Source organism: Myceligenerans salitolerans (assembly GCF_017349295.1).
GTDB lineage: Bacteria > Actinomycetota > Actinomycetes > Actinomycetales > Cellulomonadaceae > Myceligenerans > Myceligenerans salitolerans.
In genome coordinates, this window is sequence record NZ_JAFMPK010000047.1 from 172083 (window position 1) to 229753 (window position 57671).

A 57671-nucleotide genomic window follows, 5' to 3' on the forward strand; every position below is an offset into this window, starting at 1 on the left:
GCGTTGATCGCCCACCGCACGTGGGGCAGGAAGAACGTGAGCCCGAACGCGAGTCCGTGCAGCGCATTCCACCAGGCGTGGTCCTCCCGCAGCGCCCACCACAGGAGCGCGACGGCGACGAACGCGCCGGGCCACCAGCCGAGGTCGGGGAACGCGGCCCACAGAGCGATCCCGCCGGTCACGGCGAGGAACAGGCTCAGCAGCCTCTGCGGGGAACGACGGTGCACTGCAGCAGCTTAGTCGCTGAGGATCACGGGCCCGTCACGACCTCGCCCGTCACGACCTCGCCCGTCACGACCTCGCCCGACGCGACCGGTCCCCGGGGAGACCGCGACGACCCAGGGCGCGACACAGCGGAGCCCGCGGGGCGGCACCGGCGGCTCAGGACAGCACGTCGTGGATGACGACACCGTCGCGCAGGGTGTGCAGGCATTCGGGTGCCGGGGCGTCGTCGGTCAGGGCCGGCAGGAGCGGCTGGCCGGCGCGCGCCTCCTGGCTCCAGGACGACAGGGGGCTCAGCCGTGTGGAGCCCGTCTGCACGGTGAGCTCGTCGGCCCGCCACACGGCCAGGTGCGCGGGCGCGCCGACACGCAGCTCCCCGGCGCCGGTGTGGTCGAGCCCGGCCAGGCGCCACCCGCCGCGCGTGTGCGCACGGAACGCGGCGCGCGCGGACATGCGCTGGTCGGGATCCTCGTGCGCGGTGGCGGCCCGCACCCCGGCCCACGGGTCGACGGGGGTGACGGGCGTGTCCGAACCGAACGCGAGCGGGATGCCGGCGCCGACCAGGTCCGCGAACGGCTGGAGGGTCGCGGCGCGGACCGGGCCGAGGCGGCCGGCGTACATGCCCGTGGTGCCGCCCCACCGTGCGTCGAACGCGGGCTGCATCGACAGGGACACACCGTGCAGCAGGAGCGAGGACAGGGCCTGGGCGTCGACGAACAGGGCGTGCTCGATGCGGTGCCGTCCGGCGCGCAGCCGGCCCGGGCCGTCGATCTGCGCGGCGACGTGGAAGCCGAGGAGGACCTCGTCCATGGCGCGGTCGCCGATGACGTGGAAGCCCGCCTGTCGGCCGGTCGCGGTCACGGCCGTGAGATGGTTCGCGATCTCCTCGGCGGACAGGTACAGGTTGCCGTGCCACGCGGACCCGTCGGGACCGGCGGCGAGGTCGGTGTACGGGGAGCGCAGCGCGGCGGTCCGGGACCCGATGGAGCCGTCCACGGTCAGATCGCCGGCGATACCGGCGAGGAACGGCAGCTCGGCGATCAGTTCGGCGGCGTCCTCGGCGGTCTCGCACAGCTCGCCGCGGTAGGCGACCACGTGCGGCAGCCCGGACGCGGGGTCCGCGGTGGCGGCCATGATGGCGGCCAGCCCGTCCCGGGTGTCCAGGTGCGGGGCGCTCATCTCGTGCACGGACACGACACCGCGCCGCGCCCACTCGGCCAGCGCCGCGCGGTGGGTCCGCTCACGCCGCTCGGGCGACATGCGGCGCGACACGTCCCGCACGTCGTGGTGCGCCTCGGCGGTCAGCACCCCGTCCGGCGCCCAGCCGGGCAGCCGGTCGATGCCCGCCGCGCCGGCCAGGGAACTCGACACGACCGCGGAATGACCGTCGACACGCCCGGCGTAGACGGGCCGGCCACCGGCGACGTCGTCGAGCTCGGCGCGGGTGAAGGGACGACGTTCGGGCCACGTCTGCTCGTCCCACCCGAACGCCAGAAGGCACTCGGCGCCACCGGGATCGGACGCGTCCAGCCGGCGTGCCCCGTCGGCGAGAGCGGCCAGCGCGTCGGCGAGGGACCGCACCCCGGCGGCCTCCGACAGGTCGACGGCGCCGGCGGCCAGCCCCGTCTCCAGAACGTGCACGTGCGCGTCGACGAAACCGGGCGTGACCAGAGCCCCGTCGAGCTCGACGACGCGGTCCGCACGGGCGGCGAGGCCGTCGGCGGTGTCGTTCGCGCCGAGCCAGGCCACGACACCGTCGTCGACGAGGATCGCCTCGGCGAACGGGTCGGCGGCCGAGTGCACGACACCACCGCGGTACAGGATGGATGTCACGACATGAACCTTATGCGATCCGGCCCGTCATCAACCTGTTCACAGACTCGAGTACGCGACCACGCCCCGCAGGACCGCGTCGTGGGCACGGCGCGCGGTGCGGCGCAGCCTCTCGGACGGCGCGGCGCCGGCGAGCTGGTCGAGCACGTCCAGCACCTGCTTGCACCAGCGCACGAAGTCGCCCGCGGCCAGCTCGTGACCCGAGTCGAGGGCCACGCTCAGCGGCTTGCCGCTGGCCCACCGGTGCACGGGCGCCACGATGCCCAGGTCCAGCCTGCCGGTCGCCTCGATGCCGTGCGCCTCCTCCAGGTCGTCGACCTCCGACCACACCCGCTGCGTCTCGTCCAGCGCCCGGGCCAGCGCACCACGCGGCCCCCCGGGCACGAACGGCTCGCTCTCGGCGTCCCGCCGGCCCTGGTACACCACGGCGGACACCACGGCGGCCAGACCCGCCGGGTCCAGCCCGTCCCAGGCCCCCCGGCGCAGGCATTCGGCCAGCAGCAGGTCGTTCTCGGCGTACAGGCGACGCAGCCACCGCCCCGAGTCGGTCACCCGCAGCCCGGCGGCACGGTCGGGCCCCTCCGCCGTCTCGGCCACGTACCCCAGCTCGGCGAGCACATCCAGCGTCCGGTCGAAGACCCGCGCGATACCACCGGTACGACCCTCCACACGACGCACGAGCTGATCGTGCTCCGCCTTGAGCCGGCGCCACCGCTCCGCCCAGCGAGCATGGTCCTCGCGCTCGGGGCAGCCATGACACGGATGCGCCTTCACCGCCGCCCGCAGCCGCCCCAGCTCCGCGTCCGACGCGGCGTCACCACGCCCCGCCACCGTGCCGCGGCGACCCGAACCCTCTCCGGCGCCGCGCGCGTCCGCCTCACCGACCGCCGCCCGCAACCGCAGCGCCAGCTCACGACGCACCTCCGCCTTCCGCGTGTTCGCACCCTTGGGAATCTTCACGCGGGCCACCGTCCGCACCCCGCCGGGCAGATCCGCGAGCGTGAGCCGCTTGACCTGCCGCTCCTGCGTCAGCACCGTCGGGCGAGGACCGTCGAACCCGCCCGGCTCCCCCGGATCCAGCACCAGGACGTACCCGCGCCGCCGACCCGTCGGCAACTGCACGACGTCCCCGCGGCCCAGCTTCTCCAGCTCCGCCACGACCTCCGCCCGCCGCGCACTCGTCGCCGCACGCGACAACTCCTTCTCCCGGGCCGAGATATCCGCCCGCAGCTGCGCGTACTGCGCGAAGTCCCCCCGGTCGCACGTCATCGCCTGCGCGTAACCCTCCAGCGCCTCCGCGTGCGCCCGCGCCTGCTTCGCCAGCCCCACCACGCCCCGGTCGGCCTGGAACTGCGCGAAACTCGTCTCCAGCACCTCCCGCGCCCGATCCCGCCCCACCTGCGCCACGAGATTCACCGCCATGTTGTACGTCGGCCGGAACGAGGACCGCAACGGATACAGGCGACGCGACGCCAACCCCGCCAGCGCCTGCGGATCCAACCCGTGGTGGTCGACCACGATCGCATGCCCGTCCGTGTCGATCCCCCGCCGGCCCGCACGCCCCGTCAACTGCGTGAACTCACCCGGCGTGATCGGCTGATGCCCCGTCCCGTCCCACTTGACCAGCTTCTCCAGCACCACGCTCCGCGCCGGCATGTTGATCCCCAACGCCAGCGTCTCCGTCGCGAACACCACCTTCACCAACCCGGCCGCGAACAACTCCTCGACCGTCTCCTTGAACACCGGCAACAACCCCGCATGATGCGCCGCCACACCCCGCGCCAGCGCCTGCGACCACGACCAGTACCCCAGCACCTCCAGATCCTCCGGCGGGATCGCCGCAGTACGACGCTCCACCACCTCCCGGATCCGCGCCTCCTCCGCCGCCGTCGTCAGCCGCAATCCCGCCCGCAGGCACTGATCCACCGCACCCTCACACCCCGCACGCGAGAACACGAACCAGATCGCCGGCAGCATCCCGTCCGCGTCCAGCGCGTCCACCACCGCGAACCGCGGAGGCGTACGCCGCCGCGGCACCCCACCGGTCACCCCACCGGCCGAACTGTCATCACCCACCTTCCGGCCACCACGCCCCCGGTAGCCACGATCACCACGCCCCCGGTACCCCCGTCCCCGGCCACGCCCCGGCCCGTGATCACCCGGCCGGTTACCCCGGAACGCCGCCGCCAGCTCCGGGTTGATCGGCGGATTCTTCCCCGGGTCGAACGGATCCACGTGGCCCGCGTACAGGTCCAGCATCCGCGGCCGGCCCCGCGGCTCCGGCGAACTGAGCTCCACGTGCTGCCACAGCGGCACCGGACGGCGCTCGCTGACGACCACGGCCGTGTCCCCGCGCACCATCTCCAGCCAGTCGCCGAACTCCTCCGCGTTCGACACCGTCGCCGACAGCGACACCAGCTGCACGTCGTCGGGCAGATGGATGATCACCTCTTCCCACACGGGACCCCGGAACCGGTCGGCCAGGTAGTGCACCTCGTCCATCACCACGTACGCCAGCCCGTCCAGCGCGGCCGACCCGGCATACAGCATGTTGCGCAGCACCTCGGTGGTCATCACGACCACTGGCGCGTCACCGTTGATCGTCGTGTCACCCGTGAGCAGGCCGACGTTCTCCGCACCGTGCCGCGCCGCGAGATCGGAGTACTTCTGGTTGCTCAGCGCCTTGATCGGCGTCGTGTAGAACGCCTTGCGCCCACCCGCCAACGCCAGATGCACCGCGAACTCCCCCACCACCGTCTTGCCCGCACCGGTGGGCGCGGCCACCAGCACACCTCGACCCGCTTCCAGCGCCTCGCACGCGGCGATCTGGAAGTCGTCGAACCGGAAGTCGAGGCGCTCGCGGAAGACGTCGAGCTGGGGGATGTCCTGCGAGTCCGCGCCCCGGCGCCGGGATGCTGCGTAGCGCTCGGCGGGACTGAGCTCGTCGGCACGGCGTGTCATGAGGCACAGACTACGTGTCGTGTCCGACAGCGTGCCGGGCCGTTCGTGCGGGCGTTCCGACGAGCTCAGCTCACAGTTCCGCGAGCTTCCTGGCCTGGCGCCGGTCGTGCAGCCACGCGATGCCGAGCGCCACGAAGTAGAGCAGGCAGATGGGCAGTGCGACGAGGATCATGGTCCAGGGGTCGGGGGTCGGGGTCATGACGGCCGCGAACGTGAACGCGACGAGCACGGCCCAGCGCCAGCCCTTGGCCATGGAAGCCGCGGGGAGCACACCGGTGAGGTTCAGGCCGGTGAGCACGACCGGGGACAGGAACGCGAGCCCGAACGCGATGAGGAGCCGCATCACCAGGGACAGGTACTCCTGGGCGTTGGTGAACCCGGTGGCCTCCTCGGGGAGGAAGCCGGACAGGATCTGGATGGCGTGCGGGAACACGAACCAGGCCATGAGGGCGCCGCCGAGGAACAGGGGGATCGCGGCGCCGACGAACACGTAGGCGTACCGCTTCTCCTTCGTCGTCAGTCCGGGGGTGATGAACGCCCACAGCTGGTACAGCCACCAGGGGCAGGTCAGGAACACGGCGAGGAACAGCGCCGACTTGATCTTCAGGTCGAGTGCCGCCATCGGGCCCGCGAAGTTCAGCGTCATCTCGTTGCCGCGCATCTCCTCGGCGGCGACGAGCGGCTGTTGCAGCGCCTGCAGCAGCGGGTCGTACAGCAGCCAGCCCGCCACGGCACCGACCACGAGGCCGAGCGCGACCAGGACGATGCGCTTGCGCAGCTCCTTGAGGTGGTCGATCAGGGGCATGCGGCCGTCGGCCGCACGCCTGCTTCGTGCCATGCGTCAGGCCTTGGGGGCGTCGTCGCCCCGGGAAACACCACCGTAGCCGTCGCGTGTCATGCCCGGGATCGGGTCGTCACCCTTGCGTGCGGTGTCGTTCCTCGCGGTGTCGTTCCGGCGGGCGTCGTCGTCCCGCGTGTCGTCGTCGCCGTCGGAGCGCAGCTCGTTGATCTCGCGCTTGAAGATCTTCATCGACTGGCCGACGCTCTTGGCCAGGCCCGGAAGCCGGGTCGACCCGAACAGCAGCAGGATGACGGCGATCAGGACGATCCAGTGCCACGGCTGTAGGGCACCCATGGTGACTCCTTGTTCGTAGACGGTGCCGGACGCACGCCGGCACCGAACGGACTGACAGGTCGATCCTACGCACGAACGGGTGCGGAGCGGTAACCCCCGCAGGACCGGGCCCGGTCCTGCGGGGGTTACGGTCAGTGGTCACCGACGGCCCCGCCGGAAGGGGCGGTCCCGGTGACGGCGAAGTCGCCGGCGGGTACCTCCCGCCATCCGAGCCGGTCGGCGATGTGCTCACTCGGCCCGGCTCCCATGCCCCGGACCCGCAGACCCAGCGCCGCCCCCGCCAGATGAGCCGCTTCGAGGACTGCTCCGAACTCCGCCGTGACGAGACCCGACGCGAAGCCCTCGATCGGGTAGTTCGCGGCCACCACGTCGAGCTCCGCGACAAGAGAGACCACAATCCTCGGAGCACGTGCCCACCCCATGCGCGCGGCCGCCCCACGAGCGCACCACCGCGCCCACGGCCCGTCCCCGAGCGTCCGGACGGCGTGGGCGTCCGGGTCGTACTCGTAGACACCGTCGGGCAGGCCCGACACGCCGGTGCAGCACGCCAGCGGCCGGAGGCTGTACAGCGCACCCCCGCTCGGATAGGCGCGTGCCGTCGGTGAACAGCTCCGGCAGAACAGTGCGCAGAGCAGCCCGCCCAGGGCGTCACGCCCGAGGGGCAGCGCGGCCTCCTCCTCCCGAGCAGAACGTCGCGACCTGAGCGCCTCCAGGACTCCGAGCCGCGCCGAGTCGCAGTGCCCCAGCTCGTCGTGGTGCCCCGGGGGCCCGGTCCGCACCTGCTCGTCGCTCGTCACCGCGGCTCGCCGTGCGGCCGGGGGGCGCCTCGGTGCGGCGGGCACCCGCATGGGTGTCCGCGTGACATGGTGCGCGGCCCGTGCCGCGGTCGCCGCATCGGTGCGTGCCGGCAGCTCCGGCACGCGCACACCGCAGAACTCGGCCACCACGGCCAGCGTCGCGCGGGCGTCGCCGTCGCCGTCCAGGAGACGGGCGTACATGCCGGCCGGGCAGCGGATCTCCCACCCGGACACGAGGTCGACCATCGCGACGTCCTCGCCCCGGAGCAGCGCGGCGGTGGTCCCCGGGGCGAAGTGCTCGTGCGCCTCGTGCAGCGCGCGCGGAACTCCGGGCGTGACCCGTACCCGCGCCCGGTCGAACCTCAGCTCCGCGGTGCACCATCCCTGACGGACCAACGACCGGACGATGCTCGCCTCGCGGGAGGGTCTCGCCGGGTCGAGCACGTGCCCGGCCGCGAGCAGGCCGAGGACGACCGTGCGTGGCACTCCCACACCCTGGCTGAACGGTCCCGCGGACATGCGCGCGAGCCCCGCGGCCGTCTCCCGGATCTCGACGCCCGCTCCCGGCCGTGCCGTGACGTGAACCGTCCCTAGGAGTTCCACTGCCGCTCCCAGCAGGATTCCGGCCGCCCGCCCAGGCCCCGCTCGATCAGGTTGAACGCGACGTAGGCCGCACCGATACGGTCCGTGTACCCGACGCCCGTCTGGGACAGCAGCTGGTAGGCCACGTTGATCTCGAAGCGGAACTGCACCCAGGCGGCACTCCTGCGCCGTTCGGAGATCCACTCCTCGTCGAGCACCGTGGCACGGTGGATCTCGGCCGTGTCGCGCCACACGCCCGCTGACGCGGCCGGCCCGCCCAGGCCGGTGAACTCCCCCGCGGACAGTCCTCCCAGCCGTCGCATCAGGTCACGGTGCAGCACCAGAAGCTCCCCGACCACCCCGGCCCCGGCGTCCTCGTCCGCCTCCCCCACCGCCGTCCGGCGTCCGAACTCCTCCTCCCGGGCCGCCAGCACCCGCAGCATCTCGGCTCGGCGGGGGCCGGCCATGGTGAGGTATCCGGCGACGTGCGAGAGGAACGAGTCGTGGGCCCGGGCCGAGACGGGCAGGCGGTCGCTCATGAAACGGCGCAGGAACCTCACCGGGAAGACGAGCCGGTCACCCGGCCGCGTCCGACCCAGCACCCGCGCCAGACTGTCGCGCGAGTCCAGCGACCACTGCACGTAGACGCCGCGCACCCGAGGGCTCAGGCGGTCCAGGAAGGGGTCGTACGAGGCGGCGACGTGCACGGAGCCACGATCCGGACATCGGGTCTCCAGGTCCCTCGGCGCTCGTTCCCGGGCGGGAACACGGCGCACGGCGCCGGACGACGGCGCCACCCGCGCGGAGACGGACTCGATGTCCTGCCGGGACCACACCGACGAGAACAGGACCACCAGGTGCCATGCCGAGGAACCGTAGGCGATCCGGTAGTAGGACCGCCCGGCGCCCGGCCCGGCCGGCTCGAGCCGCGCCAGTGCGTCGTGGGCGCCGGCCCGGTCCACGTCGTGCACATGGACCGACCACGTGCTCAGCTGTGTCATGCCCCGCCCCTTCACGCGATCGGATGCGGGACCAGGGCCCGCTCACGCACGACCGTGTCGTCCCACTCGAAACCGTTCGTGACCGTCCAGCGCCGGATCTCCTCCAGGAAGGCGGTGACGCGGCGGTTCCGCCCGCCGAACGAGGGCGGCACCGTTCCCGGCACCAGGACCTTCGCGCATCGAAGGCCGACCGCCCGGTGCGTGCTGTTGGTGAGGTCGACGGCCAGCACCGTCCGCCCGGCACGCCGCTGCGCCTCGGTGAGCAGCCGGAACCGGTCGGCGCTCGCAGCCGGGGTCGCCCCCGGCACCGACCTGCCGGGTGGCGCGTCGAACCAGAAGTCCCACAACCGCCACAGGCCGGGGTTCCAGAAGTGGGTCTTGCCGTGGTCGGCGACGTCGACGACGTCGACCACCGGGTCGGCGTCGCGCCACCTGTCGCCGTCCCCGGCGGCGATCATTCCCGCACGGACTCCCACGAACTCGGAGATGGCCTTCCTCAGCGCTCCGGCGACGCCCCAGCCGGCGGCACCTCCCAGGTTCGGCCGGCGCCCGAGCCCGTCCCGGCCGACGACGAGCACGCAGTCGAGATGCGGCGTGTCACCGGGCACACGCATCGCCACCACGTCGTCCGCGTCCAGGTCGTGGCACAGCGCCCGCCAGTGCGACCACTCGTCCCGGGACAGCCATCGGGCCGGGTCGAGCCGTTCCGGCGCACGGCCGCTGTACCAGCTCTTGAGGACGGCGTCGCGCTCGTACACCTCGGCCAGGCCGCGATGCATCGCGTCCTCCAGGTCGAGCCCGACGGACATCCCGTTCGAGCTTTCCACGAACAGCCTGCCCTGCCCGGTGTCGGCCCTCGGGTCCCCGTAGTAGACGAGCGAGGCGGGGACGTGGACCGACCGGCCCGTGCCGATCTCCGTGGCCTCGGCCACCCAGACGCGGGTCCCGGCCGTGGGCGCGACGCACGCGGTACCGTCCGGTTCCCCGTAGCTGTCGTACACGCCGAACGCCCGCGGGTCGGCCATGCGTTCGTCGCCGACGTCCAGGTGCGTCAGGCTGTCGTTCCGCGCCGGATGAACGCACGAGATGCGCTCCAGCACCTCCAGCGCGGCCGTGCCGGCCGCGGCCCAGCCCTCGTGGCCGACGCCGGCGCCGTTCATCCCGTCGTCACGTCCACCGCTCAAGGTGGCGACGCACCGGTAGCCCGGCCCCCAGCGCTCGCCCTCGATCGTGGACACCAGCCCGACGTTCTCCGAGACGACGACGCGCAGCAGCGACCTGACGTAGTCCTCGCGCAGGGGTCCCGCGGCGGGGGCCAGGAGGCGGGGAGAGCCGTCGTCGTGCTTCGCGCAGCGTTCGCAGGTCGAGAGCGGAAGCGCGTACTCCACCGCGAGATCCGCCCGGCCCGCGCGGGCGCGGACGATCAGGCCGCGCGCGAGAGCCGTCGCGACGCGCTCCGCGAGTCGCGGCAGCAGAGTCCGCGCGGTCCCGTGGAGCACGTCGCACGCGGGCACGCACGTGTGTCCCGCGCTGCGCTCGCCGTCGCGTCCGCGCACGCGCCGCCGTTCGTAGCACTCCGGGCAGCAGCTCGCGGGTCCTTCGCCGAGGAACCCGATCGCGACGCTGTCACCCTCGCAGACGAACCCCATCTGTCCCCGGAGGCCTTCGGGGACCCCGTCCGTGCGAATCCTGTCCGTCATGGTCCTTGCCCTTCGATGTCGCGGCCGGCCGGGGAGGGTCGCCGATCGCGGGCGGATCGCGCGAGCCTCCACAGCCGTCGTTCCTGCTCGGGCACGATGCCCAACCGGTTGATCGACGTGTGGACCAGGTGGGGCCCGCAGCGCCGGGGTGTGTCCTGCCCGATCTCCCGCACCAGGCTCACGAGGTCCTCCGCGAGCCGCGGGCCGATACGGCGGCCCCATCGCCGCACGGAGATCGCGGTCGCGACGTCGGCCGCGATCCGGCCGGCGGCATCGGCCTGCAGCGGGTTCCAGTCACGGCCCAGGCGCGGTGGAGCCGCCGCCTCCGCGGCGGGCCGCCCGTCGGCACCGGGAGCCCGTCCGACCTCGAGGAGGGCGGTGACGAGGTGGAGCGCCGCCGCGAACCGCCAGCCGTCCGGCGCGTCCCGGCGGGTGCGCAGTTCGCGCGCGATCATCGCGCTCTGGCGGCAGAAGTACGCCTCGCACCGGTCCAAGACCTCACCGGTCCCGTACTTGTCCGTCTCGGCCGTGTACTCGGCCGGCTCGCACGTGTTGGGCCGCCTCAGCGTCTTGATCTCGCTCTCGGGCACGCCTTCCGCCTCGCCGAGCGGGCGGGTCCGCCGCGCGTACGCGTCGGGCGAGGGCCACGGCGATGCGGGTGCCGAGCGCAGGACGTCCCGGAGGGCGCGTTCCACCGACCGGAGCGCTTCGGCGCCGGGCGCTCGGTGGTCGCGGCCTCGGAGCCGGAGCCGTACGTGGGGTCCGCCGTTCCAGTGCCGGATGAAGAAGAATTCCACCTCGGGGTGCCGTTCGAGGGCTTCGCCCGACGCGGTGACCACCGCGTCGAGCTCCGTCGTGAAGACGTGCCGGCAGACCCAGCCCCGGGCGCTCACAGGTCCACCACGTACTCGAGCGCGGGAGCGCCGGGGTCTGCGGGAAGGGCCTCCTGGAACAGGAGGTCGTCGTGCACGCCCCGCAGCCATCGTTCGAACACCACCAGGCTCAGCGGGACGTCGAGGTCCCAGTACTGCGGTTTGGACGTCCCCGCCAGCCACGTTCCCGTCGTGCTGCGGGGGATCAGGCGCACGAACGACCGCGCCGGGATCTCGTGCCGCCGCAGGAACCGGATCATCCGTGCCGCGTACGCCGACCACTGCTCGGTACGGTCGCGGCGTGGTACGGCGGCGCCGTCCACGACCACGCCACGCCGCTCGACGACGACGTGGCCCGCGACGACGCGCGGTACCAGCACCGACTCGGCGTCGCCGGGGCGGAAGTAGCGGCCCACGAGGTCCGCGATCCACGGCCGCGGCGCGGGCACGGTGTCCGAGACGAGCAGCATGAAGCGTTCGATCGCGGGCAGGTGCATCACGTGGATCGCCGAACCGGGTACGACGCGGACGGTCCGTGCGCTGGAGAGCTGGAACAGTTCGAGGCGGCCCGACGGGCCGCGGCGGATGCTCAGGTCACCGAGCGTGATCGAGGTGCCCTCCCGTTCGGGGAACGGGTTCGCGCCCGGTGTGGAGACGAGATGCCCGGCCAGCTGGTCGTGTCCGGCCACGCTCGCGAGATAGCGCGAGTTCAGTTCCGCGACGATGGTGCCGGCGTCCTGCCCGGCGCCACCGGTGGAGCCGGCCGAGCCGAGGGCGAGGGGCTGGAGCGTCCTGCCGGTGCGATGTGCGTGCCGTGCGGAGAGTCGCCCGTGGCCGGGGTAGAGGCCGTTGATCACGACCGTTGCGGACGGCCGGTCGACCTGGACGTAGGCCTCGGCTCCGGCCCGGCCGGCGGGTTCGGTCGGCAGGCGGTCCAGGTCGAGCACGATCTCGTGCGCCGTGCGGGAGAGCGTCGGTGTGTTCACGGGTCCGAGGCTGCGCAGGACGCTGTTGGGCAGCCAGGGCGCCGTGAGCGGCCCGGGGCCGAGGGCGTCGCGCACGGGGTCGTCGCCGCCGGCCGGCCGGCGCGCCTGGCTCAGCACCTCCTGCCATCCGGCCAGGAGCGGCCGGCCGCAGATCCGCTCGGCCAGGCCGGTCCGGGTCAGGACACGGTCGAGGTGCCTTCCGGGCCAGTACTCGCGGCCGGCGTCCAGGATCTTCCGGAGCTGCCCTGCCGCGGTGCGCAGGACGTGCAGGTCGCGGGGGTCCACGGCCGAGGTACCGAACGCGTAGTGATGGCCCTTCGGGCCGGTCTCGCCGGGATCGATCCGGGGGCGCAGCTCGGTGCCGCCCGTGCGTCGTCCGGTGGCGGCCGGCTCGGAGGGGGGCGTGCGTACCGGCAACGACAGGTCGATGCCCTCGGCGGACGCGGCCTCGTCGATCGGGACGAACGCCTCTCGGGACCCCTGCGGGCCGAGCACGGCACGGATGACGTCTCGTTCCCGGCCGGCGACCACGACGATCTCCAGCAGCCCGGCACGCAGGAGCGACCGGGTTTCCTCGTGCGGGAGGTGCCGTCGCCGGCGCGCCCACGGTTCGGCGCGGTGGGCGGCACAGTCGTCGAGGCAGTGTCGCGACGTGTCCCCCAGGGCGGCGGTCCTGAGCCGGTAGCCCTTCGGATCCAGGTAGAGCACGCGGCCGTCGACGACGGTGATGGTGCTGTTGGGTGTCAGGATCACCGTCTCGGGGTGCTGTTCCATCAGCATCTCGGCGTTCCGGACGGCGAGGTTCGTGGCGAGCCATTCCGCACCGTGCTGCACGGGCGGCTCGAACCGGTGGAGGAGCTTGTCACCACGCTCGGCCGGGTGGTGCTCGTGCAGCGCCTCGGTGACCATGAGGAGCGAGATCGGACTGGTCTTGCGCGACGCCCTCATCGCGTAGTTGTAGAGAGCCGACAGCTTCTTGTCGATCGTCTCGCCGGCCCGGGGCGTCCGGATCGGCCGGCGGCGCAGCTCGCGGACGTAGTCCGGCGCGGTCGACGCCAGCGAGAACTGCAGGACGGCCGATTCGTCCAGCAGGTCCACCAGGTGCCGGGCGTCGGCGCCCAGGGCCGCGACGATCTCGGTCTCGATCGTGCGGAGCGCCTGTTCGAAGTCGTCGTGCGCGGTGCCGATCTCACGTGCCAGGGCCGCCAGGTCCGACGGCGTGCCGGGTGAGGACGCGAGGTCCCTGATCCAGCGCAGCCGGCGCCGTCGCAGCGCACGGCGCAGCTTCAGGGCGGACCGTGCGGCGTCGTCGTTTCCGGCGACGCGCCGCTCGAGGATCGTGTCGATCCGCCTGACCGACCGCTCCAGTGCGTCCGTCGCCTCCCGGACGCCCGACAGGGACCCGCCGAACCTCGGCGGGGACAGCGCGGCCCTTCTGGCCGCGAGCAGATCTGGCATGTCATCGCTCCCGATGGTGTGCGCACGTGGCGGGCAGGCGGGCCCACCCTCCCGGCGAGCAGGTCTTCGCTGGCGGGCCCGCCCTTCCTCTACCAGCCGGTCGGGCCGCCGCCGGTGGGCTCGTAGCACGCACCGCTGCCACAGCCGCAGATGTTGCTGCTGGAGGTCACGTAGGTGGTGGCGACGGTTGATGCGCCGCCCTCGGCCACCTCGAACTCCATGCTGAGAGGCTCGAGTGCGAACGCGGCGTCGATCGCGTTGCCGCTCTCGAAGGCGTCGACCGCGTCGCCTTTCTGGAAGCTGTCGGACATTTCAGGTTCACCTCCACTCTTGTCGCGTCGGCAACCCGTGGCCGGTCGGCCACGTCGTCTCGCGTGGGCACGGTGTGCTCACCGGGACGAGTGCGGAGGGAGCCCGGGGTCCTGACGGGTTCCGGGCGACCTCCGCAGTGGTTGCGGGAGCAACATTCGCAGGAGCGGTGTGAGGGTTTCTTGGGTGGACCTTGAGCTCAGCGGGGCGGGCGGGGTGCGGGGGCCGTCCTCACGGCGTCGCGCGAAGCCTGGCCTGTGTGGTCGTCACCCGGTCCGTGCGGTGCTGTGCACGGTAGAGCGCGAGGGCTGCCTTCCAGGCGGTGCGGGCGCTGTCGTGGTCGCCGAGAGCCGCATGGGCCTCGGCCAGGCCGCTGAGGGTGTTCGCCTCCTCGTACGTGTCCTTCATCGCCTGGTGCACCCGGAGTGCCTCGCGGTAGTGGTCGACGGCGGCGGCGTGGTCGCCGGCACGGGTGGCGACGTAGCCGAGGCTGTCCAGACTGGCCGCCTCGCCGGCCGTGTATCCCAGGGCACGCGAGGAGTCCAGGGCCGCCTGGCAGTGGTGGCGCGCCGTCGCGTACTGCCCGAACCGGGCCAGGCACCAGCCGAGGTTGTTCAGGGCCGCCGCTTCCCATTGCCGTTCCCCGGCGCTCCGGAAGAGTTCCAGTGCCCGCTGCGCGTGCTGCAGGGTCGCGTCCTCGTCCTGTGCGAGGAGCGAGGCGAGGGTGAGGACCTCGTGCGAGTGCGCCAGGTTGACGTGGTCGCCCGTCGCCTCGAAGTGGTGGACGGCGGCGGCGAGGTGGTCGAGCGGCTCCTGGCCGGGGCGCCCGGCCAGCAGCAGCGCGTAGGCCAGCCGGCGGCGCATCAGCGCGGTCAGCGTGCCGGCGTCGGCGTCCCGCATCCTGGTCGCGGCGTCGAGCCCGGCGCGGCCGAGCCCGAGGAAGTCGTCGACGTGGCCGCAGCGCCGGAAGTACAGGTGGCCGTCCCAGCACAGCCGCCAGACTTCTCTGTGCAGTCCCCTGTCGGCGGCGAGGCGTACGGCGGCGGGGATCCAGGCTCGTTCGGTGGTGAACCACTCGAGCGCCGCGGCCTCGTCGGTCAGCGCAAGGGCATGCGGCTGGTGCCCGGGTGTGCCGGCCTCGGCGACCGACGAGGGCACCTCGTACGGTCCGAGGAGGCGATGGGCGACGGCGGAGGTCTGGACGTAGAAGCCGATGAGGTCGCGCAGGGCGTCGTGGCGCTCTGGGGCGGGGATCTCCGCCTGGGCACGCTCCCGTGCGTGCAGGCGCACCAGGTCGTGCAGTTCGTGCCTGCCGGGTGCGGGCTGGTGGACGAGGTGCGCCGATTCCAGTCGGCGCAGGAGCGCGCAGGTGCGGGCCACGGTGAGGCCGGCGAGGGCGGCTGTCGCCGGTAGGCCGATGTCCTGGCCGGGCGCGAGGCTGAGCAGCCCGAGCAGCCGTGCCGCGGCCGCGGGCAGTGCCTGGTGCGAGGCGTCCAGCACGCTGCGCAGTGAGGTGTCCAGCTCGCCGGTGTCCAGGGCGTCGAGTCTGGTCTCTCCCTCCAGGAGCCTGGACGCGATCGTGGACAGGGGCAGGTGCGGGCTACCGGCTGCTCCTGCCGCGGCGATGGCCAGCGCCAGGGGCAGCCGGCCGCAACCGGTGACGATGGCTTCGACCGCGTGCGGCTCTGCCGCGGTCCGGTCCTCCCCGAGGCGGGCGGCGAGCAGTTGGCGTGCGTCGGCCGAGGTGAGCGGGCCCAGGGTGAGGGACTGGGCTCCTTCGGTGGCCACGAGCCCGCTGAGCCGGTCGCGGCTGGTGATCAGTACGACGCAGGAGGAGTCCCCGGGCATGAGGGGGCGTACCTGCTCGGCGTCGCGCGCGTTGTCCAGCAGGAGGAGCATCCGTTTGCCGGCGAGGAGGCTGCGGTACAGGCCGGCCTGCGCCTCGGCGCTGGTGGGGATGGCCTTGGCGTCCATCCCGAGGGCGATGAGGAAGTCGTGGACGACGGTCCGCGGGCTCGCGGCCGGCGTGCTCGGAGAGAATCCGTGCAGGTTGACGTAGAGCTGGCCGTCGGGGAACCGGGCGAGGTTGTCGTGTGCCCATCGCAGGGCGAGAGAGGTCTTGCCGACGCCGCCGAGCCCGCAGACCACGGCGACCGACGCGGTGTCGGGGGCGTGCAGGGTGTCGAGCACGGCACGCTCGTTCTCGCGTCCCGTGAGGTGTCGGGGCCGGGCCGGGAGCTGGCTCGGCAACGGCAGCGTCGGGCTCTGCGGCGGGTCCGGCCGTGGGTGGGTCGTGCCGGGTTCCGGGGAGGGCGCCTCCAGGCCCGGGTCGGCGTCGAGGATCCTGAGGTGGAGGTCTTTCAGCTCCGGTCCGGGGTCGGTGCCCATCTCCTCGGACAGCGTCCTGCGGGTGCGGTCGTACTGCTCCAGTGCCTGAGCGGTGCGTCCCTCGCGGTACAGGGTGAGCATGAGCTGGGCGACGACCCGCTCGTCGAGCGGGTGCAGCCGGGCGAGCGAGATCAGCTCGCCGAGGCGTTCGGCCTGCCTTCCCTGTCGTAGCAGCAGGTCGTTGCGGTCCAGCTGGGCACGGAGCCGGTCGAGGTGCCAGCTGTGCCTGACCTCGTCGACCCAGGGGCTGTCCAGCCCGCCGAGGGCGTCGGCCCGCCACAGGTCGATTCCTTCCTGCAACAGGGTGAGCGCCACCTCCTCGCGGGCCGCGGCGCGTGCCAGGCCGGCCAGTTCGCGGAACCGGTGGAGGTCCACCTGCGCCGCGTCGCGGCCGAGGGTGAGCACGTAGCCGCCCGCACGCCGGTCGACCTGCGCGTCGTCACCGGCGGCGGACAGCGCCGTGCGCAGCCGGGAGACGTAGCTGTACAGCGACGACCGGGCGCCGGGCGGCGGGTCCTGGCCCCACACCCGGGTGATGAGCTGCTCGACCGGGACCGGACGGCCGGCGTCGGCCAGCAGCGCCGCGAAGACGGTCTGCTGCCGTGCGTGCCCGAGATCGACGTCCTGACCGTCGATCCGTGCCTCGACGTCCCCGAGCACGCGGATCTCGATCATCACCACCACCCCCTGGTCCGGGACGACAACGGAAACGGCCGGGCACATGCGGTGACCTGGCACGACGGCGCCGTGCTGCGGCGGCGACCCCAGGCGTGCGAGAGTACCGTGCGCGGCGGGACGGGGGGAACTCGCGGGCCCGGCGGCGCGATGCCCGGCGGGCGTCAGTCGTTGAAGCGGGTCCAGCGTTCCCAGGTGCGTTCGTGGCGCAGCCGGCGGGCCGCCCTGCGGGCGGCGCGGGCCTCCCGCAGGGCGGTCAGGCGCGCGTAGTGGGTGGTGAGGTCGTCGGCGAACATGCTGGGCCGACGTGGTGCGGGAGGCTGCCCGGGTGCGGCGTTCAGGGCGGCGTCGAGCCGGATCATCGCGGGGCCGTGCCGGTCCTCGGCACGTTCCAGCTCGGCCATCAGGGCACGAAAGGTGCGCCAGAGCCACCGTCCGAGCAGGATCGCGCCCACGACGGTCGCGATCACGAGCACGGCCCACAGCGTCACCCAGAACCAGACGGACATGACGAGAACCCTATGCTCTGTCACCGTCCGGCGCCGGGTCCGGTGCCGCACGATGTGGGTCGCTCGGTCCGGCGGGCACGTAGCCGGCGTGCTCGTAGGCGGCCAGGGCGTCGCGGGCGGCGGCGCGCACGTCCGCGGCGAGCTCCGCGGGCCGCACCGACCGCACGTGGGAGGGCATCTCCAGCAGGATGCGGCGCAGCCAGTCGGGATTGGTGACGTGGAGGGTGACCTCGAAGTCCCCGCCGGGCAGGTTGGTGACGGTCTCGACGGGCACCTCCTCGGCGAACCAGCGGGCCGAGGACGCCAGCACCAGCGTCGCCAGCGGCGCCTCCGCCGCCGACACGCCCGACAGGTCGACCTCGCCGACGTCGGGATGCTCCGCCACGGACGCCTCCAGGACGGTGGCGGCGAGGATGCGGTCCACGCGGAAGGTGCGCGGCCCGCCCGCGCGGTAGCACCAGGACGCCAGGTAGGAGTGGTCTCCGGCCGTGTGCAGACGTACCGGGTCGATCTCCCGTTCACTCGTGGCGTCCGCCCCGGACACGTACCGGATCCGCAGCCGGCGCCCGGCGCGCAGCGCCGCGGTCAGCGTGGCCACCACCTGCGGGTCACCCCCCGCGGCGAGCCGCACGTCCAGCGCGTCCGCCGCCTCCCCGGTCGCGTCGGTGAGCTTCCTCAGCGCCGACTCCACCAGCTCCGACTGCGCCGGATCCGTGGCCACGGCGTCCAGCTCCCGCATCGCACGCAGCGCCGCGACCAGCGCCACCGCCTCGCTCGGCCCCAGGCGCAGCGGCCGGGTCATGCCCCGCGACTCCGTCAGCCGCACCACGCCCGACTCGATCGACTGCGCGTCGAAGTCGATCAGGTCGTCCGGCCAGTACCCCGGCGTGCCCGACACCCACAACGCGTCCACGTCGGCGTGGATCTGCGCCGGGCTCACCCCGAACCGTGCGGCCAGCTCCGCGACCGGCACCGGACCCGCCCCGTCGAGATAGGCCACCATCCCCAGCAGGCGTACCAGCCGGTCGTCAGCGCGCTCAGCCACGCTCGCCCCCCTCCGCGATCGATGCCCCGTCCTGCTGCGGGCCCACGACGGTCCCGGCGGCCAGCCGCAGCCGGCGCAGCACCTCCTGGCGCAGTTCGGGCGGCTCCAGCACGAGCACGGCGGCACCGTAACCGGCCAGGTGCGCACCCATGCCGTAGATGCTGCGGAACGGCACCTCCACGAGATCACGCGGGTCGTCCCGCGAGAAGGCCCCGGCCGCGCCCGCACCGTCGTCGTCGGCCGCACCCCCGCGGGAGGAAAGGTCCACCGGCCGCAGCGGCTCGTCGACCTGCTTGCCCCGGGTACGCAGCTCCGCCGCACGCTCCGGCCGGATCGCCAGCAACGCCGTCCGCATCGGCACCTCACGTCCCGACCGGCCCAGCATCCGATCCGTGTCCAGCCCCGGCGGCACCTCGAACGCCCCCGCAGGACCCGACAACCGCACCCGCCCCTCGATCCTCGACAACCGGAACACCCGCGGCGCGTCCCGCTCCAGATCATGACACAGCAGATACCAGCCACCACCCCGCGCCGCGATCCGCCACGGCCACACCCTGCGCGGACGCACCTGACCATCCGACGCCGCCCGATACCGGAACGACGCCGCCCTGCGCTGCGACACACCCTCCAGCAGCGGCCCGTACGCCTCACCCACGGCACGCACCCGCGGCGCCAGCCCCGCCAGCACGTCCCCCGCCGACGAACCCCCCACCCCCGCGTCCAGCGGCGCACCCGCCGCACGCAGCTTCACCAGCGCCCGCGCCATGTCCGTACGCAACGCCTTGTCCGCCCAGAACTGCGCCGCCAACGACAGCACCCCCAGCTCCGCCGGCGTCAGATCGATCTGCCCCAGCGCATACGCCTCCGGATCGATCCGATACCCCACCTCGTCCGTGTGACCCCCCAGCCCCACCGTCGACACAGGAATCCCCAACGACCGCAACGTGTCCTTGTCCCGCTCGAACATCCGGAAGAACGCCTCGTCACTCGACGCGTCCCCATAACCCGCCACCGCGGCACGCACCTGGGTACGAGTCATCGCCACGTCGGTGTTCACCAGCGCGATCACAAGATTCAACATGCGCTCAGCAGGATTCAGCGAAGGAGTCACGGTACTCACGGGGGTAGCAGTCGAAGGGGACATCGGGACAACGGTAGCCTCGCATCCGTGATCACGTGGCGAATCGGCACAGTTCTGTCCACAGGCAAACGCTGGCGCGGTGCCACCGAACTCACCATCACCCTGGACAGACCCCTCACCCTCACACCCCACGACCCCGCCACCCCGACCCGACCCGTCCACGAGGTCCGCGCCCTCGCCTACACCCACCTCGTCGGCAACCCCGAACCCGGCGACGCCCTCCTCGTCAACGTCACCGCCCTCGCCCGCGGCCTCGGCACCGGCGGCTACGCCCTCGTCATCGGCCCCGCCAGCCGCCTCGGCGAACCCCTCACCGACCTCCCCGCCGACCCGCCACCCGGACCCGGCCACCTCGTCAAGGCCCGCTACACCCCCCTGCAGACCATGGTCCTCGGCGTCGACGAACAAGAATCACCCCACCACGACCTCCTCCGCGACGCCGACACCCTCCACGACATGCCCGTCGTCGTCGCCGACCTCCACTCCGCCCTCCCCGCCATCATCGCCGGCGCCCGCCACGCCGCCGCCCTCGCCCACCAGCCCCCACCCCGCATCGCCTACATCATGACCGACGGCGGCGCCCTCCCCGCCGCCTTCTCCCGCACCGTCGCCGCCCTCCGCGAAGCCCAATGGCTCGACACCTGCATCACCGCCGGCCAGGCCTACGGCGGCGACCTCGAGTCCGCCACCATCCACACCGGCCTCCTCGCCGCACACCACGTCAGCCACGCCGACCTCGCCGTCGTCGTCCAAGGACCCGGCAACCTCGGCACCGGCACCCGATGGGGATACTCCGGCGTCGCCGCCGGCGAAGCCGTCAACGCCACCGCCACCCTCCACGGCCGACCCGTCGCCTCCCTCCGCGTCTCCGGCGCCGACCCCCGCCCCCGCCACCGCGGCATCTCCCACCACTCCCTCACCGCCTACGCACGCGTGGCGCTCGCGGCCGCCGACATCCCCGTCCCGGTGCCGTCACCGCCGGTGGAGGCGATGCCGGGCTGGGGCGCAGCCCTCACCGAACGGCTCCGCGCCCAGGCCGGCGGCCTCGGCCCCAGCCCCGCCGCCCCGGCCGCCGCCCCGGCCGACGTGCCGGCCACCCCGCACCGGCTGGTGGACGTGACAGCCGACGAGGCCCTGGTCGAGACACTGCGCACCTCCCCGGCCGGGCTGCGCACCATGGGTCGCGGCCTGGACGAGGACCCGGCGTCGTTCGTCACGGCGGCCGTCGCCGGCGTCCACGCCCACTCGCTGATCACCCGCCCGACCGCATGACCCGTCCGGTGACGGCCACCGTGCTCCTGGCCATGGTGGTGCTCGCCGCAGCCGCCACCACCCCGTGGACGGCATCCACACCCGAACTGCCCGCGATCCTCCCGAGCAACCCCGCCCGGTTCCCCAGCGCACCCGCACAGCCGACCACGGCCGCGACCGCGCCGCCCACCGACGTGCTCGACGACACGTCCCGCGACATCCTCGCGATCGTCGCCATCATCCTGCTCGTAGCACTGCTCGCGTGGATCGGCGTCGCACTCGGCCGGCGCCTGCAGGACCGGTACGCGCCCGAGCCCGAAACCCCCCGCACGACCACCACCGGCGAGCCCGCCGTCACCGCCGCCCCCGACGTCGTCACCGCACAACTGAAGGACCGCGTCCAACAGGCGCTCACGGCCGTCGACCAGGCCCGCGCGGTGCCACGCGACGCCGTCGTCGCCGCCTGGGTCGCGCTCGAGGACGCCGCAGCCGCGCACGGCACCACCCGCGACCCCGCCCACACCCCCACCGAGTTCACCACCGCCGTCCTGGCGGCCACCCCGGCACCCGCCGCCGACATCGCCACCCTGCGCGGCCTCTACCAGCGCGCCCGCTTCACCAGCCACCCCGTCACCGACGACGACGTCACCACCGCGCGGCGCGCACTCTCCGGTATCGCCCACGCACTCGACCCGGCAGGCACGCCATGACACGACCCGGCACCATCACCGCCGCCGTGCTCCTCGTGGCGCTCGCCACGGCCGCCGCGTACACGGGCATGCTGCCGTGGACCCACGCCCTGGCGGGCGCGATCGTCCTCACCGTGCTCATCGGGATCTACCGCGGCAGCGACACCACCGTCGAGGACCCGGACTGGCACCACCGCCGCGAGGAGGCCCGCGCCGGAGGCCGGCACGAGGTGTCGGACCTGGGCTGGTCGATGCTCGGCACCGACGGGCGCGTCAAGGAGCAGGTCGCCCGCCGCGTCCGGGACCTCGCCCGCGCACGCCTGCGCCGCGCCGGCCACGACACCACCCGCCTCGGCGTCGACCTGCGTGGGCGACCCACCGTCCGCACACTGGCGACCTGGCTCGACGCCATCGAACGCATCCCCGACACCCCCGAGAGAGGCCCGCACGCATGACCGACCCGAACACCCCGGCCCCCGCCCGCCCCCTGCCCCCGGCGGAGGTCGCCGCCCTCGCCGCACGGGTGCTGGACGAGGTCCGCACGGCCGTGGTCGGCATGAACGAGACCCTGCCCATCGCACTGGCCACCGTCCTCGCCGGCGGGCACGTCCTGTTCGAGGACGTGCCCGGACTCGGCAAGACCCTCGCCGCCCGCTCCCTCGCCGGAGCGCTCGGCCTCGACTTCGCCCGCCTCCAGTGCACCCCCGACCTGCTGCCCAGCGACATCACCGGCTCCTCGGTCTTCGACCCCGCCACCCGCACCTTCGAGTTCCGGCCCGGACCCGTCTTCACCGGCCTGCTGCTCGCCGACGAGATCAACCGCACCGCGCCCAAGACCCAGTCCGCCCTCCTGGAGGCCATGGCCGAACGCCAGGTCTCCGTCGAAGGCACCAGCCACCCCCTGCCCTCCCCCTTCCACGTCCTCGCCACCTCCAACCCCGTCGAGTACGAAGGCACCTACCCCCTGCCCGAGGCACAGCTCGACCGGTTCATGGTCCGGCTCGCCATCGGATACCCCGACCCCGGGCAGGAGACCACCATCGTCCGCAACCGGCTCGCCCGCCGCGCCGAAGCCGCCCCCGTCACCCGCGTCACCGACCCCGCCACCGTCCTCGCCATGCAAGCCGGCATCGCGACCGTCGAGGTCGACCCCGACATCGTCCGCTACTGCGTCGACCTCGTCACCGCCACCCGCACCCACCACGCCCTCGAGGTCGGCGCCTCCCCCCGCGGATCGGCCAACCTCGTCCTCGTCGCCCGCGCCCTCGCCGTCATCGAAGGCCGCGACCACGTCCTGCCCGAGGACGTCAAACACGTCGCCGTCCCCGTCCTCGCCCACCGCCTCACCCTCACCCCCGACGCCTGGGCCCAGGCCACCCGACCCGAGAACGTCGTCACCAGCCTCCTGAACACCGTCCCCACCCCCACCACCGTCCGGACCGGACCATGACCACCCCCACCACCGACCGCCCACCCGCCTGGACCCCCACCACCACACGCCACGCCGCAACCGCCACCGGCCTCGTGCTCCTCGCCGCCGCCGTCCTCACCGGCCGACCCGACCTCGCACTCCTCGCCGCCCCCATCCTCCTCACCACCCTCTGGTCCGCCACCCCACCCACCCGCCCCACCACCGCACACCTGCACCAACCCGCCGGCGAGACCCACGCCGGCCAACTCACCGCCACCCTCACCCTCCACCCCGCCCCCACCGCACCCCTCACCCACCTGCGCATCACCGCCCCCGGCCACCGCGACACCCACACCGTGATCGCCACCCCCACCACCCGCGAGATCCCCCTGCGCCTCGCCTCCGTCCGCACCGGACCCCAGGACACCTTCCACATCGCCCTACGCGCCTACGACACCAGCGGCGTCTGGGAACAACCCCCCACCGACCTGCACGGCGCCCGCCGCCTCGTCCTGCCCGCCACCACCCCCCTCGGCCCCGTCCCCCTGCCCCACGCCCTGCGCGGACTCACCGGACCCCACACCTCCCGCCGCCTCGGCGACGGCACCGAACTCCGCGACATCCACCCCTTCCAGCCCGGCGACAACCCCCGCCGCATCGACTGGCGCACCACCGCACGCCGCTCACCCGACCTCACCACCCCCTACACCCGACGCACCCTCGCCACCGCCGAAGCCACCGCCATGCTCGTCCTCGACTCCCGCGACGACGTCGGACCCGACATCCGCACCTGGCGCAACCACGGCACCCGCCGCCCCGACGACCCCACCTCCCTCGACCTCGCCCGCCACGCCGCCGCCTCCATCGCCCGCCAACTCATCGAATCCGGCGACCGCGTCGCCATGGAGGACCTCGGCCGACGACGACGCCCCGTACCCCCCGCCTCCGGCCGCCGCCACCTGCGCCGCCTCACCCACGCCCTCGCCCTCGCCCACCCCCTCGACGACCGCGCCACCAGCCACACCATCCGCCCACCCCAGATCCCCTCCGGCGCCATCGTCTACCTGTTCACCACCCTCCTCGACGACGACACCACCCGACTCGTCCGAGCCTGGCGAACCCTCGCCCACCCCGTCGTCGTCATCGACACCCTCCCCACCCTCCACCCCATCCACCAACCCCACCTCCGCCTCGCCTGGCGCATCACCCGCCTCGAACGCGACCAACGCATCACCGACCTGCACCACACCGGCACCCCCGTCATCCACTGGGCAACCCACACCCACGAACCCCCACCCCGCACCCACCTCCAAGCCCTCGCCCGCCGAACCCACCACCACCCCTCACCCACCCCCCGCACGACACGGACCCCCCGATGAACCCCCTGCGCCGGTTCAACCTCCGCGACCAACCACTCCCCACGATCACCACCACCACCGGACCCACCATCCCGGGCTGGACCTTCCCCCTCGTCCAAACCCTCACCGCCACCACCCTCCTCACCACGACCGCCCCCACCACCTGGCACACCCACCCCCTCTTCCTCACCATCCTCGCCACCCTCACCGCCCTCGTCCTCCTGCGCCCCACCCCCGCCACCGCCGGCCTCCTCCTCACCGCCACCGGCGCACTGCTCTGGACCACAGGCACCGCACCCCTCGACCCCCGCATCCTCTGGCTCGCACCCCTCGCCCACACACTCTGGCGCGCCACCTGGTGGGCCGCCCACGTCCCACCCACCGCCCGCACCGAGATCACCGCACTCCTCACCGGATGGCGACGCACCGCAGCCGCCATCGGCACGACAGAACTCCTGGCGCTCGCCGCCTGGGCCGTCACCACCCTGCCCGGACTCGAGGCGGCGATCCTGCTCGGCGCCCTCGCGCTCGCGGCACTGGCGGTGCTGACGCTGCCCCGCGAACCGTGACGGGCCCGTGGACGCCGAACGGTCCCTGACCCACGGCGGGGACCGCGGGGCAGGGACCGGTGGACCGGGGCCGGGAACCGTCAGGGCACGGGAGTGAAGTCCCTCGCGCCGAGGAACCCCGGGCGGCGCGCCCGGCCGGTGAAGGGCTCGACGGGCTCGTTCTCGACCGAGTTGTACACGAAGTAGAGCGTATTGCTCGGGTAGGGCGAGATGTTGCCGCCCGAGCCGTGCATGCTGTTGCAGTCGAACAGCACGGCGCTGCCCGGCTGCCCCTCCAGCACCTCGATCCCGTGCCGGTCGGCGAGCTGAGCCAGCGCCGCCGGGCTCGGCGTGCCCGAGCCGTGCATGTCCAGCAGCGCCTTCTCCTGCTGGGTGGGCACGATGTCGCCGCACGACACGTACGTCGTGTGGGAACCCGGCATGATCATGAGCGGGCTGTTGAACGAGTGGAACTCGCTGAGCGCGATCGTGAAGCTGACCGCGCGCATGCGGGGCATCCCGTCCTCGGCGTGCCAGGTCTCGAAGTCCGAGTGCCAGTACACGTCACCACCCGTCAGGCCGGGCTTGGAGTTGGCTCCGCTCTGGTGGATGTACACGTCCGTACCGAGGATCTGGCGGGCCCGGTCCACCAGACGCGGGTCGTGTGCGACGGCGCGGAACACGTCACTGGTGCGGTGCACCCCGAAGATGGACCGGACCTCCCCGGACGCGGGTTCCACGATCGTGCTGTCCTGCTCGAGGACGTGCGGGTCGGTGGCCATGCGCTCCAGTTCGACGCCGAGAGCGGTCACCTCCGAGGGAGTCAGGAAGTCGGCGAACGTGAGGTAGCCGTTCTCGGCGAAGCCCTCCAGCTCGTCGCCGTCCAGCGGCCCGTCGTCGGCCGTGCCGTGCACCACGAAGTCTTCCCGTGGCATCAGGAGGAACTCACCCCCCGTCCGCGTCGGATAGACGTCAGCGACGTGCTCGCTCGACTGGGTCATGTGCGTGTTCCTCCTGGACTGGAATGGGACCAGCGGTCACCGTGCTCGCCGGAGCGCGGCACGTCTCAGGCTCCGGGTGCCGGCTCGTCCTCGACGATCAGGGGGTAGACGCCGTTCTCGTCGTGCACCTCGCGGCCGGTCACCGGCGGGTTGAACACACACGCCATGCGCAGGTCCGTCTTCGCGCGAACCGTGTGCTTCTCGTTGCCGTCGAGCAGGTAGCACATGCCGTCGCGGATCGGGTGGACCTCGCCCGTCTCGCGGTTGACGAGCTCGCCCTCACCGCCGACGCAGTACACCGACTCGATGTGGTTGGCGTACCAGAAGTCGCTCTCCGTGCCGGCGTAGAGGATCGTCTCGTGGAAGGAGAAGCCGACGCCCTCCTTGGCCAGGACGATACGGCGGCTGCGCCAGTTGCCGTTCTCCGGGGTGACGTCACGGTCGGTTCCGTCGAGGTCCTCGACGTAGGTGATCTTCACGGCTGGTGCTCTCGTTTCTGCGGTCGGGGCGGGGCCCGTACGGCCCCGCCGAAAGGGGGTGCTCTGCCGGGACGACGACGGACCGGGGCCCGTCGTCGCCGGGTCGGGGGGTGGGATGCGGCGTCAGGCCGCGGTCGTCACCGGGTCGCCGAGCACGTCGGCGGCGGCGTCGGCGATGATGCCGAGCCCGCGCCGGACCTCCTCGGAGGTGATGGTCAGCGGGGGCATGGTCTTCAGGACCTCGCTGTCGGGCCCCGACGTCTCCACCAGCAGGCCGCGCCGGAACGCCGCGGCCGCGATCTTCCCGGCGGCCTCCTTGTCCGGGAACTCGATGCCGGTGAGCATGCCGCGGCCCTTGACGACGGCGTTCTCGTAGCCGTCCGCGATCTTCTGCAGCCCGTCACGCAGCTCGGCCGCACGCTCCTGGACCTGCTTCTCGAACGTGTCGTCGGCCCAGAACCGCTTGAGAGCGGCCGCACCGGTCACGAACGCCGGGTTGTGCCCGCGGAACGTGCCGTTGTGCTCGCCGGCCTCCCACTGGTCCAGGTCCGGACGGACGAGCGTGAGGGCCATCGGCAGGCCGTAGCCGGACAGCGCCTTGGACAGGCACACGATGTCCGGGGTGATGCCCGCCTCCTCGAAGCTGAAGTACGTACCGGTGCGGCCGACGCCGGCCTGCACGTCGTCGACGATCAGCAGGATCTCGTGCGCCTTGCACAGGTCCGCCAGCGCGCGCAGCCACTCCGGGCGGGCCGCGTTGAGGCCGCCCTCGCCCTGGACGGTCTCCACGATGATCGCCGCGGGCAGGTCGACACCCGACCCGCTGTCCTCCAGGACGCGCTCCAGCCAGAGGAAGTCCTCGACGGCGCCCGAGAAGTAGTTGTCGTACGGGATCTTCGACGTGTTCGTCAGCGGCAGGCCGGCACCCTGGCGCTTCATCGAGTTGCCCGTCACGGACAGCGCGCCGAGCGTCATGCCGTGGAACGCGTTGGTGAACGACAGGATGTGCTGGCGGCCGGTGACCTTGCGCGCGAGCTTGAGCGCGCTCTCGACCGAGTTGGTGCCGGTCGGGCCGGGGAACATCACCTTGTAGTCGAGGCCCCGGGGCTTCAGGACGTAGTCCCGGAAGCTGGTGAGGAACTCGCGCTTGGCGACGGTGTGCATGTCGAGCGAGTGCACGATCGCACCGGAGCGCAGGTAGTCGATCAGCGGCTCGGTGAGCTCGGGGTGGTTGTGCCCGTAGTTCATCACGCCGGCTCCGGCGAAGAAGTCGAGGTACTCCCTCCCGTCCTCCGTCGTGACCGTGGATCCCTCCGCGGTCGCGAGCACGACCGGCCAGTTCCTGCAGTAGCTGCGGACCTGCGACTCGAGCTCGTCGAAGATGGTGGTCTGGGACATGGGGTATCGCTCCCGGGCATGGTTGTGATCGCGGCCCGCGTCGTCAGGCGGCCGGCGATCGGTCTCGTGGATGGTTCGAGGATGGTTGTCAGGCCGCTGTCGCGACCGGGCCGATACGGAACAGGTGCTCCGTGTCGTGCCCTCCTCCGAGGATGTCCTCGGTGAAGAGGGGCGTGCGTTCGACGGAGGCGCCACGCGCCTGCGCGAACGAGGTGAACAGGGCGATCGACGCCGCGTTGTCCGCGGTGATCGTGGTCTCCACGTGCGTGCACCGCGGCACGGACGCGACCACGTGGTCGAGCATCCTGGCAGCCAGCCGGCGTCCGCGGAACGCGGCGTCGACGGCGACCTGCCACACCATGAGCGTGGTGGGCTCGTCCGGACGGACGTAGCCGGTGAGAAAGCCTGCCGGCTGTCCGCCGACCGTCGCGATCACCGACGTGGCGGCGAAATCACGGGCCCACAGCACATAGGCGTAGGACGAATTGAGATCGAGCGTCTGAGAATCCCTGGCGATCCGCCACATGGCGGATCCGTCGTCGACGGTGGGTTCCTTGAGTCCCACGTCCTGGCTGGTCCGTGCTTCGTTATGGTCTTCGTCGGAGGGCTGCATCGCCCATCAACCGTAACGGACTTTATTGACACTGTCATGTTGCCGTCACAATTCGGCAACAGAATGTGGGCAAGCCCACGGCTCGAATCGTTATTGTTCCCCTGTGATCACCAACCGCCGCGGCAGCGGACCAACAATCCGGCCCTACCAGCCCAATGACCGGGATTCCGTCACCGACGTCTGCGTCCGCACGGCAGCCGGCGGGCAGGACGCCCGGGGCATCTACTCGGACGACCTCCTCATGCCGGATGTCTACTGCCTGCCGTACGTCACCTACGCCCCGGACCTCGCCTGGGTGGTGGACGACGACGCCGGGCGCGTGATCGGCTACGTCCTCGGGGTCGCCGACACGCGCGCGTTCGTCGACTGGTACGCCGCCGAGTGGACGCCCGGCTTCCGCGAACGTCACCCCCGGCCGGGACCCATGGGACGGGCCTACCGCTACAGCGAGGAGGCCCTGGTGCGTGACGGCGCCGACCCGGAGCGCATGGTGCGCGGGATCACCGCGGCCGAGCTCGACGACTACCCCGCGCACCTGCACATCGACCTGCTCCCCGAGGGCCAGCGGCAGGGCCTGGGGCGCCGCCTGCTCGACACCCTGCGCGCGGCCCTCGCCGACCGCGACGTCCCGGGCGTGCACCTCGGCATGGACCCGGCCAACACGGGCGCCCGGGCGTTCTACGCCGCGTACGGCTTCCGTGAGCTGCCCTCCCACCGCGCCGACGCACCGTTGCTCGGCATCGGCACCCGCTGAGGCGGCAGGGGTCAGTCCTCCTCCCCTGCCCCGGCCCCGGTCCAGGCCCGGCGCACCTGCTCGAAACGGGTCGGGAGAGGAGGGCGCGTCGCGCCGTACCGGGCGTTCGTGCGATGCACGAACCGCCGCCACGACAGCACCAGACCCTGTCGCGTGATCGGCAGCCCGCTGGCGACCGTGGTGCCGTTGTCGTGCGTGTGGTGGACGGTCAACAGCAGGGCACGAGGCGCCGACCCCTCGAGCTCCGCCGCCAGCTCCTCCCGGACCGCCATCCAGTGCCGGAGAAGCACGACCAGGTCGGCGGGAAGCCGGTGCCGGCGTGACACACGATGCTTGCCGTGCCGGACCACGGCGCTGCCCTCGGCCGCGCGGGCGGTCTCCGGGCCGAGGTCGAGGTCGTCGACACGCATCCGCAGCAGATCGCCGTACCGTGCGCCGGTGGCGCGCACCAGCCCCGTGATGACGGCCAGCCGCGCCGTCTCCGGTTTCGCGTCCACGCGCATGGCCTCCGACGCCAGCTCACGCCACACCCGCTCGGCCTCGTCCAGCGTGACCGGAGGACGAGGGTACCGAGACTCGTGAGGATCTTCGGCCGTCGTGGGATCGGTGGGGGCTTTCGGCTCCGAACTGGTCATGGGTTGAGTCTAGGCTTGGCACACTATTAATTTCCAGGGCCCAAGGGCTCCGGAGCACCACCGCGAGGGTCGGGCACGTCGACTCGCGGTCGGCGGCGGACCGTGAAGCCGGCCAGGACGCCTCCACGGAGGCGCCACGTAGGCTCGTCGCCGTGACCGAGCTCGCCCTCCCCCGCACGCTGGCCCGCCCGGTCGACCACGAGCTGGTGATCAAGAAGTCGAGGTTCCTCGCCCGCCTGGAGCCGGTCGCCGACCGTGCGGCGGCGGACACCGTCGTGGCACGGCTCCGGAAGGAGCTCTGGGACGCCCGGCACCACTGCGTGGCGATGGTGCTCGGGCTCTGGGCGGACCAGGCGCGCTCCTCCGACGACGGCGAGCCGGCGGGCACGGCGGGCGTTCCCATGCTGGAGGTTCTCCGGCACCGCGACGTGACCGACGTCGTCGCCGTGGTGACGCGGTACTTCGGCGGCGTCAAGCTCGGCGCGGGCGGCCTGGTGCGGGCCTACTCGGGCGCCGTCTCGGCCGCCCTGGACGACGCAGCGGCAGCGGGCGCGATGATGCGCCGCGAGATGCTGCACGAGGTCGAGGTTCCGGTTCCCCACGCGGACGCCGGCAGGATCGACAACCTGCTGCGCGACTGGACGGGGTCGCACGGCTCCGTCGTGCGGGAACCCACGTACGACGACGTCGCTCGGCTCCGGCTGCTCGTCCCGGGAACTCACCTGGACACGCTGCGGGCCGACCTCGCGGCGGCGTCGGCCGGGGCGCTGCGGCCGGAGGTCGGTGACAGTCGGGTGGTGGACGTTCCGGTGGCGCCGCAGAACCGAGCCGGTCCGGCGTGAACTCACCGCCCTGGCGCGAGCGGGGGGAGCGGGCAGTGGATCAGGAGACAGATGGTGCGGAGCAGCTCGAGCTCCTCCACCGTCAGCCGACCGTCATGACCGACCACCGTGACGACCGCTTCGACGAGTTGCTGCTTGGCCTGGGCGGACATGCCGTCCAGCGCTCCCCAGCCACTCTCGAGGGCGGCGACGCCGGCAGCGGGCGCGGCGTGGCCGACGGCGCCCGCACCGCGCCCGGGCCGACCCTCCCGCGCCTCCCCGTAGAGGAGGCGGAGCCCGGCGTCGAACGCCGCCGCCGCTGTCTCGGGGTCATCGGTTCCGGCGTCGGCGAGGACGGCGAGCAGGGTAGTGGTCGCCTCCTGGGCGGCCGCGGTGGAGTAGCGCCGACCCGCCCAGGACGGGTGGTGATGCCGCGCTTCGTGGAGCTGCTCGTGCAGCAGCCGGGACAGGCAGTACTCGCCGACGTCGAGGCGGCCGTCGGCCGCGATCACGTCGTGGAGAGTCGCCATGATCGCGTCCTGCTGCTCGGGGGTGCGGCGCCGCACCGCCGGGAACGTCAGTTCCGCGAGCGGGAGCCGCAGTTCCGGCGGCAGTCCGGCCACGCGCTGCGCGGCCAGCCGTACCTCGTCGGCCGCCGGTGCGCCGAAGTGCCGCTCCACGGACGCGAGCTGCGCCGTCCGCACGTCGGGGTGGGCCGACAGCACCAGCGCGATCACCAGCGCCACCGAGTCCTCGGGCTCGCGTGCCGCGGTACGCAGGTGCTCGGGAATGCGCTCGAGCAGGCCGCCCGCGCGTTCGAGCGCGTCGGGCGCGAGGCTGCCGACAGCGGCCACCACGGCGGCCGGGTCCGTCGCCACCGGAGAGACGTCCGGCCCGCCGCGCTGCCCCCCGCGCCCGTGCCCCTCACCCACCGGCTGCGCCCCCGCCGCGGCGCCGGCCAGCCCCATCGCCCGGTCCTCCGCCGCGCCGGACGGCGGCCTGCCGGCCCACTGCCGTCGCAGCTGTTCCAGGTCCTCCGGCCGCGTGTCCGGCTCCAGCGCGCGGATCCGGTCGATCAGCGGCGGGTGGGTGGCCAGCAGCTGCCCCCTGAGCCCCTTCGCGGAGCCGAACAGCATGTGCCCGACCTCGTCCGCCCGCGGGTTGCGGATCGAGGAGCTCTCCCTCAGCCCGGCGATCTTCTTCAGCGCGCCGGCCAGTCCCGCCGTCTGGCGCGTGTACTGGACCGCGGTCGCGTCCGCCAGATACTCGCGCTGGCGTGAGACCGCCGCCTGGATGAGGCGCCCGACCCCCATGCCGATCGCCCCGGCGATGATCAGCGCCAGCCCGATCAGCGGTGTGGGGTTGCGGTTACCGCCCCTGACCAGGGTCAGCACGCGACCGACGACGAACAGCACGAGCAGCCCGAACAGCAGCCCCATCAGCTTGATGTTGAGGCGCATGTCCCCGTTGACGACGTGGCTGAACTCGTGCGCGATCACACCCTGGAGCTCGTCGCGGTTCAGCCGGTCCAGGGACCCGCGCGTCACGGCGACGGCCGCGTCCGCCGGCGACCACCCGGCCGCGAAGGCGTTGATGCCGCGCTCCCGTTCGAGCACGTACAGGGCGGGCACCGGCGTACCGGACGCGATGGCGATCTCCTCGACCACGTTGCGCAGGCGCCGCAGCTCGGGGTCGCGCGTGTCCGCCGGAACCGGCGTACCGCCGAGCGACTCCGCGACACGCGCTCCCCCGCCGCGGCGCAGCGAGATCGACTTGAACAGCGACGACAGCCCGATCAGCGCGATCGTCAGCACGCTCGCCGCGCCCAGCGCCGCCACGACGGTGTCGGCGGGCGAACCGACCCCGATCACCAGCCACACCGCGAGGTCCACCACGGCCACGGTGCCGGCCACGGCCAGCGCGAACAGCACGACGAGCCGGGCGGAGACCCGACGGACCCGGCGCTGCCGCTCGAAGAAGTTCATGCGGTGCTCAGGCGGGGTAGTCGGGCAGGTCGAGGTCCACCCGCGGGGCTTCGCGCTGCGCGGGATCCTCGATCTCGAACAGCGCCGCCTCGGTGAAGCCGAACGGCCCGGCGACGAGGCTCGCCGGGAAGACCTCGCGCTTGTTGTTGTAGAACATGACGCCGTCGTTGTAGGCCTGGCGGGCGAAGGCGACCTTGTTCTCGGTGGAGCGGAGATCCTCCATGGCCTGGAGCAGCGTCTGGTTCGCCTTGAGGTCCGGGTAGCTCTCCGTGAGGGCGATGAACCGGCCCATGGCCTGCGTCAGCATGTTCTCGCCCTCGGCCAGTGCCCGCATCGCGCCCGGGTCTCCCGGGGCGTCCGACGCCGCGGACTGCGCGGTGACGGCCTGGGAGCGCGCCTGGATGACGGCTTCGAGGGTGGCGCGTTCGTGCACGAGCGAGCCCTTGGCGATCTGGACGATGTTCGGGATGAGGTCATGGCGGCGCTTGACCTGGACGTCGACCTGAGCCCAGGCGTTCTTGTAGGCGTTGCGGGCGCGGACCAGGCCGTTGTAGATGCCGATCACCCAGAACGCCAGCACGAGGATGATGACGACGACGATCGCCAGCACGATGATTGTTCCGATGTCCATGACCGCTCTTCTCGTTCGTCGCTCGGCACGTTGCGGGCTTTCGCCGCCAACGTATACCAGGACGCCGACAGCGGTCCCGCACGGCACGGCGACGCCCGGACGACGGGGCGTCCGGCGCGTCGTCCGGGCGGCATCGGTGAGAGCCGGGCGCGAGGTCAGGCGATACCGTCGGGCCCCACGGTGGCGCCGTCGGGCACCTGGCCGGTGCCGTCCGGGGAGCCGGCGGCCCGCGACGGCTCGCGCAGCACCGCCTTGCCCACCGCACGCACGCCCGATCCGAACGTCCAGTCGCCGCCGACCGTGAGCGACTCGGCGTCGGTGAGCGACGGCGCGCCCGCCTCGAACCGGGCGGTGAAGTCGTCGATGAGCCTGTAGTAGCGCTTGTCGAGGTCGACGAGCGGCGCCGACTCACCGGCACCCGCGTCGAACGTCGCGTTCAGCCGGTAGTCCTCACCGAGGTCGTAGACGTCCGAGCGCAGCAGGAGCAGGTCGTTCGTGGTCTTGACCGGGAGGAACCGGCTGCGGGGCACCTCGATGGCGGTCGCGCCCTCGAAGACGCCCACGGCGGCGCCCATCGCGGACTCGATCTGCACCACCGCGGGCGAGGAGGAGTCCGACGGGTCGACCGTCTTCTCGTTGCGGATGAGCGGCAGCTCCAGCACACCACCGGTACGTTCGAGCTCCGCGCCGAGCGCCTCGAGGTCGAACCAGAGGTTGTTGGTGTGGAAGTACGGGTGCCGTGTCGCGTCGAGGGCGGAGGCCATGTCGTCCGGGTGCGTCTGCGCGGTCTCGCGCTGCACGATCCGGCCGTCGGACCGCCGGCGCACCAACTGTCCGCCCTTGACGTCGGCGGCGGTCTTCGCGCACAGCTCCGCGGCGTACGGGGCGCCCGACGCCGCGAACCAGCCGGCGATGTCCGCGTCCGGCGCGGCACCCAGGTTGTCCGAGTTGGAGACGGACAGGTACCGGAACCCGGCGTCGAGCAGCCGGGTGACGATACCGTTCGCGTGCAGGGCCGCGTAGAGGTCGCCGTGGCCGGGCGGACACCATTCGAGAGACGGGTCCGCGTCCCAGCGGACCGGTGCGAGGGTGTCGGCCAGGAGCTTGGGCTCGCGGTTCTGCAGGAAGTCCAGGGGCAGGCCGTCCACGGCCAGGTCCGGGTACCGGGACAGCGCCGCCAGGGTGTCGTCACTGGTGCGGAACGAGTCCATGAGGACGAGCGGCAGGCGGGCGCCCGTGGCGCGGCGGGCCGCCCGGATCTGTCCCGCGATGACGTCGAGGAAGCTGAGCACCGTACCGTCCGCCGCCACGCGGACGGGCAGGAGGCTCTTGGCGCGGTCCATGCCCATGGAGGTCCCGAGGCCCCCGTTGAGCTTGCAGATCGCCGTCCGGCCCAGCGCCGCGGCGGCGTCGGCGGGATCGATGTCGAGGTCGGCGTGACGCGGGATCCCGGTCAGGGGCTCGACGTCGTCCTCCCGGACGAGGCCGGTCTCGCCGGAGGTCAGGATCCGGTAGAACCGGGTGAACGTCTCGATGGCGGCGGGCGCGACGCCCGCCTCGGTCATCTTCTCCCGCGCCTGCTGGAGGCCGTGCGGCTGTGCGGTCGCATCGCTCATGGCGCCAGGTTATGCGACTCGCGGCGAGGTTCCCCGGCGCGTCCGGGCACGAGGTCGGGAACGGCCCCGCGGCGTCACCGGAACCGCTCGGGATCGCCGGCGCCCTCGCGCACGACGTCGGGGAAGCCCCCGGACCAGTCCACGACGGTGGTCGGTTCGGGCACGCCCGCCCGGCCGTCGTCGAGCACGACGTCGACGGCCCGGTCGAGGATGTCCTTGACGGTACGGCCGTCCGTGAGAGGTTCCGTGTCACCGGGCAGGATGAGGGTGGAGGAGAGCAACGGCTCCCCGAGGCCCCGCAGCAGCGCGGCCACGACCCGGTGATCGGGGATCCGCACCCCCACCGTCTTCTTCCTCGGGTGCGCGAGGCGACGCGGCACCTCCGCCGTGGCGGGAAGGATGAACGTGTACGGGCCCGGCGTCGCGGCCTTGATGGCGCGGAAGGCGCTGTTGTCGAGCTTGACGAGCTGCCCCATCTGGGCGAAGTCCGCGCACACGAGGGTGTAGTGGTGACGGGCGTCGTGGCGACGAATCTCGCGGATGCGGCGCACGGCGTCGTGGTTGCCCATCGTGGCGCCCAGCGCGTAGCCGGAGTCGGTCGGGTAGGCGACGAGGCCGCCGTCGTTCAGTGCGGCGACGGCCTGGCCGATGCTGCGCGGCTGCGGGTCGACGGGGTGGACCTCGAGGTAGTGGGCCATGGTCCGACGCTACTCCCCCGCCCCGGGGCCCCGCCGTCCGGCGCCGCGTCGTCAACCGGCGAGGTCGAGGGCCCTGCGCAGTTCGGCGTCGGACGCGTTGCCGCCGGAGCAGACCACACCCACGCGGCGGCCGGCGAAGCGCTCGCGATACCGTACGACGGCGGCCAGTGCTGCCGCGCCCGCCCCTTCGGCGACGGTCCGCGCCGCGGTGAGGTAGCGGCGCTGGGCGGCGCCGATCTCGTCGTCGGACACGAGCAGGAAGTCGGCGAGCCGGTCCCGCAGCACGGCCTGGGTGAGGCTGAAACCGGCGCCGGTCGCGAGACCTTCGGCACGCGTGGCCGCGGGACGCTCGACGAGTTCCCCGCGGCGCCAGGAGTCGTGGGCGGCCGGCGCGGCGTCGGACTGGACGCCGATCACCTCCACGTGCGGCGCGATCGCCGCCGCGACGAGGCAGGCGGCGGCCGCGCCCGATCCCCCGCCGACCGGGACCACGACCGCGTCGAGGTCGGGTGCCTGCTGCAGCAGCTCGAGATACGAGGTCGCGACGCCGGCGATGAGCAGCGGTTCGTCGGCCGCGGACACGAGCCGGGCGCCGTCGCGCGCGGCGAGGTGTGCGGCATGGCCGGCGGCCTCCGTGAGGGACTGCCCCGCGAGCTCGACGCGCGCACCGAGCGCCCGCACCGCACGTTCCTTGAGGGGGTTCGGCGGATTCGGCCCGGCGGGCATGACGATGGTGGCCGGCGCTCCCGTGTACCGCGCGGCGTACGCCTGCGCCTGGGCGTGGTTGCCCGTGGAGTAGGCGACGACGCCGCGCTCACGTTCCTCCGGCGTCATCGACAGCAGCAGGTTGAGCGCCCCTCGCACCTTGAACGAGCCGGTGTGCTGAAGGTTCTCGTGCTTCACGACGACGCTCGCACCCGTGGCGGCGTCGAGCTCCGCGTACGAGGTGGCCGGGGTGCGCACCACCAGGTGCTCGATGCGCACGTGCGCGGAGAGCACATCGGGCATCCCCGGGGGCGCGGCGGTGGTCACGGCGATCGGTGCGGCGGTCATGCGGACCACTCTGCCCGGCGGAGACACATAGGTCCAATACGAGGTTTCGTCGTAACGCATAGCGATAACCGATACAAAGGGCGTAGGCTGGTGCCATGCCCGCAGACCTCGACCTGACCCGGCTCCGCGTGCTCGCCGCCGTCGCCCGTACCGGCTCCGTGACCTCCGCGGCCCGAACGCTCGGTTACGCGCAGCCGTCGGTCAGCCACCACCTGTCCCGCCTGGAGTCCGAGGCAGGGATCCCGCTGCTGCAGCGCGCCGGCCGCGGCGTCCGTCTCACGGAGGCCGGACGCCTCCTCGCCGACCGCGCGGAGGAGATCCTGGCCCGGGTGGACGGCGCCGCACGCGAGCTCGAGGCCCTCGCCGAGATGCGCGCCGGCCGTGCGCGCCTCGCCGCGTTCCCCTCCGCGCTCGCCACGATCGTGCCCGCCGCCGTCGCGAACCTCCGCGACGACCTGCCCGGCCTGGCCGTGAGCCTCCTCGAGGCCGAGCCGCCCGAGGCCGTGGACGCGCTGCGCGCCGGGAAGGTCGACGTCGCGCTCGTGTTCGAGCACACCGACGTCGCCCACACCCGCAGCATCGAGGACCTGTCCCGGTTCGAGGTGACCGACGTCTTCGACGAACCCGTGCACCTCGTGCGCTCGGTCGGCGACGCGCCCGCGGACGCCGCGGGCGGCGTGTGCGACCCGCCCGGCCTCGCGACCCTGGCCGACGCCGACTGGATCGCCGGGTGCGAACGCTGCCGAGCCGACCTCCTGGCGCGATGCGCACAGGCGGGCTTCGCCCCGCGGATCGCGTTCGAGACGGACGACTACGTCGCCATCCAGGCGCTGGTCGCCTCGGGCGCCGGTGTGAGCACGGTGCCCGCCCTCACGCTGCGCGCGCACCGCGACCCAGGAGTCGTCACCGCTCCCCTCCCCGGTGCGATCCGGCGGATCATGGCGCTCACCATCGGCGCACCCACCCCGCCGGCGCGTGAGCTGATCGCGCGGCTCGCCGCCGTCGGGCGGCGGTTCGCCGACGAGGACCAGCTCGCCGACGAGGACCAGCTCGCCGCGGCCTCCTGACCCGCGAGCCCGAGGAGTCTCGCCGTGCCCGACTGGCTGACCTGGTGGTCCACGACCGACTACGACGTCGCACGAGAGGTGCTCCAGCGCGGCTTCGGCGCACTCTACGTGGTCGCGTTCTGGGCTGTCCTGCGCCAGTTCCGGCCGCTGAGCGGCGAGCACGGCCTCACCCCCGCGCCACGGCTGCTGGCCGCGACCACCTGGCGGGACGGGCCGAGCGTCTTCCGGGTGCACTACTCGGACCGGTTCCTCGCCGCCGTCGCCTGGTGCGGTGTCGCGCTGGGCGGGGCCGTCGTCGTCGGCCTGCCGCAGGCCGGCGACTGGTGGGTGCCCGTGCTCTGTTTCGGCGCGCTGTGGTTCGGCTACCTGTCGGTGGTGAACGCGGGCGGGCGGTTCCACGGGTTCGGCTGGGAGTCGCTGCTGTGCGAGGCCGGGTTCGTCGTCGCGTTCCTCGGTTCGGCGGGCGGCTTCGGCCTGTCCGACGGCGTCCCGACGCCCGTCCTGACGATCCTGGCCGTGCGCTGGCTGCTGTTCCGCGTCGAGCTCGGCGCGGGTCTCATCAAGTGGCGCGGCGACCCCTCCTGGCGCGACCTGACGGCGCTCGACCACCACCACGAGACCCAGCCGATGCCCGGCCCGTTCTCGTGGCACGCCCACCACCTGCCACGCCGGTGGCACCGGGTGGAGGTGGTGGGGAACCACGTGACCCAGCTCCTGCTCCCGTGGCTGCTGTTCCTGCCGCAGCCGTTCGCGTCCGTCACGGGGCTCGCCGTCGTCGTCACACAGGGCTGGCTCGTGGTCACGGGCAATTTCGCATGGCTGAACTGGGCGACGATCCTGCTGGGTCTCGGCGTCGTCTCCGACGGCACCTGGGCATGGCTGCTGGGCTGGACCGGCCTGCCCCTGCCCGACACCGCGGGACCCGCAGGTGGCGCCGGCACGGCCGCGGTGCCCGCCACCTACGTGGCCGTGGTGAGCGCGGCGATGCTGCTCCTCGCCGTCCTGTCGGTGCGCCCCACGATCAATCTCGCCTCCCCGCGTCAACGGATGAACGCCTCGTTCGAGCCGTTCCGGCTCGTCAACGCCTACGGGGCGTTCGGGTCGATGACGAAGCGCCGGATCGAGATCGTCGTCGAGGGCACGGACGCCGAGGATCCGGACACGGGGGCGTGGCGGGAGTACGAGTTCCGCGGCAAACCCGGCGACCCGGCGCGCCGGCCGCCCCAGTGGGCGCCCTACCACCTGCGGCTCGACTGGCAGATGTGGTTCCTGCCCCTCGGCCACGCCTCCGGCTGGTTCACCGTGCTGCTGCGTCGCCTGCTGGAGGCCGATCCGCCGACGCTGCGTCTGCTGCGCACCGATCCCTTCGGCGGCGCCCGCCCACGGTGGGTCCGCGCGGTCGCCTGGCACTACCGGTACACCACCCCGGCCGAACGTGCCGAGACCGGGCACTGGTGGGTGCGCGAGGCGCCACGCGTCGCCGTGCCACCGATGCGCCTCGACCGCTCCGACCGTTCCGACCGGTGACACGGCACGGGGCTTCCCCCATCTCGCGGCCCCGTGAGCACGCCGTGAGCACCGCCAACGTGCCACGCACTGGTGAAAGGGTTTCGGCCGCAAGAGATATGTCCCCCGCAGTCCTTTTTTTCGGAGTGTGATCATGGCAACATCGAGGGGTGCACCTGATCCGAGAGTTCACCCCCGTCGCCTACGACTTCGCTCTCGCCTCGTGGGGCTGGCTCGGCATCACCGATCAGGTCCCGAGATTCGCCTCGTGCTTCGGCGACATGTTCCTGGAGTCGCCGACCGGGTGGTGGTTCCTGGACACCGTCGAGGGCACGCTGGAGCGGCGATGGCGCACCATGGACGAGATGTTCGGGGAACTCGAGTCGGCCGACGGACGCGCCGAGTACCTGTTGGAGGAGACCCTGCACCAGGCCCGCGCACGAGGCCTGAGCCTGGCCGACGACGAGGTCTTCGCCTTCGTCCCGCCGCCCGCCGTCACCGGATCCATGGCGGTGGAGAACCTCACGCCGCTGCGGTTCGCGATCGCCGCGAGCCTCTCCGGCCGGATCCACCACGAGCTGCGCGTCGTGACGACGCCGGCCCTGCCCGCCGCGCCGACACCGCCCGCACAGCACTCACGGCCCGCGGCCCACGCCGCGCCGGCAGCGTACACGCCACGAGCCTGGTCGGAACCGACACCGCGGGTTCCGCACGAGCTGTACACGCCACGGCCGTACACGCCGGAGGTGTGGTCGGCGCCGACGCCCCAGGCCCCGGCCGCGCGCAACCCGGCCCCGCGCAACCCCGCGCCGGCCTACCAGGCGCCGCCGACCAGTTCGGCGGCGGGCTTCTCCGGCGCGCAGCCGCGTAATCCGGCGCCCTCCCAGCGCGCGGCCACCCCGCGCGCGGTGCCGGACCCGCTGCCGTCGTGGGCGCCGCCGTCGCACGTCCCGCCGGAGACGACGCTCACCGGCTCCCACCGCACCGCACCGGCCGCGCGGCGGGCGCGCCACTTCGCCTGATCGGACGCCCCCCGCCGCCGCGCCCGGCCCCCGGCCGGCGGCACGAACGGAGTTCAGACCAGCGAGTCCTGCCACGCCGCGTTCAGCGCGGCGAACCGGCCGCCGTGGCTCACCAGCTCGTCGGGGCTGCCGTCCTCCAGCACCTGCCCGTGCTCCAGCACGAGCACGCGGTCGGCGATCTCGACGGTGGACAGCCGGTGCGCGATGATGATCGCGGTGCGATCGGCGAGCAGGGTCTGCAGGCCGCGCTGCACGAGCCGTTCCCCGGGCAGGTCCAGGGACGACGTCGCCTCGTCGAGCACCAGCACCGTGGGATCGGCCAGGAAAGCCCGCGCGAAGGACAGCAGCTGCCGCTGCCCCGCCGACACGCGGCCGCCCCGCTTGTTCACCTCGGTGTCGTACCCCTCGGGCAGCCGGGTGACGAACTCGTGCGCGCCCACGGCGCGCGCCGCGGCCTCGATCTCCTCGCGGGTGGCGTCGGGCCGTCCCAGCGCGATGTTCTCCGCCACGGAGCCGCTGAACAGGTAGGCCTCCTGGGTCACCATCACGACGTTGCGGCGCAGCACCGGGGAGGCGATGTCACGGATGTCCACGCCGTCGACCAGCACCCGGCCGTCCGTCGCGTCATAGAACCGGGTCACGAGCTTGGCGATCGTCGACTTGCCGGCACCGGTGGTACCCACGAGGGCCACCGTCTGACCGGCCGGGATCGTCAGGTCCAGTCCCGGCAGCACCACCGGTCCGTCGCCGTACGCGAAGCGCACCCCCTCCAGCCGCAGCTCGCCACGTGGGGCGGGCAGGTCGACGGGTTCGGCGGGCTCGACGACGGTCGGCTCCTCCGCCAGCAGTCCCGACACCTTCTCCAGCGCGGCCGCCGCGGACTGGAAGGCGTTGTAGAACATGGCGATCTGCTGGATCGGCGCGAAGAACCGCTTCACGTACAGCAGCACCGCGACCAGGACGCCGACGGCCAGCGTGCCCTCCAGCACCCGCCACCCGCCGACCGCCAGCGCGACGACCACGGTCACGTTGCCGATGAGCAGCAGACCGGGGGCGAACCGGCCGTTGATCCCGAAGATGCGCAGGTTGGCGTCACGGTATGCCTGGCCGATCCGGTCGTACTCGGCCTCGGTGGTGGCCTCCCGGTTGAACGCCTGGACCGCGCGGATCCCGGTCATCGTCTCGACGAACTTCACGATGAGCCGGGCGGACCAGGTGCGCTGCTCGCGGTAGGCGGCCTGTGAGTGCTTCCGGAACCAGCGCATGAGGAACCAGGCGGGCAGGAACCCCGTCATCAGGACCAGTCCCGAGACGGGGTCCAGGACCGTCAGGCCGACGGCGGTGAAGAGCATGACCAGCAGCGACGAGATGACGCCCACGAGGCCGCCGTCGAGCAGCTCGCGCAGGGCCTCGAGGTCGCTCGTCTGGCGGGAGATGATGCGTCCCGACGTGTAGGACTCGTGGAACTCGAGACTGAGCCGCTGGGTCTGACGGAAGACGCGGCGGCGCAGGTCCAGCAGCACGTTCTGGGCGATCCTGGCGGCTACCCGGCGGTAGGTGCCGATGGCGACGCCGGCGAGCACGGCGGCGGCCAGGTAGGCGCCCCCCACCGCGGCCAGCGGGACGACGTCGCCGGGCAGGGCGGGCAGCGCCACGTCGATGGCCAGGGAGACCAGCCACGGGCCGGCCACCTGCGCGGCACTGGAGGCGCTGACGAGAACTGCCGCCCAGACCAGCAGGCGCACGTGCGGGCGCAGGAGGTCACGGAGCAGGCCGATGGAACGGCGCCGCACGGCACGCGACGTGAGGCGGTCGAACCGGGTCTCGTCGTCGTGGGCGGCATCCGTGGGACGGCGTCGGGGGGCGGGCGTGTTCACGCGCTCACCTCCTCGTCGGCGGGCGTGACGGCCGAGCCGGGGTGGTCGTGCGACACGTAGTCCTCCTCGAGGCTGGAGATGACGTGGCGGTAGTGGGCGCTGGTGGCGAGAAGCTCGCTGTGCGCCCCGACCGCGGTGATCCGGCCGTCCTCGAGGACGGCGACGCGGTCGGCGAGGGCGACCGTGGAGGGCCGGTGGGCGATGACGAGCGTGGTCGTGCCGTGCAGCACCTGCGCCAGGCGCCTGGTGACCGCCTCCTCGGTCGTGACGTCGAGCGCGGAGAGCGGGTCGTCGAGCACGAGGACGCGGGGGCGGGCGGCGATGGCGCGGGCCAGGGCGAGACGTTGCCGCTGGCCGCCCGACAGGGACAGGCCCTCCTCGCCGATGCGGGTGTCGACGCCGTCCGGCAGGTCGTGCACGAACCCGGCCTGGGCGACCTCCAGTGCCTCGTGCATGCGCCGGTCCCGTTCGGCCTCGCCGACCGCCCCGGGACCGGACTCCGGGACGCCGAGCAGCACGTTGTCGCGGACGGACGCGGAGAACAGGGTCGGGTCCTCGAACGCCACGGCGACGTGCCGGCGCAGGTCGTGGCGGGCGAGGTCACGCACGTCCACGTCGTCGAGCAGCACCTGTCCCCCGGTGACGTCGTAGATGCGCGGAACGAGCATCGCGAGCGTGGACTTGCCGGAACCGGTGAGGCCGACCAGAGCGGTCGTCGTCCCGGCCGGCAGGTCGAGGTCGACGTGCCGCAGGACCGCCCGGTCCGGGTGGCCGGCGTCGGGGTAGGCGAACGCCACGTCCCGCAGGGCGACGTGGCCCCGTGAGTCGGCGGGCAGCGCCACCGGACGCTCGGGGTCGGTGAGCTCCGGCGCGGTCTCCATCACCTCGAAGTAGCGGTCGACGGCACTGCGGGCGTTGATCGTCATCGACAGGCTCATGCCGAGGTCCACCACGGGCCCGCCCACGACGGCGGTCGTGGCGAAGAACAGCACCAGGTCGCCGACGGTCATCTGCTCGGTGCCGGTCAGCCAGACCCCGAGAACGAGGCAGACGCCGAGCGTGAGCTCGGGGATCAGGGTGAGGGCGGCCATGAGGCGGGCGTCGACGCCCGCCTTGTGCAGCTCGGTCCGGCGCAGGGTGTCCGCCTGGCCGGTGAACGAGTGCAGGGCGTCGCTCCCGCGGCCGAAGGCCTTCAGGACCCGGATCCCGTGGACCGACTCCTCGACGGTGTTGGCCAGGTCGCCGGACTGGTCCTGGGAACGACGCGAGATCACCCGGTACCTGCGGGAGAAGCGGAACACGATCACCACGACCGGCAGGGCACCGGCGAGATAGACCAGACCGAGCCAACCCGCGGTCGCGACCAGCACGCCCACCCCGACCGCGATCGTGCAGACGTTGAGCACCAGTTGCAGCAGACCGAAGACGAGCCACCGCCGCAGCAGCCCGAGGTCCGCCATCACCCGGGACAGGAGCTGGCCGCCGGGCCACCTGTCGTGGAACGCGGCGGGCAGGTCCTGCAGGTGCCGGAACATCGCCATGCGCATCGCGTGCTCGACGCGCGTGCCCGGGAACATGACGAGGTTGCGGCGCAGCGCGACCAGGCCGACCTCGGCGAGACCGAACGCGAGGACCAGCACGACGGACCAGGCCAGACCGGTCCAGTCGTGCGTGGCCACGCCCCGGGCGAGCGGCCCGTCCACCACGTACTGCAGCACGTGCGGGATCGCGAGGGCGGCGAGGCTCGCGCCGAGGGCGGACAGAAGCCCTCCGGCCAGGGGCGGGATGGCGCTCCGGACGTACGGATGGAGGCGTCGAATCGATGCGAACGTGGACAGGGTGGATCCGGCGGGAGTCGATGGCATCGATTCAATTATCCCACCGCGCGGCAAGTCATTTGCCCGGGCGAACCGTCGTCGAGCGCGCTTGGCACACTATTATTGCCGACGGACGCCTCAGGACGCCGCCTCCAGGCCCGCCCTCTCGCGGGTGAGGTACACCATCACCGCGTCCTTCGGGCCGTTCGGCGACTCGAAGTGGACGTGCTCGCCCGTCTCGAAGCCGAACATGGTCATCCGGGCCAGCGCCGCCGCGTTGTTCGCGTCCGGCTCCCCGACCAGCCGCCGCGTGCCCGGTCCGGCGAAGAGGAAGCCCGTCAGCGCCGCACCCAGCACGCCCCAGGCCTCCTCTCCCCCACCGGCGTGCTCGGGCAGCGTGGGCGCCCGGAAGAAGTGCAGGCCCAGGTCGCCGTCGGCCACGGGGTAGGCGGCGGCGACCGGGTCGTCCTCCGGGTGGTAGGCCTGGACGAGCGCGACCGGCGTGCCCTCCCAGCGCACCAGGTAGGCGTTGTGGGTGGGCAGGGAGTCGACGAACTCGTACGTCTCCCGCAGCTCGTCCCGGGTGAGGTCACCCAGGCCCCAGAACCGGGCGCGCGGCTCCGTGACCCAGGCGTGCAGGACGTCGAGGTCCGCGACCGGGTCCAGGACGTGGACGGCGATCGCGCCGCGTGGCGTCGTCGTGCGCCAGACCTCGGCGCCCCGGGTGCCGTGCAGGAGACGTGGGGCGGGGACCGTCTCAGTCCGGTCTTCCATGTGTCTTCTCTCCGTGGTCGGTGGGCGGGGTGGTCCCTGCCGGGGCCAGGTCGACGGGTTCGAGGCGCTCCCAGTCGGTCTCGACGGGGACCGTGCCGCCGGCGGCCCAGGTCTCGTGCTGGTCTGCGGTGTGCGGGTCGCCCGGGACTCCGCTGGCGCCGAACGGCACGACCCACCGGCTGCCGCGGCGGTCCGCGAGGTCCCAGATCCACCGGGCGACCGAGCCGCGAGCGCCGTGGGGTGAGACGCCGGGTGTGCTGCCGGTGCATCGGACGGTGTCGTTGTCGCCGGCCAGGGGTGGGGTGGGGTGGGTGAGCGGTGGGCCGCCGGGCAGGGTGGTGGGGGCGAGTGTGTGGAGGTCGCCCCAGGTGGTGGTGTGGTGGGGGGTGGGGTGCGGGGGGTCGATGTCGAGGGTGTCGAGGAGGTGGGGCAGGCCGGAGCCGATGGCGGCTTCGGGGACGAACCAGGGGGCGTAGATCGCGCCGTACGGTGACCGGGTGCGGGTCGTGTCGTGGGCCGGGCGCAGTGGTGCCAGGCGGGGGTCGTCGGCGAGGTGGTGGATGATCGCGTCGCGCCATCGGGTGAAGGTGGCGGCGTCGACGCTGTCGGCGCCCATGGGTGCGCCGGCTGCCGCCCAGGCTCGGAGTGGTTCGGGTGTGCCGAGGTGGGTCATGAGGGTGAGGGCGGCGCCGCTGGAGACGTCGGCGTGGATGCGGTGCTGGGTGGTGGGGGTCTCTCCGTCTGCGGGCGGGTGGGCGAGCAGGTGTCGGATCCGGTCGGCGCGGTGGGGGGCGTAGGACCAGCCCAGGGCGTGGGCCTCGCGGTCGGGGCGGTTGTCGGCGGGGCCGGGGGTGGTCGCTGCGGGTGGGGTGGTGGGTCGTTCGTTGGCGTCGACGGCGACGCCGGTGGTCACGGGGGTGGGTTGCGGGAGGGTGGTCCAGGGGCGTTGGCGGGCGGCGTCGGTCCAGGCGGGGAGCGGCAGGATGCGTTCGTGGGGGGCTCGTTCGGCGATGCGGCCGGCGGTGAGGCTGAGGATCTCGCCGCTGGAGTCGGCGGTGAGTACCCGGTTGGCGGGGTCGACCCAGGAGTCGGCGAACGCGGTGGCGATGTCGCGGGCCGTTCGGGCGCGCAGGAGGCGGCGCCATGCGGGGACGCCTGCGTCGGCCAGGACGCGGACGGGCCAGCGGATGGTGAAATGGCGGGCGTCCGTGTCGGTGGTGGTGTCGTCGCGCCGGGTGGCGATCCATACTCCTCGGGGGGTTTCGATCCACGGTACGGACTCGCTCCGGGGGCCGGCCGGCCCGGCGCCGGTGTGGCGGATGTCGATCGTCTCGTGTCCGCTCGTGGCGGGTTCCCAGCCGTCGGGGCCGTGGGCCTCCCAGCCGCCGTGCGGGCCGCGGCGGAAGCGTTCCTCGAAGACCTCGACGTGGTGGGCCATGGCGTTGGTGATGCCCCAGGCGACGCCGCCCGGCCGGCCGGGGGTCTGGGCGTAGCCGAAGTGCTGGACGCCGGGTACGCCGGGGAATGCGAGGCCGAGGACGTCGTAGGGGACGTCGTCGCCGTCGTCGTCCTCGGCGGTGCAGGCGAGCCGGATCTGTTGGTAGGTGCCGGGCAGTTCGAGGATGCGGTGCGGGTCGCCGGCGAGGAGGGGGGTGCCGGACGCCGTGGCGTCCGGTGCGATGGCCCAGGCGTTGGAGCCGGAGGCGCTGCTCGCGCCGGGGCCGCCGTCGGACGTGAACCACCCGGCCAGCGTGCCGGCGGGTACGCCGGGGAAGTGCGGGGCCAGCGTGCGGGTGACGTGGTCGCGCCAGAGCACGGCGGGGAACCCGTTGAACAGGACGTGGTCCACGAGGAACAGTCCGATCGGGGTCCACGGCTGCCAGGCGTGGTGGTCGCGGCCCTGGGCGGCGAGTCCGGCGTTGACGCCGCGCGCGTAGGCGGCGAGCCATTCGCGGTCGGGGGTGGCGAGGGCGCGGGTGACGCGCCGTGCGGTGTCGGCGAGGCGGACGCGCACGGCGAAGCGGTCCCAGTCGAGGCCGTCGGGGCCGATCCGGGCGGCGAGGCGTGCCTCGGCGCGGTGCCGGCCGGTCTCGATCTGGTCGGCGCGGTCGAGTGCGGTGACGTAGCCCTGCCCGTGGGCGAGGGCCTGCTCGGTGGCGGCGCGGACGTGCGGGATGCCGTGCGTGTCGCGGTAGAGCTCGAAGGGGGGTGTCTGGGGTCGGTCGTGCGGCGGGGTCACGCGGGCACCGTAGCTCCTATCGGGTTGGTCAGTCGTCCCGCGTAGATGAGCGAGGACGCCTGGTCGGTCAGGTCGACCATCTGGCGGGTGTCGCGTAGCTGGAGCCGGTTGAGGCAGGAGTGCGCGAAGGTCTGGGCGCGCAGGTCGACGCCGAGTTCGCGGCCGTGGCGGGCGGCGACGGCGGGGTGCTCGTCGTGGTGCCGGTCGACGACGTCGCCGACGATGGTCCAGAACCGTGCGGTGGGCAGCACGCCGTCGGCGGCGAGGATGCCGGACAGGTGGCGCAGCACGCCGTCGAACATGTCGGTGAACACGGCGAGCGCCTTCTCGTCGTCGGGGACGACGGCGCGGACGCGTTGGACCGGGGCGGGCAGGGCGCGGGGGCCGAGCACGGCGGTCTCCTCGCCGATGTCCTTCATGAAGGTGCGGGTCACGACGTGGTCGCGCAGCACGAGGACGAGGTTCTCGCCGTGGGGCATGAAGGCGAGGTCGTGGGCCAGGAGGCAGTGCACGAGCGGGTAGAGGTAGGCGTCGAGGTAGGACCGTACCCAGTGTGCGGCGTCCAGGCCGGATGCTCGGATCAGGGAGGTGGCGAGCGCGGTGCCGCTCGTGTCGCGGTGCAGCAGTGCCGCCATGGTCGCGACGCGCTCCCCGGGGGCGAGTCGCGGCAGGGGCGACTCGCGCCACAGGGCGGCGAGCATCTTGCGGTACGGGTTGTTGTCGCGTGTGCGGTGGTAGACGTCGCCGGTGTAGCCGATGGCGGCCACTTCGCGCAGGATCTCGAAGCGGGCGCGGCGTAGCGTCTCGTCGCCGGTCACGACGTCGGCGACCCAGTCGTTCACGGCGGGGGTGTCGCGCATGTACTTCGGGGACAGTCCGCGCAGGAAGCCCATGTTCTGGATCGCGGTGGCGACCTTGACGTAGTGGCGGTCGGGGCGGGTGGTGTTGAACAGGGTGCGGATCGACTGCTGCGGCGTGTACTCGTCGGCGCCGGGGCCCAGGGGTACCAGGTCCTCGCGGGCGACGTCGGCGGCGAACGTGATCGCCACGCGGTGCTCCCACTGCCACGGGTGCACGGGCAGGTACAGGTAGTCGCCGGGGTCCAGGCCGCGGGCGGTCAGCCGGTCGGCGAACGCGGCTCGCTCGGCGCCGGACAGCTCCGCCGCGGACGACGCCGTCCCGTACAGCGCGGGTTCGCTCTGCCCGGCGCCGAGCGACAGGTGGGTGTGCTCCCGCCGGGCGGCGAGCCACATCAGCCGGAGCCGGGCGGCCCGTTCCGGCGCGTAGGCGCGGTAGTCGGACAGGGAGAAGCCGATGCGTCCGTTGTTCGCGACGAAGCCCGGATGTCCCTCGGTCATGGCGGACTCGACGGCCTGGAAGGCGCCGGCGGCGTCGGCTCCGGCCAGCGCGTCCACCAGTCCCGGCGACGACGGGGACGTGCCCAGCGCCTCTCGTTCCCGTTTCGCCATCGCCCCGGCCAGCGTGGAGGACAGCTCCTCCAGGTAGGTCGGCAGCAGGTCTTCGGGGATGCCGAGCAGGGGCTGCAGTTCCGCGACGAGTTCCAGTGCGTCGACCGGCGCCTGCCGCTCGTCGGCTCCGGACGGTCCGCCGTCCGGGACCGCACGCGTGCGCCGCAGGCTGGACTCGTCGATCACCCAGTGTTCCAGCGGGTAGCGGCGTGCGCTGAAGCGGTAGGTGACCCGTCCGTGTCCCCGGGCGTCGTCGAGCACGAGGACGTACTCGCGCGGATCGTCGTGGGTCACCTCCCGCGCTGCCTCGAGCGCGGCGACCGGGTCCGACGGCCGGGGCAGGAACAGGCGCTCGTGCGTGAACTCCGCGAGCGCCTTGGCCACCAGGTGCCGGTGCGCGGCGTCCGCGAGCGCCGGGCGCAGGTGTGCGGCCGGTTCGGCGCCGAGGGGGCCGGTGCCGTCGCCGAGGGGTGAGGCGGCGAAGTCGTCGCGGGTGCAGACGCTGAGGCGGGCGCGTTTGGTGTGGCCGTCGGTCACGAGGTCGACGTCGCGCAGGACGCGGAACCCGGCGGCGGCGTTCTTCGCGTGGATCGGCCTGTTGCGGGCGTCGGGTTCGACGACGACGCGCAGGGCGCCGCGGCCGTTCCCGTGCGCGGGGGCGGGCGCGGCGGGGCGGGCGGGCGCCGCGAAGCAGAACCGCAGGACGGTGGTCATGACGGCGTCGGTGAGGCCGGGGATGCGGGGTCGCGGGCCCTGGGCGGGTGGTGGGGGCGCGACCAGGACGTGCATGCCGAGGTCGCCGGGGCGGTGGTCGAGGACGTCGGGCGGGAGGCCGTCCAGGACGGTGCGGGCGGGGTCGTAGGTCTCGGCGTAGGCGATCGGTGTGCCCTGGTGGCGCAGCAGCCAGCCGTCCTGCGCGTCGTCGCCGGTTACGGTGGTGAGGTGGTCGCGCACCTGGGTGGGCGTGAGGTCGCCCATCTCCCAGTACCGGGAGGCGGGGTGGGTGAGCCAGCCGTGCAGGAGGGCGGCGTCGCGTGCGGGGTCGGCCGGTTCGACGGTCATCTCCCCGACGCGTGTCGCGGTGCGGAAGGTCGTGGTGTCGTTCGCGTCGCTCATCGTGCCGCCTCCTCGCCGGACAGGACGTCCCAGTCCAGCCGCTGTCGGTCAGGTCCGGGCTCACTCAGCCGGTCCCGGGCCGCCGGCCCGGTGGCGACGGCACGAGGACGCGACGCGGGAGCGCCCGCAGGGACGGAGCCCGGCGGCTCCGGAGAACGGAGCTCCGGAGAACCCAGCCCGAAGGTCTGGAACGCGATGCGGTGCTCGATCGGGTAGGGCTCCCGGCCGGTGACGCGGGCGAGGATGGCGGAGGCGCGCCAGGCGGCGAAGCCGAGGTCGGGGGCGGTGACGCCGTGGGTGTGCTCCTCGCCGCCGGCGACGAAGACGCGCCGTTCGGCGTCGACGGTGTAGTCGCGCCGGACGACGAGGCGGCCGCGGGCGTCCAGGTCGATCCTGTCCAGCACGGGGGCGAGGAACTCCGGGGTGGCGTGCGCGTATCCGGTGGCGGCGACCACGGCGCGGGTGCGGTGCTCGGCCTCCTGGCCGGTCTGGGCGTGGCGCAGGGTCAGGACGTACTCGCCGGTGCCGCCGGCCGCGGCGGGGTCGAGCCGGGCGGCGGTCACCTCGCAGTCGGACAGGAGGGTGGTGGGCAGCGGTGTCCCGAGCGCGGACTTGCGGTAGAGGGTGTCGTAGATGTCGTCGACGAGGTCGCCGCTCATTCCCTTGTACAGGGAGCGCTGCTCGCGGCCGAGCCGGTCGCGCAGCTCCTGCGGGAGGGACACGTAGTGGTCCGTGTACTCGGGCGACGTCATCTCGAGCGTGAGCTTGGTGTACTCCATGGGGAAGAACCGGCTGCTGCGCGTGACCCAGTCCAGGCGGTAAGGGCTCGCTCCCCCGGTGCCGGTCGCGAGGCCCTCGAGCAGGTCGCGGTACACCTCCCCCGCGGACTGCCCGCTGCCCACCACGGTCACGGAGCCGGCCGCGGCGAGCGCGTCGCGGCTGGGCAGGTAGTTGCCGGTGTGCACCACGGGCCCGGCGCCGGCCAGGTTCCGCAGCACGGTGGGCAGCCGCGGCGTGGTCCCGGTGCCCAGCACCAGGTGCTTGGCACAGTATTTCTCCTCGGTGACGCCGTCGTGGCCGGCGAGCTGCGCGGTCAGGACGAACACGTCGGCGGCGGCGTCGTGCTCGACGGCGGTCACGCGCCGGCCCCAGCGCAGCATGCCGGGCGCGGCCTCGGCGAGCCGCGCGGCCGCCCAGCGGCAGTAGGCGTCGTACTCGGCACGCAGCGGGTAGAAGGACTCGCGGATGTAGAAGGGGTACAGCCGCCCGGTCTCCTTGAGCCACGCCAGGAACGAGTAGGGCGAGGTCGGGTCGGCCATCGTGACGAGGTCGGCCAGGAACGGCACCTGGAGCGTGGTGCCCTCGATGAGCATCCCCGGATGCCAGGAGAAGTCCGCCCGCTGGTCCAGGAAGACGGCGTCCACGTCCTCCAGCGGCTGCGCGAGTGCGGCCAGCCCCAGGTTCATGGGGCCGATGCCGACCCCGGCGAGGTCGTAGGTGCGCATCAGTCGGTCTCCTCCCGGGTCAGGCGCGGGTGCACGTCCCGGCACGGCGGCACGTCGAGACCCGCGAGCTCCTCGCCCGCCAGCAGGCCCTGGGCGGCCGACCGCACCAGGTCCAGCACCGCCCGCACGTCGTCGAGCGTCATGTCGGGGTTGAGCAGGGTGAGCTTGAGGCAGGGGCGACCGTCGGCGACCGTCTTGGCCACGATCGCGCGCCCCGAGTCGAACAGGACGCGACGCACCTGCGACACGAGGTCGTCGGCGTGCTCGGGCTCCAGACCGTCCGGCTCGTACCGGAACATCACGGTTGACAGGTCGGTCCGTGCGACCAGCCGCAGTTCGGGATCGCCGGCGAGATCGGCGTGCACGGCGGCCGCCAGGTCATAGGTGGCGTCCACCAGCCGGCCGAGACCGTCGGCGCCGAGCGCACGCAGCGTGACCCACAGCTTCAGGGCGTCGAAGCGGCGCGTGGTCTGCAAGGACTTGCCGACCTGGTTCGGGTCGGGGTTGAGCTCGCCGTTCTCCCGCTCGGGGTTGAGGTAGTCGGCGTGCCAGGAGCCGCGGGCCATGTCGGCGGCCTCGCGCACGATCAGGGCGCTGGAGGACACCGGCTGGAAGAACGCCTTGTGGTAGTCGACCGTGACGCTACGGGCCCGTTCGATCCCGGTCAGCAGGCCGCGCCGGGTGGGGCTGACCAGCAGGCCGCAGCCGTAGGCGGCGTCCACGTGCAGCCAGGCGCCGGTCGCGTCGGCCAGGTCCGCGACCGGCAGGATCGGGTCCACGCAGCCGCGGTCGGTGGTGCCCGCGGTCGCCACGACCGCCATCGGGGTGTCACCCGCGCGGGCGACGTCCGTCAGCGCACGACCGAGCGCATCGGGGTCCATGCGACCGTCGTCGTCCACGTCCACGGCCACGACGGCGCCCTCCGACAGGCCGAGCAGCAGCGCGGCCTTGGCCACCGAGAAGTGGCTCGCGGCCGTGGCCAGGATCCGCAGGCGGGACTGCGCCACGGCACGCTCGGCGCCGGTCAGGCCCTCCAGCGCGCGCTGCCGGGCGAGGAACAGCGCCTGCAGGTTGGACTGCGTGCCCCCGGAGGTGAAGACCCCGTCGGCGCCCGCCGGCTCGCCCCGTTCGTCCCTGCCGACGGGAAAACCGATCCTGCCCGCCGTCCAGTCGACCAGGCGGCGTTCCATGAGCGTCGCGGCGCCCGACTGGTCATAGGTGTCGACCGACGTGTTGATCGCCGCCAGCATCGCCTCGGCCGCCACGGCCGGGACGGCGACCGGGCAGTTCAGGTGCGCCGCGTAGGCCGGGTGGTGGAACCACACCGCGTTGCCCGCGTACAGGTCGGCCGCCTCGGCCAGGGCCTGCTCGGTCCCGATCCCCGGGGCGTCGAGGTCGACCGCGTCGCAACGCTCGCCCAGCTCCGCCCGCCCCGCCCCCGTGAACGGCTGGGTGACGGTCGCCACGCGCCGGGCGACGTCGTCGACCACCGCCCGGGTGACGCGGGCGTACTCGACGGCGGTCGCGCCGCGCAGCAGTGCGGCCGGGTCGTGCCCGGAACCGCCGGGCCGGGCACCGGACGACGACGGCCCGGTGGCGGCGCTGCGGGCTGTGGCGGGCAGGGGTGAGGACATGCGCGAGGCTCCTCGGGTGGGACCGACAGGACGGATGGCACTCCCGGATTCGCCGTCATGGCGCTACTTAGGTGTGCCTGGCCTAAGTTAGCCGACACTTCACTTCTGTCCAACAGGTGCACACTGTGCGGGACGTCACCCCGCGACGTCATGTCGGCCGGACGGGAGCCGTGCAGGGCTCGCCGTCCACACGTGGGTCCGAGCCGACGGCGCACCGCGGCGTGACCCCCCGGATCGCGAGGGGTCACGCCGCGGGCGTTCCGGCCGCGTCAGAGACGCGGATCCTCCAGGACCGCGAGGGAGCTGAGGATCGGGTGGCGCTTGCCGGTCTCGCCGATCAGCTCGACCGTCAGGTCACCTCCCGGATGCTCGACCGTGGTCGAGCGCTCGTCGGCGGTCAGCACGCCCGCCTCGGCCCGCACGTCGTACTCGTAGAGCACGACCTCACCGTTCACCAGTACGTCGAAGCTCCGTGTCCCGAGGGGAAGCCGGCTGAACTCGGCGAAGCCGAGGTCGATGCGGTACCCGCCCTGGGGGACGTCCTCGAGCACGTAGCGGAACGTGCGGCCGGTCCGCTGGGTGCGGAACAGGTCGTCGTCCTCCGTGCCGTCGATGGCCCCCCGGGTAGCACGCTTCGTGCCGCCGACGTGGCCCCATCCCCCGGTGTCCGGCCGGAACGCCCGGTCCGCCGACCACACGAAGCCGTCGGTCCCGACGTGCCCGCGGCCGCCGACGTCGATCCCCAGCCAGTACGCCGAGGTCGCCATCCGGACGCGCTCGTACTGCTCGGGGGACCGGCCCGCGGTCGACGACACGAGGACGTCACCGACGAGAAGACCCGGATCGGCACCGGCGTTGTCGACGGCCACGGTGACCGTGGTGGACTCCCCGACGCCGAGTTCGACCGTCTCGTCGGCCGCGTCACCGGACATCGCGAGCCAGGGCAGGTCGGCCGGCTCGGGGTCCCCGTCCTCGTCCCTGCTCTGCTCGGTGAGCTCCACCTCCATCGGGGCGGAGCCCGTGTTGGTCACGGTCAGCTCCGAGGACGCGGTCCCGTCCGGGCCGAGGAGCCACTCCAGCTCGTCCCCGGAGATCTCGGCGACCCCCGTGGCGAGCGCCGTGTCGAACACCTCTGCCTGGTCCCTCGCGGCGATGGTGACCGTGTCCGCCACGGTCTCGTAGTGCGGTGACCGGACCTCCACCGTGTGGTCACCCACCAGCGCCTGGGCCTTCCAGAGCCCCTGCGCGTTCGCGGTGATCGTCCGGGAGCTGCCGTCGTCGGCCGTCAGCGTGACGATCGCCCCCGCGACCGGCTCGCCGTCGTTCGCGTCGGTGACCTCGCCCTCGATCGTGCCCGACGCCGGCAGCACGTACTCCAGTCCCGTCCCGGCCGTCAGGACCGGCTCGTCGAACGAGTACTGCTGGGCCCGCAGGCCGTCGAGCCGTTCGACGCCCACCGTGGCGGACGCCCCGTGGGTCCGAGGGTTCTCGCCGCCGAAGCCATCGCCGTAGCCGAGCTGGATGCGCCCGTCCGCCACGAGCGTGACGGAGAAGCTCACGCGCTCCGACGGCTCGTCGTAGAAGGTGACGTCGCGGTACTCGATGATCTGCGCGTCGAGCCCGTCCACCTCCGTGACGCCGACGTAGATCCCCGCTTCGTCGTCGACCACCAGGTCGTCCCAGAACGGATAGATCGCGTCCGCGGGCGACCGCGTCGGCAGCTCCGTGTTCGCCGTCATGGTCCGGCTCCGGTCGAACGTCAGCATGCCGTTCATCGCGACGCACACCCCGTCCCACGACGTGTCGTAGAAGGGGAAGTCGAACCCGAACCACAGCACCCCGCAGCCGAGGCGGCCCGACCATCCCGTGTTCGTGGTGCCCTGACGGTACAGGTTCGTCGTCTCCGCGACGGTGTAGGACCGGTCGGCGGGAGCCACCGGCACCTCCTCCGGCTCCGGTTGCTCGGGCTCCGGTGCCGGCGTCTCGGCGGCACGCGGGTCGAGGGTGACCCGGAGCGCCGCGAGACTCGGGGGCCGCAGTCCCAGCGCGCCCCGGAGCTCCACGGTGAGCGGACCCCCGGAGTGCTCGACGACCGCGGTCTGCCAGTCGGCGGTGTTCCTGCCGACCCTTCCGGCGGCGTCGTACGCGTACCGCACCAGCGAGTCGTCGACCAGGACGTCGAACACGCGCCGGCCCGGTGCCACGTGCCCGATCTCGGCGAAGCCGAGGTCCACCAGGTACGTGCCCTCCGGCACGTCGTCGAACTCGTACCGCAGGTCCTTCCGCCACGTGGTGCGCTGGGACCGGAACAGGGCGTCGTCCGCCGTGGCGTCCACCGAGCGGTGGGTCCAGGCCCGCCGCGTCCGGCCCTGGTAGCCCCAGGACCCGTCGTCGAACTTCTGGTCGGCCGACCAGTCGAAGCCGTGCTCGTCGGTGTACGCCGGTCCTCCGGCGTTCACCCCGACCTGGAACTCGGTGGTCGTGAGCGTGACGGGGACGTACTCCTTGGACTGCCGGCCGGCGTCCGAGGTCACCACGATGTTCCCGCCGAGGACGCCCGGTTCGAGGTCGTCCGCGGACAGGGTGACGTCGACGGTGGTCGTCTCACCCGGCGCGAGCGTGCCGCCCGTGGCCGACAACGAGAGCCAGGGCAGGTCCGTGAGCAGGTCGTCCTCGACGTCGACGAGCAGCACCTCGTCGGCGACCTGGTCGGTCGCCCACAGGGCACCCGTGGCGTCGGTGGCGAGACCGCCACCCTGCCGCAGCAGCCGGCCGGGGAACCACCACGCGTTGACCAGGGAGCAGTCGGCCGGGTCGACCTGCAGCAGCCTGCTCGGGCGGTTGACGGCCCGGTCGGAGTACCAGACCGTGTCGGACGTCTCGTTGTAGGCCAGGCCCATCACCTCGGGCAGCGGCGGCGAGCAGTAGGAGAGGAACTCCCCCGGTGTCTCGTGCGACGTGCCGGCGACGGTCCCGATCGCACCGACGCCCCGGCCGCCCACGTAGAAGACGTCCCGGTTGGCGTCGTAGGCGAGCCCGGTCAGCTGCGTGTTCGACCACGCTCCGGCGATCTCCCGCGTCTTCTCCCCCGTGTCGGGGTCGAAGCAGTGGATGAAGCTCGCAGGACTGTCCTCCATCTGGCACATCTCTCCCGTCCGGGAGTCGAACGCCAGGTCGAAGGCCCGGTAGTCAGGGTTCCACCCGGCCGCGAACTCCTTGCCGGTGCTGGCTCCCGTGACCGTGTACGCGGTATTGGTCCGCGCCTCGTAGTCGTGGACCCACACGTCCCCGTCGTAGCCGAGTCCGGTGGGCTCCTTCTCGTCCGGATCGCCGGGGATCGGGATCCGGGTGATGACGTCGCCGCCGGAGTGGGTGCCCATCTCGTCGGCCGCGGCCGCCACGGCGTCCGCGTCCTTCGTCGGGCCTTCCGCCGCCGAGGACTCCTGCCCGCGCGCCGCGGCCGCCGCCTCGTTCCAGGCGGTCAGGTCGATCGCACTGTCCGCCCCCGTGCTGGTGCGGGCCGTGGCGTCGTCCGCGTCCAGCTCGGGATGGCGCTCCGCCTCCCCCAGGTCGTACGTGACGGGCGCCGAGCCGGTGTTCGTCAGGGTGAGGGACCCCGAGCCGTTCTGGTCGGTGCCGAGCACGGCGTCCAGCCCGTCGGCCGCCAGGTCGGCGACGCCGGTGGCGAGCCGGGCCTCGACCGTGGTCCGGTCGTAGAGCTCGTCGACGGAGAACTCGTGGGACTCGGTCACGTAGTCGGGTGCCGAGACGGTCATCGTGTAGTCACCCACGGGCAGCTGTCGACGCAGGGCACCGGTGGAGGTGGTGGTCAAACTCTCGACCAGACCGTCCGCGTCGGAGATCGCCACGGTGGCTCCCTCCACGGGCAGCCCGTCGTTCCGGTCGGTGACCGTCGTGTCGAGGTACCCGAAGTCGGGCAGGTCGTAGGTGACCACCAGGCCGTCGTGGAGCACCGGGGCGTTCTCCGAGAACCGGATGCCGTCCACGCCTTCCCAGCCCTGGATACCCGTCGTCGTGACGAGGCCGGCCGTCAGCGGGTCGTCGCCGCCGACACCGTCGCCGTAGGCGACGATCACCTTCCCGGACCGCGTGAACGTCGCGGAGAAGCTGACCGTGCCCTCCGACTCCCGCGGCCAGTTGGTACCGCCCCAGACGACCATGTCCCGGTACTCGACGACGAACGCGTCCTCCCCGTCCACGGTGGTGGACGCCGTGTACACACCACCGGTGTCCGTGCGCAGCGGGCTGGCGGTGTAGAACGGGAAGACTCCCGCGCCACCGTGGCCGGGGCCCGCGATGGTGTCGTCCACGGAGATGACCCCGCGCCGACCGATGTTGAGGGTGTCGTGGGTGCCGTTGTAGAGCGTGATCGGCGACGGCAGCGGCACCTGGGCCCAGATCCCGCTCGGGTACTCGACCTTCTGGGTGCCACGCCGGTACTCGCCCTCGGACACGGCACAGGTGTAGCCGCCCTCGTCCACGACGCGCGCGACGGGGACCTCGGCCGGATCCGTCTGCGGCCCCACGGTCAGCGGGACCGTGGTGGGCGAGAAGCAGGCGTTCGGCCGGACGTCGAGCGCGTACTCGCCCTCCGGGACGTCCGGGATCGTGAACCGGCCGTCGTCACCCGTGCGGACAGGATCGAGCGGTGTGCCCCCGATGGAAACCTCCGCCTCCGGGACGGGCTGCTCGTCCTCGCCGAGCACCGTCCCGCTCACGTCGTGCGTCGGTGCGGTCGTGAGCACGATGTCGAGGGCGGTGTCCTCGCCGACCGTGACCGTCGCGTCCGTCGACGAGCGCACGTAACCGAACGCCGTCGTGGTGAGCGCGTAGTCCCCCTCCGGCAGGTGCACGGAGAAAGAGCCGTCCTGCGTGGTGCCGACGGTGCGGTGGAACGGGCCGTCGATCGTCACCTCGGCGCCGGCCACGGGTTCGCCACCGGCGGTGACGACGCCAGTCAGCGAGCCACCCTCCCGGGGCGCGAGCTGGAGGAGCCGGACGAGGTCGAGGCGCCCCTCACCGTACTTGTTGTTGAACTCCGCGGTCCCGCCGCAGGAGGTGTCGTCGAC

The 57671-nt window shown here is 72.9% G+C and carries 44 protein-coding genes (2 of these 44 cut by a window edge); 11 read left to right on the forward strand and 33 right to left on the reverse strand.

Translation table 11 applies throughout. The features are described from left to right. From lnt to J0911_RS14395, 15 genes are all read right to left on the reverse strand, one after another. Positions 1 to 227, reverse strand: the 5' portion of a protein-coding gene (gene lnt / locus J0911_RS14325) for an apolipoprotein N-acyltransferase (RefSeq protein WP_207276131.1). The gene continues 1483 nt to the left of window position 1, outside the view; the window shows 227 of its 1710 coding nt (coding positions 1–227); the start codon lies at positions 225 to 227; the stop codon falls past the left edge of the window. 154 nt (positions 228 to 381) lie between these two features. Next, positions 382 to 2055 (reverse strand): amidohydrolase, encoded by a 1674-nt coding sequence (locus tag J0911_RS14330; protein WP_207276132.1) that lies wholly within the window; start codon positions 2053 to 2055, stop codon positions 382 to 384. Positions 2056 to 2094: 39 nt separating this feature from the next. Continuing rightward, a complete protein-coding gene (locus J0911_RS14335) occupies positions 2095 to 5016 on the reverse strand; it encodes a DEAD/DEAH box helicase (protein ID WP_207276133.1) in 2922 nt (973 codons plus the stop codon). Positions 5017 to 5086: 70 nt separating this feature from the next. Further along, a complete protein-coding gene (gene tatC, locus J0911_RS14340; protein WP_307865097.1) occupies positions 5087 to 5854 on the reverse strand; it encodes a twin-arginine translocase subunit TatC in 768 nt (255 codons plus the stop codon). Positions 5855 to 5857: 3 nt separating this feature from the next. Next, positions 5858 to 6151: a Sec-independent protein translocase subunit TatA gene (tatA, locus tag J0911_RS14345; RefSeq protein WP_207276134.1), complete on the reverse strand. Its 294-nt coding sequence runs from the start codon at positions 6149 to 6151 to the stop codon at positions 5858 to 5860. Between the two features lie 131 nt (positions 6152 to 6282). Next, positions 6283 to 7551 carry a nitroreductase family protein gene (locus J0911_RS14350; protein WP_207276135.1) on the reverse strand — a complete coding sequence of 423 codons (1269 nt, stop codon included), beginning with the start codon at positions 7549 to 7551 and terminating at the stop codon, positions 6283 to 6285. Then, on the reverse strand, positions 7539 to 8531 hold the full coding sequence (locus J0911_RS14355) for a hypothetical protein (RefSeq protein ID WP_207276136.1): 993 nt from the start codon (positions 8529 to 8531) through the stop codon (positions 7539 to 7541). Before J0911_RS14355 ends, J0911_RS14350 begins: the two co-directional genes overlap by 13 nt. Before the next feature lie 11 nt (positions 8532 to 8542). Next, entirely contained in the window at positions 8543 to 10231 is a 1689-nt protein-coding gene (locus J0911_RS14360) for a YcaO-like family protein (protein WP_207276137.1), read from the reverse strand. Further along, positions 10228 to 11124 (reverse strand): lantibiotic dehydratase C-terminal domain-containing protein, encoded by an 897-nt coding sequence (locus tag J0911_RS14365; RefSeq protein ID WP_207276138.1) that lies wholly within the window; start codon positions 11122 to 11124, stop codon positions 10228 to 10230. The genes J0911_RS14360 and J0911_RS14365 overlap by 4 nt, the downstream gene beginning before the upstream one ends. Then, entirely contained in the window at positions 11121 to 13547 is a 2427-nt protein-coding gene (locus J0911_RS14370; protein ID WP_207276139.1) for a hypothetical protein, read from the reverse strand. Before J0911_RS14370 ends, J0911_RS14365 begins: the two co-directional genes overlap by 4 nt. Positions 13548 to 13636: 89 nt before the next feature. After that, positions 13637 to 13858, reverse strand: a complete 222-nt coding sequence (locus tag J0911_RS14375) for a hypothetical protein (protein ID WP_207276140.1) — start codon at positions 13856 to 13858, stop codon at positions 13637 to 13639. A 229-nt stretch (positions 13859 to 14087) separates the two neighbouring features. Beyond that, positions 14088 to 16919 carry an AfsR/SARP family transcriptional regulator gene (locus J0911_RS14380; RefSeq protein WP_207276141.1) on the reverse strand — a complete coding sequence of 944 codons (2832 nt, stop codon included), beginning with the start codon at positions 16917 to 16919 and terminating at the stop codon, positions 14088 to 14090. 164 nt (positions 16920 to 17083) lie between these two features. After that, a complete protein-coding gene (locus J0911_RS14385; RefSeq protein WP_207276142.1) occupies positions 17084 to 17428 on the reverse strand; it encodes a hypothetical protein in 345 nt (114 codons plus the stop codon). A 10-nt stretch (positions 17429 to 17438) separates the two neighbouring features. Continuing rightward, positions 17439 to 18473, reverse strand: a complete 1035-nt coding sequence (locus J0911_RS14390; protein ID WP_207276143.1) for a helix-turn-helix transcriptional regulator — start codon at positions 18471 to 18473, stop codon at positions 17439 to 17441. After that, complete coding sequence (locus J0911_RS14395; protein WP_242636753.1) at positions 18466 to 19554, reverse strand: helix-turn-helix transcriptional regulator; 1089 nt, start codon at positions 19552 to 19554, stop codon at positions 18466 to 18468. Before J0911_RS14395 ends, J0911_RS14390 begins: the two co-directional genes overlap by 8 nt. A gap of 87 nt (positions 19555 to 19641) precedes the next feature. Here J0911_RS14395 and J0911_RS14400 point away from each other — a divergent pair, with 87 nt between their 5' ends. Genes J0911_RS14400 through J0911_RS14425 form a run of 6 tightly spaced genes read left to right on the forward strand, consistent with a single transcriptional unit; the run spans position 19642 to position 24892 of the window. Beyond that, entirely contained in the window at positions 19642 to 20886 is a 1245-nt protein-coding gene (locus tag J0911_RS14400; protein ID WP_207276145.1) for a DUF3866 family protein, read from the forward strand. A gap of 8 nt (positions 20887 to 20894) precedes the next feature. Continuing rightward, positions 20895 to 21575 (forward strand): DUF4129 domain-containing protein, encoded by a 681-nt coding sequence (locus J0911_RS14405; RefSeq protein ID WP_207276146.1) that lies wholly within the window; start codon positions 20895 to 20897, stop codon positions 21573 to 21575. After that, positions 21572 to 22009, forward strand: a complete 438-nt coding sequence (locus J0911_RS14410; protein WP_207276147.1) for a hypothetical protein — start codon at positions 21572 to 21574, stop codon at positions 22007 to 22009. The genes J0911_RS14405 and J0911_RS14410 overlap by 4 nt, the downstream gene beginning before the upstream one ends. Next, entirely contained in the window at positions 22006 to 23004 is a 999-nt protein-coding gene (locus tag J0911_RS14415; RefSeq protein ID WP_207276148.1) for an AAA family ATPase, read from the forward strand. The genes J0911_RS14410 and J0911_RS14415 overlap by 4 nt, the downstream gene beginning before the upstream one ends. Further along, positions 23001 to 24344, forward strand: coding sequence for a DUF58 domain-containing protein (locus J0911_RS20870; protein ID WP_207276149.1), 1344 nt, complete (start codon positions 23001 to 23003; stop codon positions 24342 to 24344). Before J0911_RS14415 ends, J0911_RS20870 begins: the two co-directional genes overlap by 4 nt. After that, a complete protein-coding gene (locus J0911_RS14425; RefSeq protein WP_207276150.1) occupies positions 24341 to 24892 on the forward strand; it encodes a hypothetical protein in 552 nt (183 codons plus the stop codon). The genes J0911_RS20870 and J0911_RS14425 overlap by 4 nt, the downstream gene beginning before the upstream one ends. 80 nt (positions 24893 to 24972) lie before the next feature. Here the strand turns inward: J0911_RS14425 and thpD are convergent, their stop codons facing one another. The 4 genes from thpD to ectA form a co-directional block, all read right to left on the reverse strand. Next, positions 24973 to 25872 carry an ectoine hydroxylase gene (gene thpD / locus J0911_RS14430; RefSeq protein ID WP_207276151.1) on the reverse strand — a complete coding sequence of 300 codons (900 nt, stop codon included), beginning with the start codon at positions 25870 to 25872 and terminating at the stop codon, positions 24973 to 24975. Between the two features lie 65 nt (positions 25873 to 25937). After that, positions 25938 to 26351, reverse strand: coding sequence for an ectoine synthase (locus J0911_RS14435; RefSeq protein WP_207276152.1), 414 nt, complete (start codon positions 26349 to 26351; stop codon positions 25938 to 25940). 123 nt (positions 26352 to 26474) lie between these two features. After that, positions 26475 to 27749 carry a diaminobutyrate--2-oxoglutarate transaminase gene (ectB, locus tag J0911_RS14440; RefSeq protein ID WP_207276153.1) on the reverse strand — a complete coding sequence of 425 codons (1275 nt, stop codon included), beginning with the start codon at positions 27747 to 27749 and terminating at the stop codon, positions 26475 to 26477. An 88-nt stretch (positions 27750 to 27837) separates the two neighbouring features. Continuing rightward, the gene (ectA, locus tag J0911_RS14445; protein WP_307865098.1) at positions 27838 to 28314 is read right to left on the reverse strand and encodes a diaminobutyrate acetyltransferase; all 477 of its coding nucleotides are present in this window, start codon (positions 28312 to 28314) and stop codon (positions 27838 to 27840) included. A gap of 151 nt (positions 28315 to 28465) precedes the next feature. Here ectA and J0911_RS14450 point away from each other — a divergent pair, with 151 nt between their 5' ends. Then, positions 28466 to 29116, forward strand: a complete 651-nt coding sequence (locus tag J0911_RS14450; RefSeq protein WP_307865099.1) for a GNAT family N-acetyltransferase — start codon at positions 28466 to 28468, stop codon at positions 29114 to 29116. A gap of 11 nt (positions 29117 to 29127) precedes the next feature. Here the strand turns inward: J0911_RS14450 and J0911_RS14455 are convergent, their stop codons facing one another. Next, entirely contained in the window at positions 29128 to 29751 is a 624-nt protein-coding gene (locus tag J0911_RS14455; RefSeq protein ID WP_207276155.1) for a tyrosine-type recombinase/integrase, read from the reverse strand. A gap of 152 nt (positions 29752 to 29903) precedes the next feature. On the opposite strand from J0911_RS14455, the gene J0911_RS14460 reads away from it, so the two are divergent. Further along, complete coding sequence (locus J0911_RS14460) at positions 29904 to 30593, forward strand: IMPACT family protein (protein WP_207276156.1); 690 nt, start codon at positions 29904 to 29906, stop codon at positions 30591 to 30593. A 2-nt stretch (positions 30594 to 30595) separates the two neighbouring features. Here J0911_RS14460 and J0911_RS14465 read toward each other — a convergent pair whose 3' ends face one another. The 5 genes from J0911_RS14465 to J0911_RS14485 all read right to left on the reverse strand — a co-directional run bounded on the left by J0911_RS14465 (position 30596) and on the right by J0911_RS14485 (position 36555). Then, positions 30596 to 32557 carry a M48 family metalloprotease gene (locus J0911_RS14465; protein WP_207276157.1) on the reverse strand — a complete coding sequence of 654 codons (1962 nt, stop codon included), beginning with the start codon at positions 32555 to 32557 and terminating at the stop codon, positions 30596 to 30598. A 7-nt stretch (positions 32558 to 32564) separates the two neighbouring features. Next, positions 32565 to 33188 carry a LemA family protein gene (locus J0911_RS14470; RefSeq protein WP_207276158.1) on the reverse strand — a complete coding sequence of 208 codons (624 nt, stop codon included), beginning with the start codon at positions 33186 to 33188 and terminating at the stop codon, positions 32565 to 32567. Positions 33189 to 33343: 155 nt separating this feature from the next. After that, on the reverse strand, positions 33344 to 34804 hold the full coding sequence (locus J0911_RS14475) for a UTP--glucose-1-phosphate uridylyltransferase (protein WP_207276159.1): 1461 nt from the start codon (positions 34802 to 34804) through the stop codon (positions 33344 to 33346). 74 nt (positions 34805 to 34878) lie between these two features. Continuing rightward, positions 34879 to 35502 (reverse strand): L-threonylcarbamoyladenylate synthase, encoded by a 624-nt coding sequence (locus J0911_RS14480; RefSeq protein WP_207276160.1) that lies wholly within the window; start codon positions 35500 to 35502, stop codon positions 34879 to 34881. Positions 35503 to 35553: 51 nt separating this feature from the next. Continuing rightward, the gene (locus J0911_RS14485) at positions 35554 to 36555 is read right to left on the reverse strand and encodes a threonine ammonia-lyase (RefSeq protein ID WP_242636754.1); all 1002 of its coding nucleotides are present in this window, start codon (positions 36553 to 36555) and stop codon (positions 35554 to 35556) included. 95 nt (positions 36556 to 36650) lie between these two features. Here J0911_RS14485 and J0911_RS14490 point away from each other — a divergent pair, with 95 nt between their 5' ends. The 3 genes from J0911_RS14490 (at position 36651) to J0911_RS14500 (ending at position 40150) form a co-directional block, all read left to right on the forward strand. After that, positions 36651 to 37622 carry a LysR family transcriptional regulator gene (locus tag J0911_RS14490; protein ID WP_207276161.1) on the forward strand — a complete coding sequence of 324 codons (972 nt, stop codon included), beginning with the start codon at positions 36651 to 36653 and terminating at the stop codon, positions 37620 to 37622. A 24-nt stretch (positions 37623 to 37646) separates the two neighbouring features. Further along, positions 37647 to 39149, forward strand: a complete 1503-nt coding sequence (locus J0911_RS14495) for a lipase maturation factor family protein (protein WP_207276162.1) — start codon at positions 37647 to 37649, stop codon at positions 39147 to 39149. A 149-nt stretch (positions 39150 to 39298) separates the two neighbouring features. Then, positions 39299 to 40150 carry a T6SS immunity protein Tdi1 domain-containing protein gene (locus J0911_RS14500; protein ID WP_207276163.1) on the forward strand — a complete coding sequence of 284 codons (852 nt, stop codon included), beginning with the start codon at positions 39299 to 39301 and terminating at the stop codon, positions 40148 to 40150. A gap of 53 nt (positions 40151 to 40203) precedes the next feature. On the opposite strand, the gene J0911_RS14505 is transcribed toward J0911_RS14500, so the two are convergent. From J0911_RS14505 to J0911_RS14540, 8 genes are all read right to left on the reverse strand, one after another. Next, positions 40204 to 42027, reverse strand: a complete 1824-nt coding sequence (locus J0911_RS14505) for an ABC transporter ATP-binding protein (protein ID WP_207276164.1) — start codon at positions 42025 to 42027, stop codon at positions 40204 to 40206. Next, positions 42024 to 43892, reverse strand: coding sequence for an ABC transporter ATP-binding protein (locus J0911_RS14510; RefSeq protein ID WP_207276165.1), 1869 nt, complete (start codon positions 43890 to 43892; stop codon positions 42024 to 42026). Before J0911_RS14510 ends, J0911_RS14505 begins: the two co-directional genes overlap by 4 nt. A 90-nt stretch (positions 43893 to 43982) precedes the next feature. Then, entirely contained in the window at positions 43983 to 44618 is a 636-nt protein-coding gene (locus tag J0911_RS14515; RefSeq protein WP_207276166.1) for a GNAT family N-acetyltransferase, read from the reverse strand. Then, the gene (locus J0911_RS14520) at positions 44602 to 46857 is read right to left on the reverse strand and encodes a penicillin acylase family protein (RefSeq protein ID WP_207276167.1); all 2256 of its coding nucleotides are present in this window, start codon (positions 46855 to 46857) and stop codon (positions 44602 to 44604) included. The genes J0911_RS14515 and J0911_RS14520 overlap by 17 nt, the downstream gene beginning before the upstream one ends. Continuing rightward, a complete protein-coding gene (locus J0911_RS14525; protein WP_207276168.1) occupies positions 46854 to 49442 on the reverse strand; it encodes a GNAT family N-acetyltransferase in 2589 nt (862 codons plus the stop codon). The genes J0911_RS14520 and J0911_RS14525 overlap by 4 nt, the downstream gene beginning before the upstream one ends. Beyond that, the gene (locus J0911_RS14530) at positions 49439 to 50947 is read right to left on the reverse strand and encodes a lysine N(6)-hydroxylase/L-ornithine N(5)-oxygenase family protein (RefSeq protein ID WP_207276169.1); all 1509 of its coding nucleotides are present in this window, start codon (positions 50945 to 50947) and stop codon (positions 49439 to 49441) included. The genes J0911_RS14525 and J0911_RS14530 overlap by 4 nt, the downstream gene beginning before the upstream one ends. After that, positions 50947 to 52581 carry a pyridoxal phosphate-dependent decarboxylase family protein gene (locus tag J0911_RS14535; RefSeq protein ID WP_207276170.1) on the reverse strand — a complete coding sequence of 545 codons (1635 nt, stop codon included), beginning with the start codon at positions 52579 to 52581 and terminating at the stop codon, positions 50947 to 50949. The genes J0911_RS14530 and J0911_RS14535 overlap by 1 nt, the downstream gene beginning before the upstream one ends. A gap of 269 nt (positions 52582 to 52850) precedes the next feature. Further along, positions 52851 to 57671: the 3' portion of a S8 family serine peptidase gene (locus tag J0911_RS14540; protein ID WP_207276171.1), read on the reverse strand. The gene runs 1374 nt beyond the window's last position; only the last 4821 of its 6195 coding nucleotides appear in the window; the start codon falls outside the window, past its right edge; it ends in the stop codon at positions 52851 to 52853.

Excerpts from the sequence above, each read along its gene's own strand:
- J0911_RS14485 (WP_242636754.1), bottom strand. The coding sequence starts at position 36,555 with ATGACCGCCGCACCGATCGCCGTGACCACCGCCGCGCCCCCGGGGATG.
- J0911_RS14455 (WP_207276155.1), bottom strand. The coding sequence starts at position 29,751 with ATGACCAGTTCGGAGCCGAAAGCCCCCACCGATCCCACGACGGCCGAA.
- ectB (WP_207276153.1), bottom strand. The coding sequence starts at position 27,749 with ATGTCCCAGACCACCATCTTCGACGAGCTCGAGTCGCAGGTCCGCAGC.
- J0911_RS14375 (WP_207276140.1), bottom strand. The coding sequence starts at position 13,858 with ATGTCCGACAGCTTCCAGAAAGGCGACGCGGTCGACGCCTTCGAGAGC.
- J0911_RS14510 (WP_207276165.1), bottom strand. The coding sequence starts at position 43,892 with ATGCCATCGACTCCCGCCGGATCCACCCTGTCCACGTTCGCATCGATT.
- J0911_RS14360 (WP_207276137.1), bottom strand. The coding sequence starts at position 10,231 with ATGACGGACAGGATTCGCACGGACGGGGTCCCCGAAGGCCTCCGGGGA.
- tatC (WP_307865097.1), bottom strand. The coding sequence starts at position 5,854 with ATGGCACGAAGCAGGCGTGCGGCCGACGGCCGCATGCCCCTGATCGAC.
- J0911_RS14480 (WP_207276160.1), bottom strand. The coding sequence starts at position 35,502 with ATGGCCCACTACCTCGAGGTCCACCCCGTCGACCCGCAGCCGCGCAGC.
- J0911_RS14355 (WP_207276136.1), bottom strand. The coding sequence starts at position 8,531 with ATGACACAGCTGAGCACGTGGTCGGTCCATGTGCACGACGTGGACCGG.
- J0911_RS14515 (WP_207276166.1), bottom strand. The coding sequence starts at position 44,618 with ATGGAAGACCGGACTGAGACGGTCCCCGCCCCACGTCTCCTGCACGGC.
- tatA (WP_207276134.1), bottom strand. The coding sequence starts at position 6,151 with ATGGGTGCCCTACAGCCGTGGCACTGGATCGTCCTGATCGCCGTCATC.
- J0911_RS20870 (WP_207276149.1), top strand. The coding sequence starts at position 23,001 with ATGACCACCCCCACCACCGACCGCCCACCCGCCTGGACCCCCACCACC.
- J0911_RS14370 (WP_207276139.1), bottom strand. The coding sequence starts at position 13,547 with ATGCCAGATCTGCTCGCGGCCAGAAGGGCCGCGCTGTCCCCGCCGAGG.
- J0911_RS14385 (WP_207276142.1), bottom strand. The coding sequence starts at position 17,428 with ATGTCCGTCTGGTTCTGGGTGACGCTGTGGGCCGTGCTCGTGATCGCG.
- J0911_RS14425 (WP_207276150.1), top strand. The coding sequence starts at position 24,341 with ATGAACCCCCTGCGCCGGTTCAACCTCCGCGACCAACCACTCCCCACG.
- J0911_RS14395 (WP_242636753.1), bottom strand. The coding sequence starts at position 19,554 with ATGTTGAATCTTGTGATCGCGCTGGTGAACACCGACGTGGCGATGACT.
- J0911_RS14475 (WP_207276159.1), bottom strand. The coding sequence starts at position 34,804 with ATGAGCGATGCGACCGCACAGCCGCACGGCCTCCAGCAGGCGCGGGAG.
- J0911_RS14410 (WP_207276147.1), top strand. The coding sequence starts at position 21,572 with ATGACACGACCCGGCACCATCACCGCCGCCGTGCTCCTCGTGGCGCTC.
- J0911_RS14415 (WP_207276148.1), top strand. The coding sequence starts at position 22,006 with ATGACCGACCCGAACACCCCGGCCCCCGCCCGCCCCCTGCCCCCGGCG.
- J0911_RS14380 (WP_207276141.1), bottom strand. The coding sequence starts at position 16,919 with ATGATCGAGATCCGCGTGCTCGGGGACGTCGAGGCACGGATCGACGGT.
- J0911_RS14530 (WP_207276169.1), bottom strand. The coding sequence starts at position 50,947 with ATGCGCACCTACGACCTCGCCGGGGTCGGCATCGGCCCCATGAACCTG.
- thpD (WP_207276151.1), bottom strand. The coding sequence starts at position 25,872 with ATGACCCAGTCGAGCGAGCACGTCGCTGACGTCTATCCGACGCGGACG.
- J0911_RS14535 (WP_207276170.1), bottom strand. The coding sequence starts at position 52,581 with ATGTCCTCACCCCTGCCCGCCACAGCCCGCAGCGCCGCCACCGGGCCG.
- J0911_RS14335 (WP_207276133.1), bottom strand. The coding sequence starts at position 5,016 with ATGACACGCCGTGCCGACGAGCTCAGTCCCGCCGAGCGCTACGCAGCA.
- J0911_RS14490 (WP_207276161.1), top strand. The coding sequence starts at position 36,651 with ATGCCCGCAGACCTCGACCTGACCCGGCTCCGCGTGCTCGCCGCCGTC.
- J0911_RS14525 (WP_207276168.1), bottom strand. The coding sequence starts at position 49,442 with ATGAGCGACGCGAACGACACCACGACCTTCCGCACCGCGACACGCGTC.
- J0911_RS14465 (WP_207276157.1), bottom strand. The coding sequence starts at position 32,557 with ATGAACTTCTTCGAGCGGCAGCGCCGGGTCCGTCGGGTCTCCGCCCGG.
- J0911_RS14470 (WP_207276158.1), bottom strand. The coding sequence starts at position 33,188 with ATGGACATCGGAACAATCATCGTGCTGGCGATCGTCGTCGTCATCATC.